This window comes from Nostoc sp. LEGE 12454 (assembly GCF_056620565.1).
The window spans coordinates 1-51400 of sequence record NZ_JBWQXL010000045.1 but is presented as its reverse complement, the minus strand read 5'-3'; the positions used below and the strand labels follow the sequence as shown (position 1 = coordinate 51400).

The window sequence follows — 51400 nt, the reverse complement described above, 5'->3', positions numbered from 1 at the left end:
TTTTCCTACTCTTCTAATCTCTCAGGTCTGTGCAATAGCTGTCACCACAATTGCAGCGCTCACCCTTTGTCAATATCTGTTCGGCTGGAATCTGGGAATTGATGAGCTGGTGTTCCGTGATTCGCGAACTAGTATGGCGACATTGTATCCGGGGCGAATGGGGGTGAACACAGCACTGAACTTTATCCTGGTCAGCGTCGCCCTACAGATTCTGATTCATCCAAAAACCCACCGCAGTTATTGGTATGCCCAAATTATCGCTCTGATTGCTACTTTAATTTCCTTTCAGGCGCTGATGGGCTATGCCTACAAAGTGAAAGTTCTCTACGGACTTGCCCCTTATACAACATCAATGGCGTTACACACAGCGGTGTTGTTCCTCTTACTAAGTATGGGTATTTTGTGGGCGCGGGCAGAACATGGGTTAATGAGGGTAGTTACAAGTGATAGTTACGGCGGCTTACTTGCACGTCGTTTACTAGTTGCCGCGATCGCAGTACCTTTTATATTAGGGTGGGTAATTGTTGAAGGGCAACGAGCAGGACAATACGATCCGGCATTTGCAGTATCGGTGTTTGCGATCGTTCTGATTGTAATTTTTACTATTTTGATTTGGCAAAGTGCTAGGGTTATTGAACGCCTCAGCTATCAACGCGACCTTGCCCAAGAAGCACTGAGAACCTACGTAGCTAAACTAGGAAGTTTTGTAGATGCTAACGTCATCGGTATTCTCTTTAGCGATGTGTATGGCGGTATCCAACAGGCAAACGACGAATTCTTGAGGATGATTGGTTACGCGCGGGAAGATTTGTTAGCTGGTAAGTTAAGTTGGCGCAATATCACACCATCAGAGTATTTATATTTAGACGAGCAAGGTATCGCTGAAGCACAAGGAAACACCAACGCTGCTTGTACGCCCTACGAGAAAGAATTTATTCGCAAGGATGGCAGCCGTATCCCGATTTTAGTTGGTTACGTGCTGCTAGGAGAAAACCGCGAAGAGTCAGTAGCGTTTATCCTCGACTTAAGCGAACGCAAGCAAGCAGAAGCAGAGCAACAAAAATTAGTGTCGGTAGTAGAAAATAGCTCTGATTTTATCGGCATCGCCACCCTTGAAGGTCAATTACTCTACATAAATGATGCAGGTCAAAAGCTGGTAGGTCTTGCCAGCCTTGATGAAGTCAGGCAAAAAGCAGTATTAGATTACTTCATGCCCAAAGACAAAGCCTATTTTCAAAAATATATACTGCCGACTGTGCTATCAGAAGGGCGCTGGCAGGGAGAATTCTGCTTCCGGCATCTCCAAACAGGTCAACCGATACCAGTTGATTACAACATCTTCACTGTTACAGATAAAAACACAGGTCAGCCAATTGCCTTAGCAACGGTGACTCGCGACATCAGCGAGCAAAAACAGGCCAAGGAACAAATATTACAACTAAACAGGCATCTACAGCGCCGCATTACTGAATTACAAACTTTGTTAGAGGTAATTCCTATTGGAATTGGCATTGCCGAAGATCCAGAATGCCAAAATATTAAGGTCAACCCTTCTTTTGCCAAGCAGTTGGGGATATCCTCAGATGCAAATGCCTCCCTCAATGCTCCCTTGAATGAAAGACCAACCAGCTTTAAAATCTACCGCGAGGGAAAGGAACTTTCAACAGAGGAACTCCCAATGCAGTACTCTGCTGCTCATGGTGTCGAAGTTCTGGATTTTGAAGTTGATATAGTCCATGACAATGGCAAAATCGTCAACTTGCTGGAGTACGTTGCACCCCTGTTTGACGAAGAGGGTAAAACCAGAGGAAGCGTTGGTGCATTTTTAGATATTACGGAGCGCAAACAAGCAGAGGAAGTACTTTTAAATCAGCAAAAATGGCTAGAGGATGTGTTAAATCTGATGCCAAGACCGTTGCTGTTTATCGAACCAGGAACGGCGCGGGTAACTTTTGCCAACCGCTCTGCTGACGAATTAGCTGGGGGCGAATTTCCTAAAGGTGTACCAGCCGCAGAGTATCATACAGTTTACTACTACACGGATGCCGCTGGCGATCGCATCCCCAATGAACTTATGCCAGGTGTGCGGGTTGCCCGTGGCGAACGCCTGAATGCATTGGAGGTGGACTGGCATACTCCCGCTGGTGTGCGCTCTCTACTAGTATTTGCTGATACCTTGCCAGCAATGCACGGTCATCCGGCTACCTGTATTTTGGTGTTCCAAGAAATCAGCAACCTCAAGGCTGCACAAAAAGCACTCTCATTAAGTTACAAAAGGCTAAAGCTACTATTTGACACAGCCAACGATTTATTATCGAGTCAGCAACCAGTAGCACTAATCGATAGCGTCTACCAAAAACTCTCAGACCAAATTGGTTTAGATATTTACTTTAACTATTTGGTTGAGGATAACTCTCAGCCAATGCGGCTAGAGTCTTACAGTGGCATTTCCCCAGAACTGGCAAACCAAATCGAGTCGTTGGGATTTGGTGAAACAGTTTGTGGGACTGTAGCCCAGGAACGTTGTGCAACCGTTCTAGAGAATGTGCAGCAATCAATTGACCCGAAAACAGAATTGATTCGTTCTTTAGGTATTACTGCTTATTATGCATATCCATTGATCGCCCAAGGACGGCTATTGGGTACTCTTTCTTTTGGCAGCCGCACTCTGTTGAGCTTCACCGACAATCAAAAAGGGATGATGCAAGCAGTGTGTGACCAAATAGCGATCGCAATGGAACGGGCTAGTTTAATTGCTTCTTTGCAACAACAAACTGAGCAGTTACAAGAAGCCAACCGGATGAAGGATGAGTTTCTAGGGATATTATCCCATGAATTGCGATCGCCCCTCAATGCCATCCTTGGCTGGGCACAATTACTGCAACGAAGCAAGCTCAGTGAGGCCCAAATGGCTAGAGCAACGGAGACAATTGAGCGCAACGCCAAAGCGCAAACCCAGCTAATTGAAGACCTGCTGGATATATCGCGGATGGTTAGAGGCAAGTTACACCTTGATGTCCGTACTTGTAATTTGGTTCCCATAATTGAGTCAGCCATCAAGACTGTTAGTTTAGCCGCCCAATCCAAGGAAATCGATTTGAGATTTTCCCTAAGTCCCTCAAAAGAAACGCGAAATTCAGATTGGGAATTAGGAGTTAATCACGAAAATCTCGAATTTTCAGCAGCACAATCCCAAACCAATCAACATTTAGAGGACAGCAAGCTGGGTGAAAATTCTCAATATTTAGTTTCCGGGGATTTCGAGCGCTTGCAACAAATCATCTGGAATCTGCTATCCAACGCCATCAAATTTACACCCGTTGGCGGAAGGGTAGAGTTGCAATTGTCAGTGGTTAGTGGACAAGAAAAACAACAGACAACGGATAAATATGCCCAAATTCAGGTGATTGATACAGGCATTGGTATCAGCCCTAATTTTCTTCCTTACGTTTTTGATCGCTTTCGTCAAGCTGATAGTTCTAATACTAGAATCTATGGTGGATTAGGACTAGGATTAGCGATCGTCCGTCATTTAGTAGAATTACATGGTGGGACTGTGTACGTAGATAGCCCAGGCAAAGAACAAGGAGCGACGTTTACCGTCAAACTACCACTACTGAAGAATGCCCACCTCAGTTCTTTTGCCCCTCTGCCCCCACCCCCCTCTGTTTAGTCAGCGACATCAGTATGCCCCACGAGGATGCGAGAACAAGAGGGAATTCCAGCTGCAACGTTGACAGATGATGCCACTACGAAAGACCGATTGATTATTGTAGAGACGGCGATTCATCGTGTCTCTTGCCTTAACCGAACAGTATTAGGACGGACTTATAGCGGTTCTCAGTTGAGTGAGGTACAAGAACCCCACCCCCAACCCCCTCCCCGCTCTTCGAGAGGGGGCTATGATGTACCTCATGTGATTAGTAAACGCTATAGAAATGGGGCATTGAGGAATATGAATTAAATTCTCCCCTGTGTCTCACGAGCTTTTTTTCTAATCTCAAAATTTTTTATATCTAGCAGTCCTAAATCATTTGTGAAAATTATATATCTCTTTCTTCCCTTTGCGTCCTTCTCTAGACGCTACGCATTAACATAGTACAGCACGGCGTAAATAAACCACCCATTCAAAACCAATGAAATGCTTACGCTGTATTAATTTTGAATTTTGTTAGCGCAGCGTTAGCGAGTCCGCGTTCGCGCAGCGTCTCGTAGAGAGCGTCATTTTGAATTCCGCCTTGCGGTAATAGTGTCTCCTAGAGAAAGCGGTTCGTTGCCTTATCTATATTTTTCATGAATCAAATAGGACTGCGATAATGTCCGAATAATTAGTATGATTCCCATAGTAGTTAACCACTTACCTACTACGTGCTGGGATTTAAGTAGCCCTTCTACTTACCGAGACTCAGGAGGTTGTTGCAGGCGTAATAGCGTATTGTAAACCTGCTTTTTTAAGATAGTATTATTTTGTAGTTCTATAGTAATTTTATTGAACTGTTCAAATTTCAAACCATTATCTTCAACAATTTTTTGAGCGTGGTTACAGTAGTTCACTGCGATATCTTGAGCCTTCTTTGGAAGACCATTTATGCTGTTAGAATCGTTGCAAACAATCTGGGGAATTTCTCCATTGCCAATAAGTTTTTTAATTTCTTCAAAGGCATTTTGACGGGCTGGCTCCATTGCTAGCACGGCTTGAGCGTAACTGTTGATTTCAGTATTGTTAACTATTGGTGCTGGAGTTTGAGCCTCAGCTTTAGAACTCAATGAAAAAGCGTTGGAAATCACACTCACAGTAGCGATCGCACCGAAAAATAACGATCGCGACAGGGTTCGCTTTCGGCTAGTTCGGGAAAATAAATCAGAAATTTTCTTCATATAGTGTATGACACGAAACTACATCAGGGATATTATAAGAACTTTGAATTATTTTCAGAGTTGGAAGTTCCAGGAACTGCTCAATACATCAAGCTTTTATATTTAATTGTCAATTTCCTCGGCATACTTGACAAAGTTCGATAACTTTGGTCTGGAGTGTTGACATTTCTGATGCTCCTTGCTTAAGGCTAACCTCTAATTCCAGCAGTAGGGGTAAGCAAAAGATTAACTGTTGCACAGAAAGCAGCTTAATTTCTTGCTGTAAGAAGTAAATTCGTTTGGGATTACCGATGTCAGCGGCAATAGCGATCGCTGATTGATTCCGTTCCCCACTTTCTATCATAATCTTTACCCACAGCCAGGTGCGAAATTGTCCAATCAGCGTCGCAACTATCCGTAATCCCGGCTCGGAAGCATTGCTCAAATCTGCCAGTGTTGTCAAAGCTTTAGCTGTATCTCCTGTTCTAATTGCTGCTGCTAATTGTAAGCTATTTTGAGTAGTATTTCTTACTAACTTCGTAACAGTATCTATGTCTAAAGGCTTATTGCTACCTTGGACATATAGCCGTAATTTCTCTAACTCATTGTAAAGAAGCCGTGTATCATTGCCTACAGATTCTGCCAACAGATGGGAAGTATTGGCAGTCAGTTTCACCCCCACTGTCTGGGCTGCTTGATTAACAGATTGCACCAGTAATTCTGTTTTCCAAGGTGGGATGAGAGGAAATTCTCGGAATTCGGTAGCAAACTGTTTTAACAATTTCGTGGATTTGAGGCGTTCATCTGGCTTATTGCGGCTGGTGAGCAATAAAAATGAGTTTTCGGGAATCACAGGTAGCGATCGCCCCAATTCTGTCAACACATTCTCTGGGCAGTGCTGACACAGAGTAGTGTTGATCAGCCATACCAAGCGCCCACCAGCGCCAAAAGTAGGCGTCATCACCTGATTTAACCCCTGAATAGCAGCATCAGCCCGATCTGGGGAAAATGCAGTGTAATTAAAACTTGTCCATAGGGGATCGAGGACGCGATCGCGCAAAAGTGCGATCGCCTTTTCCATCGCAAAATCATCTTCACCCCAGTAAACATAGATTGGCATAGATAAACCTTGTAGTAGATGGGGAATGGGGAATGGGGCATGAGGCATTGGGAATTGGGCATTGGGCATTGGAAATTGGGGATTAATTATTCTCCCCTGCTCCTCTGCTCCCCTGCTCCCCTGCCCCCCTGCTTCATCTCCCAACTCCCAAAAATTAAATACTTTTGAAATCATTCTCTTAATCAAGGTAATTTTCCCTAAAATCTATCAAGTGAGAGCGTGAGGCTATGAAGATTGGACGACAACTATCAAACTTACTTAAATCGGTTAGCAAGACTGACGCTGCCAGAAGCCTACAGATCCCAAGCCCAGCATATTCAGGAATCTTCTAAATTTCAGCTAAATTCTGGGTTGAGACAAGCGGCATCCTTTCCTGGCTATACGCTAATTACCCCGCCGGCAGAAGAAGAATCACACAACTCTGCTTTCTATGCCAAATTACAAATTTATCAACAGGAACTTTTGCAGTTACCTGTAAACCGTAATTTGATTGTACCTGTACCTCCTGCTAGCTTCCATCTGACTTTAGCGGATTTAATTTGGGACAATGCTTACCTTGATGCCTACGAAAAAAATCCTAAATTTGACGAGGAGTTACACTCTTGTTTAGCTGAAATATTTCAAAAATATCAACAATTGATGACAAACAGGAGTCATCCAATTAAATGGCAAATGCTGGGACTAATACTGATGCCAAGAGCTGTAGCCATTTGTTTAGTCCCCCAAGATGAACGCTGTTACGAGGAAATTATTCAATTTCGCCGAACAATTTATCAAAATCCCAAGTTAATTGCCTTGGGTATTGAGCAGCATTATCACTTCACAGCCCATGTTACATTAGCCTATTTTGGGGAGGTTCCATCTGACCTAGACCGCATAAACTTCAGCACTATGCTTTCTCAATTGAATGAAGAATGGCTGTTGAATTTGCCAGAATTTTTGATCGATCGTGTTGAATTACGAAAGTTTGACAACATGACACACTATTATCGTGAATCAGACTGGCCGATTTTGGATTTTTAATTAATTAGTTAGTAGTCAGTAGTTTCTACTCACTGACTACTGACTACTCATTATTAATTAACTTAAAATTTGGGTTGTTGATAACCGAGGTAAACTGATTCTAAAAAAACATCAGGCGTAACAGCTTCTGGCAATTTTTCTAAATTAATAATAGCTTTAACTTGCTCGGCTAGCTTGAGAGATAGTGAGGCTCTTGCCTTTAACGACATTGCGCCACGTCGCTGTAAATACTCGCGAATCACAGCAAAATCATCTGGCATCAATTGTGATAAATCAGCAATCTCTATTAACTGTTCGTGAAGTCCTTTTGCTTGTTCTGAAATTGTCAATTTTGCGGATGCAGTCGGTGTTTGGGCTTGAATTACAATTGTGCCAGCAGCCAAATCACCTAAGCGCTTTTCGCGGCTACCCAACATAATTAAAAAAGCACCGATAAACAAAGTTTCATCAAAGGGCCGCAGTAAAGCACGTAGCGTTGCTTGTTGTAACCCGATCAGTCTACCATCATCTCGAACTACGCGAATTTTCGCAAAGCGTTTACCAGGAGTTTCCCCAAACCATAAAGTTTCAAAAAATACAAAGTAACCGATGTAAATTGCAAAGGCAATAATGAAGAAAATTGCTAACAACCAAATATCTAAACTTGTTAAATTTTTAAAAAAATATTCAACAAAACTTAACAGCTGTGTCGAGAAGACACTCCAAGTAAAGACAAACAGAAGCAAAGTTACACCCAACACTGTATAGTCAATCAGGAGTGCCAAAACTCGATTACCGATTCCTGCTAGAGTGAATTCCAACTCTACACTTTCTGGAGTCTGGAATGTGATGCGATTAAAAAAGCGCATATTTTAACTAATTCAAAATTAATAGAGTTGGATTAAGATCTTGAGTTAACGAAAATCTTGCGAGGGAGGTTCTCGTAATTGCAAACCTAGACCTTCACGCCGACTACGCAAGTCCAAGTATAAAACAGCTTTTAGTGCTTGCCAAAATGGCATGACTAAAACTCCACCGATCAAGCTTCCAATCACAGAAATAAGATTAACAATCGAGTAAATAGCAGTACCAGGCTCAAGCCTGATTAGGAATAAGCTAGGTATATAATTTAATACAAACACCAACGGCAATGTAACGATAAAACCAACTAAAACAATGCCTTGAACGCGAAAGACTGAGGCTTTAGTTAGCTCCCAACTTCTGGCAACACTTTCGCCACCATTGATATTTTCTTCAACTGCTAAGGGCACTTCAGCTACTATCCAACGGGAGTAAAACCAGGTTAGTCCTAACAATATAATGCCTGCCGTTACAATTATTGTGACTATAATGCCTGAACTACCTAATATTCCTCCTAATGCTACTCCGATCAAGCTAGCGACTACACCGCCCACGATCGCTAATCCAAGATAAATTATTAGTAAAGATATACCTACTTGAAAACCAACTCTTAAAAATGACCAAAGGCGTGGATTAATATGACTTCTGGCAGTTTGAACACCTTCAGGCTGGTAAATCAATTCTCCAAAAGCCAAGCGTGAAATTAGTCCAGAGATGGCTGCATATTTTGCCCAACCATACACAGGAACTAGAACCCACAAGTGAGCGATCGCAGCTAGATTAAGATAAGTCTTCAAATGAGAACGATACAACCGTACCGCAGCACTGACAACGTTACCGATACTCAGTGGTTGTATCTGACCGGAAGATCCAAAGTTTTCAGACATAATGCTAAATTTCCCTTGAAATTACGGAGATGAATTTGAGGCTATCTTAAGCTAAGTTAAACTCAGTGTTCCCAAAATTCATGAATATTCAACGTTGGATTGCGCGACGAGAACCGAATTGGCAGCGTTTAGATGCCCTATTAAGGCAGATAGAAAAAAAAGGGTTAAAGTCTTTACGGGCAACAGAAATTAGAGAGTTAGCGAGTTTGTATCGTTCTGTAGCGGCAGATTTGGCACGTGCCCGCACTCAGCAAATCGGCAATACTTTAATCCAAAGTTTACAATCTTTAACAACTCGTGCCTATACGCAGATTTACCAAGGTTCGCGGCGACAAGAATGGCAGGCAATCCTAGAATTTTATCGTTGGGGATTACCATCTGTAGTCCAGAAATCATTTGTATATATTGCTGTGGCAACGGCGCTATTTTTACTAGGCGCACTAGTGGCTTGGTGGTATTCTTGGCAAAACCCCAGCTTTATGCCTTTGATTGTACCTGAAAGCTTGATTACCAAGGTGCGAGATGAGCATAAATTATGGATGGGTTCAATTGTCGGTGTTGAACCTCTGGCATCCAGCGGGATCGCAATCAATAATTTGTCGGTGTCTTTTGGGGCTGTCGCCGGTGGCATGACGGCTGGGCTATACACAGCCTATTTGATGGTATTTAATGGTTTATTAATTGGTGCTGTTGCTACTTTAGTTGGTCAAAATAATCTGGCTTATCCTTTTTGGGCCTTTGTGTTTCCGCATGGTTCTTTGGAATTACCCGCGATCTTTTTTGCTGGCGGTGCGGGATTTTTATTAGCAAGAGCAATTTTATTTCCTGGTAAATATCGCCGTGGAGATGCACTGAAATTCTATGGTTATCAAGCAGTGCAGCTAGTATTCGGGATTGTACCAATGTTGATTATTGCTGGTGCGATCGAAGGATTCTTTTCACCTAATCCTAGCGTACCTGATGCAATTAAATATCTGGCAGGAATAGGATTATTTATACTTTTGGTGCTGTATTGTAGCCGCAAGCAAAAATGAAATAATTTAGATAGCGGCTGATTGGCAAATTGAAAAATATTTTAGAATAAGGCAAATACTAACTATGTAAATAAATCATCATAAATTGAAGCTAGGATAATCATGGTACAAACATCAAATAAAAGATTGACTCTAGAAGAGTTTCTCGCACTACCAGAAACTAAACCGTATTGTGAATACATTGACGGTCAAATCATTCCAAAACCTATGCCTCAAGGAAAACATAGCACTATTCAAGGAGAACTCTGTCCTACAATCAATTCTGTTATCAAAGTCCAAAAAATGGGTTGGGCTTTTCCAAAATTACGTTGCACTTTTGCAGGACGTTCTATAGTTCCCGATGTCGCTGTATTCTCTTGGGCAAGGCTTTCTGTAGACGAAAATGGTGATATTGCCAATACATTTGCCGCAGCACCCGACTGGATAATTGAAATTCTCTCCCCCGAACAAAGCCATACAAAAGTTACAAAAAAAATCTTACACGCTCTCAATCACGGAACTCAAATGGGTTGGTTAATTGACCCTGATGAGCGGTTCATTGCTGCTTATCCTGCAAGACAACAACCTTTACCTTTTGAGGAAATTGAGTCTGTTTTACCAGTGCCAGAATTTTGTCAGGGGTTACAGTTGACGGTAGGTGATATTTTTGGATGGTTAAAGGTGACTGCGTAACAAATATTTTGTTCAACCCAACTTACTATTTTTATACTGAAAATATATATGCCAAAACGCATCATCACCGAACTATCTGATGAACAACAGGCAATGCTTCCTATTTATAGAGACAAGTGGCGATCGATAGAAATATCAACTGAATCAATTGAGCAAGAAAAAGTCGCAACAATAATCAAAGCTGCTTATACGGTAAGTAATTATCCTGAATCTGACATATTATTACAGTTTATCTGCTGTATAGCTACTGCATGGCTACGTAATTTCCATGTATATCTCCTTTTGGGGGTAACATAGTGAAACAGCGGCGCTAATTTGTACTACTTTACCTAGTCAAGTTTTGTTTCACACGTTTTAGGAATATGAGTAAACTAATTCCAGCCATCAGAGTCAAAAACTTCAGCTTCTCTTACGACACTCGAAAGATAGTTGAAGGCGTGTCAATGGATATTTACCAAAACCAAGTCACGGCAATTATTGGTTCTAGTGGTTGTGGAAAGTCTACTTTTCTTAAATCGTTAAATCGCATGAGTGAATTAGAAGCAGAAGTAAGGGTTGAAGGAAGAGTAGAATTTTTTGGGCAGAGTATTTATGAGCGTCGCGTTAACATCAATCGCTTACGTCGCCAAGTTAGTATGGTTTTTCCCAAGCCAAATCTTTTTCCCATGAGCGTTTACGATAATGTTGCTTATGGGGTGAAATTAATTGGATGGCATCCAAAAGTAGAATTAGATGGGATTGTTGAATCTGCCATCAAAGCTGCCGAACTTTGGGATGAAGTGAAAAATAAGCTGCACAAATCTGCTTTAGAGCTTTCTGGTGGTCAACAGCAAAGATTATGTATTGCCCGTGCTTTAGCTGTCAAGCCTAACGTTTTGTTGATGGATGAGCCTTGTTCAGGTCTCGATCCTATGGGTAGTATGAAAATCGAGAATTTGATCCATAACTTGCGTTCTGAGTTGACAATTGTGATTGTTACTCACAACATGCAGCAAGTTACTCGCCTATCTGATTTTACGGCTTTCTTTTATAGTAATGAAAATCGTATTACTCAAATGGTTGAATTTGGTACTACCAATAAAATCTTTACTAACCCTGTAGATTCTCGTACCCGCGACTATGTTTTCGCTCGTGTCAGTTGAAGCGCTTCTTAAATTCTAGCTATTCAGAGGGTTAATACATAGTACAAGCGGAAATGAGGGATTAAATTGAATTTCCGCTTGCTTTAAGTTTTTCTGGTGTTGGGCAATACGAACCGACATTGACAGTACTTTTTTATACTATATACTTAAAGAAAAGTATCTGCTCTAGACCACCTGAATTACAAAATGAAATGTCCCCGGTGCGAATCTACTTCATATCGTCAAAATGGTCGTCGTAATGACAAGCAGAATTACCTCTGCAAAAATTGTGGTAAACAATTCATTGAGCCTGCATTCCCTCATTCCTTGGAAAGTGGCTTGCTTGCTAATAGCAACGGACATAGTAAAGTATCTACGGCTGAAGCGACGGAACTTTCTTTAGTAAAAAACCTGCCAGAAGAAAAAGTCACAGAGAAAGGCCTTGGCTCTTTTAATTTTATATTAGTTGAAAAACTGCTGCAAACTATATTATCGCCTGATTGGCTAGAATCTGCTGCGTTCAATCAATTACTCCTCAAAACTCAGCAAAAAAATGAAATTAAACCTAAGCTAGAAATAGGAATCTCTCTTCTACTTTTAGATGTAGAAAACTTAAAATTAGATATTAATTCAGAATTATTTTTAGCCAGTGTTTGTGAACATCCTCTCCAAGTTAAAATGGCATTTGCTAACTGGAAAAATCCCAGTATTGGGAAGCAAGATATTGAACTATATAACCGTGGCTATCAACTTGTCCATGTGCCTGAAGGTAAAAATAGTGCTGATGCAAAAATGATTGCATTCGGTGCTTGTATCTTACGCTCTTATCCAACAGTTAAAGAAATATTAGTCTGTTCTAGCGATGGAATTTTAATTCACCTATGTAACGAACTCCAAAACCAGGGATTAATTGTCTATTGGGTACGTAGACAAGGGCAAAGTTTGAATATAGAAAATCGGAATACTAGGAAATTAACTCATTATTCCTTAGCAGTGGCAACAGAAGTTCCATCCTTGGAGAAAGTGGTTGATACAATTCAAGATTTAATTAAAATTGAACAGGAATCAATCAATACTCGATTAAACAGTTTAGTGGCTGTTGCTACTTTATTTCAAGAAAAATGTGATATTAATATTCAAGATAATTCAAAGCATCCAGAGAATGAGAAAGTCATTCCTGTGTTAGATAACTCTTTTACAGAATCTATTCAAGAAGTAAAAAAAGAAGGTTTGACAAAAGTTATTAATGGAAAGGTATTAGATAAATTAATATTAAAAATTATTCAAGATATACAAAAACAATCTCCTAGAAGTAAATTATCTGTGTCGAAATTAGGTACAGAGATACGGAAAATAACCGGAGAATCTCCTAATTCAATTATTAAAAAACTAAAGTTAGGTTCCAATTTTACTAAATATTTAGAATCATCTCCTATATTTACATTAAAGGCGAGTGGCAAGGAGTATGAGGTAATGGCGCTACTCAGCGAGTAAATACTTTCTAGATGTCTAGGTACAACCTGAGCCTGTAATTCTGTATTATGTAAAAAGATGTAAAGAAATGTAAATGATAGAATGCAGGATAAAGTTGTTGTTATTGTCGGTGCTACTGGTGGTATTGGTTCAGCTTTAACACAAAAACTTGCACCTACCGGAGTCCGGTTGGTATTGGCTGCGAGAGATACGGTGCGTTTAACCACATTGGCTGCTGATTTACCAGGACAAGTTTTGACTGTTCCCACCGATATTACTGACCCCCAACAGGTAGATACTTTGATAGAAAAGACCATCGCTGAGTTTGGTCAAATTGATATTTTAGTGAATGCAGCTGGTGCTGGTATACTCAAGCCCTACAACAGCCTGGAACCCGCTGATTTAGACAAGATGTTAGATGTCAACTTAAAAGGTAGCTTTTACACCACTCAAGCGGCTGCTGAAGAAATGCAAAAGCGCAAGTCTGGTCACATCTGTAATGTAGTAGGAATTCTGGGCAAGCATTCGATGGGGATGGCAGCAGCTTACTCGGCTTCTAAGTTTGGTGTTGTCGGTTTTAGCAAGTGCATGGCAGAAGAACTCAAGCGTTTTGGTATCAAGTTCACGCTATTCTACTTTGGTGGGGTAGATTCTCCTTTTTGGGATAATGTCAACCTAAAAGTAGACCGAAAAAAAATGCTTAGTCCTGAAACTGCTGCCAATGCGATTTTCTTTGCTCTTTCTGCCGAACCGCAAGCTGTGCCAATGGAAATTAACATTCAACCTGATAGTCATTTATTCTTTTAGAGTGGGAGTACGCTTACATAATTCTTGCTTAGGAAAGAAGTGAAAATCTAGCAAAAAAGGCAAAATTTACAGATATATAAACTGTTATGCTTGATTTTCAATATCTATGAAAATTGATCGCGTTCATTTCTATGTAGAAGATGCCAAAGTGTGGCGAGATTGGTTTGTACGCCATCTTGGTTTTCAAGCAGTCACCGATCGCATCAGTTCATTTCACACTTGTACAGAAGTGGTGAAAAATGGTGATGTCTGCTTTTTTCTGTCTTCACCCCTGTTACCTACAAGTCCAGTAGCTGAATTTCTGCGTCAATATCCACCTGGCGTGGCAGATGTCGCTTTTGCTGTCGAAGATGTTGAAGGCGCGATCGCACTAGCTCAAAAACACGGTGCTACAATCCTACAACCCATTCAGGAACGCCAAGAAGGTACGGAATTCATCAAATGTGGCAAAATTGCCGCTTGGGGTGGACTGACTCATACGTTAATAGAAAGGTCATTAGTCAGTAGTCATCCGTCATTAGTTTTTGACAAAGAACAAAAGACAAATGACAAAGGACAAATGACAAATGACAACACTTTTACCGCCATAGATCACATAGTCTTAAACGTGGCAGTTGGTGAATTGGATCGTGCTGTGGCTTGGTACGAAAAAATTCTAGATTTTCAACCCCAGCAGGCATTTAAAATTAAAACCAATCGCTCTGCTTTACACAGCCAGGTGATGGTTTCGCGCAACGGTAGCGTCCAATTGCCAATTAATGAACCTGCTTCTAAAAATTCTCAAATTCAGGAATTTCTAGATGTCAATCGTGGGGCAGGAATTCAACATATTGCCTTGCGGACAACTAATCTTGTGAATGCGATCGCTAAATTTCGTGCCAGTGGTTTATCCTTACTCTCGGTTCCCCAAACCTACTACTCGCAGCTAAAACAGCGACCAGGAATCACCCTATCACCTCTAGAACTAGAAGCGATCGCTCAACAGGAAATACTGGTGGACTGGCAAGAAGATACTCCCGCAGAAGGAGGAAATGCCGCACCCTTATTACTACAAATTTTTACCCAGCCAATATTTGAACAGCCGACATTTTTCTTTGAGTTTATTGAACGTCGTTACCAAGCTCAAGGTTTTGGCGAAGGTAACTTTCGCGCCTTATTTGAAGCCATTGAAAGCGAACAAATTAAACGCGGTACTTTGCAATGAGGTCATTGTCGATACTTTCTTAAAAAGAGTTTACAAAAAAACCTTTAGCTAGACTTGATACCCTCAAAAAATAGCCATACATCTGAGATAAACTTAATAAAAATTAACTTTTACCGCCGATGCTAAGACTTATTACTGACTTCGACGGCCCAATTATTGATGTTTCCGAACGGTACTACCGCGTTTATCAATTCTGCTTAGAAAAAACCCGTCGCCCAGATCAAGTAGTGCAAGAACTTCCGAAAGCGGAATTTTGGCAGTTAAAGCGATCGCGTGTTCCCGAAAAACAAATTGCGCTAAATTCTGGGTTAGACGAAGCCCAAGCCCAAGAATTTGCCCAGTTGCGGCGGCAAACTGTGCATACAGAACCTTACTTTCACTATGACACTCTCGCGCCTGGTGCTGTGGATGCACTGTTAAAAATTCAACAAGCTGGAATTGATTTAGCAGTTATGACCATGCGCCGAGTTCGAGAACTAGATTATGCTTTCAAAAAACACGATTTAGGGAGATTTTTCCCAGAAAATCGTTGTTATTGCTTGAGTAACGACTACGTTAAAACTCGCGATATTGAAGATAAGCCCTTGTTAATGGCTAGGGCATTAAAAGAACTGCCTCCGGCTGCTGATACCTGGATGGTGGGCGATACGGAAGCTGACATCACCGCTGCGAAAAATTATGGTATTAAGGTAATGGCTGTAGAATCCGGGATTCGCGATCGCACTCAATTAGAACTTTACTACCCCGACTTAATTGTTCAAGATTTTAGCGCTGCTGTAGATTTAGTTCTAAAAGCTAAACACCTTGTCTAAAAGGCTCTGTACTTGCAACATATTCAATTAATCGGCATTCGGGTTGCAAATTAAAATAGGAGCCAGAATAGGTATTCTGACTCCTGACTTTTTATTTTAGAAGAACACACATAAACCATGTCTTCTTTATCGAAACCTGCTTACGGCGGTGATTTAACGTAGAAAACTACTAACTAACCACAACAATATAAACGTCACTACAGTAGAGAACTGATTCGTTTCCAGACTGATAAATGATATTTGTGGTAAGAGCCAGCTAGCAATTAGTCCCCCAACGATTAGGCCAATTATTAAACTGACCAGGGTAAACAAAACTGCTCGGCCAAATTTGCCTTCCTTGCGATTAAGAAAGTAAATACTAGTGCCTACGCCAACCACCAATGCTAACTGCAAAACCCGATCGCCTCCCTCTGGATAGAACAGGCTAATAGAACTCAAACCGAGAAACCAAGCTCCTGGTAAGAGTATATCCGCAGGCGTTGGCTGATCCAGCATCCGTTGCAGCCATGCGGGTGACTGCTCGCGAGGGGTTGGACTTTCTTTAGGAGGCGATTGCACTCGCAACTCTGGAAACCGTATCCGCTCAGGGACTTTGATTTTACCTTCCTGGCGCATCCGTAAGCGATCCATTAAAATCGCATCGTAAGCCGCCTCAATCACTTCTAAATGCTTGGCATCGCCATTATGTTGCTCGAATAGGCGATTACGAGCATCCTGAATTTCATCGAAGCTAGCCTCTTCTGATACCCCAAGTTTTTCGTAGGGATTTTGATCGCTCATGGGAGTTTGTTACTTCAGCCTCAATCAGCGGCAGTCTTTTATCGAATAAAAAACAGTTTTAGGTTTTATTTTGATCGAAACTAAAGTCTCGACCTATTTATATGCCCTACCAGGATAGTAGCACGGGTTAGTTTGATCGACTTTGTAATTTCAACTATAGTCACTTTAACATATCGCTATAACTCCGTGTATACCCTCATGTCGTTGTCTAATTCTGGCTCTAATCTAGAATTTGAACGGAGAGTACCTAAAAGTCATGGTTTTTATGAAAAAATCAACTTTAATGTTTCAAATTTGGCAACTTACTGTGCCCTAAAATAGTTTTTTTTAATTATACTGAATAATCGCTTGTGGTATATATCCACATATCGATTTAAAATTGAAACGTTTTAAGTTACCAGCTAACTGGGATCGAAAAGGTGTCTTGCTATCAAGAACGGTTGCAGTTAAAGTCTGAGCGCTTATATACTGTTGGCTAAAAGAAGTTTCGCCTTCTCATTGCCCACAATCCTGATTAGAGTATTTATTTTAGAACGATCGGGATTGTTATACCGTAGCCATGTAGATTCTTAGTTAGTCCTAAAGTGGCAACTGCGTTTTTACGCAACTCTCTTGTTAATCTTACGAATTTTTGTGCAAAGTAATGGTCATGGCTCCTGCCAAGATTCTTGTAGTTGACGACGACCCTGCGGTTCGGAATTTAATCCAACGCTTTTTGATTAAACAGAACTATCAGGTGGAGGCTGCCGAAGACGGAAAGACAGCCTTAAATCTATTTGAGCAATTTAACCCCGATCTGGTAATTCTAGATGTGAATTTACCAGATGTCACAGGGTTTAACCTCTGCCAAGAGATGCAAAGTCGTAATGGTGTTTTTGTTTTGATGTTGACTAGCCGTGCTGACGAAGCTGATAAAATTCGCGGCTTTGCTAAAGGTGCTGACGACTATCTCACCAAGCCTTTTGGGCTAGGAGAGCTAGAAGTCCGAGTTGGGGCTATTTTGAGGCGTCAGCGAGTGATAACTACGGCCGAGCAGAAACGCTTGGTATTTGAAAAACTTATGATCGATCCAGTGCGACGGGAGGTAGCACTTAATAACCAAGCAGTACCCTTAACTGCTCTGGAATTTGACTTGTTGCATTTTTTAGCTAGTCATCCAGGCCGAGTTTGGCGGCGGGCAGAACTAATCCAAGAGGTGTGGGATTATGAATATGTAGGCGACCAGCGGGTTGTAGATGTTCATATCGGCCAAATTCGCAAGAAGATTGAAATTGATGCTAGTCAGCCAGCATTAATTCAAACTGTACGTGGCGTAGGCTATAAGTTTGAATCTGCTGCTCACCCCCAGCAGTTGGAAGGCAAGTCCTGAGTTTATAGTCTAGAGTTTTTTAACTCTTGACTGTTAACTCTTGGGGGAGCCATTAGTGAATTTCTTTGGCTTTAGTAAAAAACAAATTTAGACAATCAAAATAGGTAGATATTCCTCAAATACAGACCAAACAGTTATTTGAGATATTTATTTATCTATTTAAAACAGTGGACAGGGGAGAGAGTCCATTGGAAAATATTTCTTTGTATGTGACCGTTTTGGTAGATATAACGTCACTTAGGTTGGCGTTTGTAGGACACATAGCTGTGCTTTGGTGTCAACTTAGGCTAAATTCCCCTTAAAACTATGTTTCTAGCCTCTGTCTGGAAACGCTGCTCATTGGGCTGGTACTGTAAGTCAGAAAAGCGACAGCCCCAAAATAGGCATTCCCAGTCGGAGACTGAGAACAAAGGTAAATATTTGCTTTATTACCAACTAGTTTTGGCAATAAGAGAAACTATTAGAACTTTTTTAAGGATCGGAATCTACCGATCTTTTTTATTGTAATATTGCCGATCGCTATGAGCTTAAAATCCCGTTAATGGGGCACAGTATGCCGTGCCCCATTCATCGGGGAATAACGCCCTTCATACCAGTACCTATGGGGTGTCTAATGAAAAGTGCTGAGTTGCGTTAGCGGTAGCGGGGCGTTTAGCCCGTGCTGAGTTAAAAGACCGCCCACAAGGGGCGGGGCATTTACCATAGTACCAAAGTATTTAAGTAACCAAAAATACCCAGCACTCAGCACTCAACACTCAGCACTCAGTACTGAGTTGGTAAATTAGCTGTTGCTGGTGAGTCGGTACAGGGCATTTCTACTCTGGAGTGGTGAAACAAAGTTTCCAGATAAACTCGCGCAGCACGGCGATCGCTATCTCCATTTTGGAGTAAAAACAATGATAGCGCCGCCGTTAATACTCTGTTTTCATCCCAATCGGGATGGGTTTCTAAGTAGTTTTTTAAGGATTCGTGCAGTGTTTCAGGAATTTCTGTAAAGATGCTAACCGTTGCTTTCATAAGATTTTCCTCCTATGAGGATAATCAAGAGGGACAAGTTGCTTGCGTTAAAGCGGTTTAGGGCTTCACACGCTCTTTCGCTATCCCAACAATCTGCACTTACATCTGATAGTAATATATTTTACATATTTGATGTCAACAGTTGAACGGATTACAAAAGCAAGCCGCATCATTGTGCGCTAAGAGGGGGTGGGTTTGTCAATGCTGCGAAATGTTAAAAACAATTGTATAAAAAATAAATACGAACGAAATAATCGGACTTGAAGCCAAATTTTTGTTACTTTACTTTACAAAAACTCAGTCCTTAAACTTCTTTGCTACTTGTAATCAACAATCCCCAGCAAGACAGCAAGAAGCTTATTAGCTCGTATAGCACCTGTGGAAAACTGTTAAAATCCCTGTGGAAACCCTGTGGAATTAGTGAGGAAAATTGCAGCCAATGATAAGAATTACAAAAATGTCAGCAAACTATGACATTTAAGCTCATGAAATTAGCTTCTCAATCTCAGTTATCATCGTGGTTGCCTTCGATACATCCCCAAATTTGGACTTTCGCAATTGGTAGATTTCTCTCGGAAGTTGGTAGTGGCTTTACCGTGTTTTACGCCCCCATCTTTTTTGTTAATCAACTTGGTTTATCTGCAACCAGTGTTGGGGTAGCCTTGGGTAGCGCCTCGATTTCCGGCATTGTAGGGCGGATTGCAGGTGGTTCTTTGGCTGATTCTGAATACTGGGGACGCCGCCGCACTTTGTTGCTAGCGACGGCGATTTCAGCAATTGCTTCTCTAGTTTTAGCTGCAACCGATAATTTCACTTCTTTGGTAATCGGTAGCTTGATTAGCGGTTTAGGGATAGGTTTCTATTGGCCGGCGGCTGAAGTTGTGGTTGCTGACGCCAGCCAAATTGACAATCGCCGCGAAACTTTTGCGATCGCTCGACTAGCTGATAATCTGGGGTTAGCGATCGGAATTGTGCTGGCTGGGTTTTTGATCGCGATCGTTGGGAATTATCGATGGCTATTTATCATTGATGCCATCTCTTTTATGCTATTTTTTGGGGTTGTCTATGTAGGGATTAGTGAAACTGAACAACAGCAGATAGAGGAATCTGAAAAGACAGAACTTTTTGCTGCTTGGATGGCAGTATTAAAAGATTGGCGTTTCCTAGTCTACATCGCAGTTAATATATTTTTCACAATCTATATTTCTCAAATCCACAGCACCCTACCGCTTTACTTCAAAAATTTTGTCCTTGTCGAAAGTACTGCCAAGGGATTTACTGAAACTACCATTAGCGGACTATTTGCTTGGCATCTGGTGTTCGCAATTATTTGTCAGTTACCTGTCACCAGTATTTTAAAACGCTGCTCTCACACACTCGCACTCACTGTTTCTGCGATTTTCTGGGCAATTGGTTTCGGATTGATTTGGGTAAGCGGGACAGCCCCATCTCATCATCTGCTTTGGGTAACATTGGCATTGGGAGTATTTGCTGTGGCGATTGTTTCTTATACCCCATCTGCTGCCTCTTTAGTGACTGAGTTAGCCCCGAAAAATCAACGCGGCGTTTATTTTTCCATCAACGCTTTATGCTGGGCTGTTGGCTCTTTTATTGGTCATCCCTTGGGTGGATGGGCATTAGATCGACCACAAATTATTACCAATACTTACTGGCTAGGCTTCATCTTCAGTGTAGCGATCGCTGTAGTGATTTTACAGTACCTGAATCGAATTTTGGCTGAACGATCTAATTCCCACATTTAGGAGTGCTGTTAGCGGTAATGGGGCGTTGAGCCAGCGCAATTATTGCTTTTTTTCAGCACTCTTTGGGTAGGAGAGTTATTTTTTTGCTCTATTGACGACGTTCTTGCAGCTTGCGATATACAGATTTTAAATCAACTTGATGGTGAGCTAAGGCAACCAAAGTATGATATAGCAAATCAGCCACCTCACCTGCGATCGCATCTGCTTCATCATCCTTAAAAGCCATTACCACCTCAGCGGTTTCTTCACCAATCTTTTTCAAAATTTTGTTATCGCCACCTGCGAATAGTTTACAAGTATAAGAACTTTCAGTAGGATTATCGCGGCGATCGCATATTATTTGAAATAATTGCGACAATGTATCCCCAGGTGGTGAGACAATTTCCCCTTCTATTTGATGAAAACAACTGCGCTCTCCAGTATGGCAGGCAATATCTCCTAATTGTTCTACCCCAATGAGCAGGGCATCACTATCACAGTCATAACGAATACTTTGCACTTTTTGGATATGCCCGGAAGTCGCTCCCTTGTGCCACAATTCTTGTCGAGAACGGCTCCAAAACCAAGTTTCTTCAGTTTCTAAAGTCTTTTGTAACGACTCCTGATTCATCCACGCCATCATCAGGACAGTACCATCCAGATAGTCTTGGACAATTGCAGGCACCAGACCCCGTTCATCGTAGCGAATTTTCTCAACCGGGATGGTGTAATGCAGCGATCGCGAATCGTTAGAAGACATACCAGCTAGTTTGCTCTAATGAGAATAATTTATGGATTCACGATACCATTCAAAATAGGGCAGTAGGTATGTTTTTTTTGAATTAAATATCCAAAGTCAAGTCTTCATTGGACTTGCATAACATAATGTTATTTTTTTGGTTCCGCTAATTTTATAGGATAGAAATTCTAAGCAGTGTTTGACCCTATCCTAAGATAGAGCGTTTTATTGCCCACTGTTAGGAGAGAACTTTGGTAAATACCACAATTAAAACAACAAAATCACAAGAAGTCTTCGCCGCTGCTCAAAATCTCATGCCCGGAGGAGTCAATTCTCCAGTTCGTGCCTTTAAATCTGTGGGCGGACAACCCATCGTTTTCGATCGTGTCAAAGGCGCGTATATTTGGGATGTAGATGGCAATAAATACATAGACTATGTAGGCACTTGGGGCCCAGCTATTTGCGGTCATGCTCATCCAGAAGTCATTGCAGCGTTGCATGAAGCTTTAGAAAAAGGCACCAGTTTCGGCGCTCCCTCAGTCCTAGAAAATGTTTTGGCAGAAATGGTTATTGATGCCGTTCCTAGCATCGAAATGGTCAGATTTGTCAACTCTGGAACTGAAGCCTGTATGGGAGTTTTGCGACTGATGCGGGCTTTCACCAACCGGGAGAAAATCATCAAGTTTGAAGGTTGCTACCACGGACACGCCGATGCGTTTCTAGTGAAGGCGGGTTCAGGTGTTGCTACCCTTGGTTTGCCAGACTCACCGGGAGTACCTAAATTAGCAACTAGCACCACTCTAACTGCACCTTTCAATGACTTAGAAGCAGTCAAAGCTTTATTTGAAGAAAACCGCGACGAGATTGCCGGTGTCATTCTTGAGCCAGTCGTCGGCAATGCTGGATTTATCGCACCTGATGCTGGCTTCCTAGAAGGGTTACGGGAACTCACTCACGAGTATGGAGCATTGTTGGTATTTGATGAAGTGATGACAGGTTTTCGTATTGCTTATGGTGGCGCTCAAGAAAAATTTGGCGTCACTCCCGATTTAACAACCTTGGGTAAGGTGATTGGTGGTGGTTTGCCAGTAGGAGCTTATGGTGGTCGCCGAGATATTATGTCAATGGTTGCGCCCGCCGGCCCCGTATATCAAGCTGGGACTCTTTCTGGTAATCCCTTGGCGATGACTGCTGGGATTAAGACTTTAGAATTGCTGCAAAAGCCAGGTACTTACGAGTCTCTTGAGCGGATTACTAAAAAGCTAGCAGATGGTTTGCTGCAAATTGCCAAAGAAACTGGTCATGCAGCTTGCGGCGGTCAAATCAGCGCCATGTTCGGCTTATTCTTTACCGCTGGCCCAGTTCATAACTACGAAGATGCGAAAAAGTCTGATACAGGCAAATTCGGACGCTTCCATCGCGGGATGTTAGAGCGTGGTGTTTACTTAGCACCCTCTCAATTTGAAGCTGGGTTTACATCTTTTGCTCACACAGAAGAAGACATTGAGCAGACTTTAACTGTTGCACGGGATGTAATGTCTAGTCTGTAACCCTTTAAGATAAGGGATTTCCAAATAAAAATATCCTGTTAACTCTTGTTGTGGGGTGAGCATCTTACCCCACAAAATGGATGATTTATAGGAAGTCCCTTCTTTAAGACAGAAACAAGCGTGCAGAATTTTCGGACTCACTTTAAAGCATTATTTGCAAAATTTTCAGCAGTTAATAGTGTTCAATCCTCTAACGCTGCTGGGGATCGAAGAAATTTTTTAACAGATTTGCTCTCTACCGTCATTACTCAAGAAAGGTCACATCTTCGTCATCATTTCGCAATGGCTTCGTCAATAGAATATGCAATATTTAGCCTACATTAAGATTCATAGTTAATGAGGCAGGATTAATAAATTATAAGGGGTTAAGTCCCTCGTAACTCAGAAATGTCAAGTTTTGTAGCTTTTGTCTGAATGTCCGTTGCAAAACTTAACTTAATTACAAATTATTTTACTTGCCTTTTACAGTTCTCGAAATTCCCTCATACCTTATAGATTACAAAAATTAATGCGTAAGAAGGTTCTCACCTTTATGGTGAGGGTTTTGCTTATAGATATTAGATTATCCATCGGGTAAGGTATTTTTTTAGAGTCAGGGTTGGAGCTAACTTTAAAAAATATAACAGTCATAACTGTAGCTTGTATGGCAAGGCTTACAGAGTAGAAAAAGCTGCCATAAGTATTGTGAAAAAAAGATGGTTCGACCTTGAAGGAGCTATGAAGTGGACGACAATAAGTCATTTTTTGGTCTGCAAAAAATATTAGTTACGTTGCTTGTATTAAGTGGGAGTGTGAGTGTCAGCACGATGATGCTTATTAAGTCAAGCTCCTCTAATGCTCAAAGTACAGAGAATATAAATGTAAACAATCAACCAAGCAAAGTTGGAATTCAGCAGCAGATTGAAGAACTCAAAGCGACGATGCTTAGAAGTTGGCAGCAACAAGTACAAACAAAAGGTTTTTCATATACTGTGCCACTACGTTTTCAAGGGGCAGTAGTTGATGCGGCAAAATTGACTCCCAAACAGAAAGTAATTGCGCTCACCTTTGATGATGGGCCATGGCCTGAAAGTACCGGGGAAGTACTAGATATTCTCAAAAAAAATCAGATTAAAGGGACATTTTTTCTCATTGGGCAAAATGTAAAGAATTATCCAGGCTTAGTGAAGCGGGAGATTGCTGAGGGCCACGTAATTGGTAATCACACTTGGCATCATTGGTATCAATTCTTAAATCCACAAGCAGCTGCCTATGAAATTGACCACACAGCAGATTTGATTTATCAAGTGTCAGGGATTAAAACAAATTTATTTCGACCACCAGGGGGAATCATGCACAATGGGGTGGCTAGTTACGCTAAAAATAGCAAATATGCCATCATTCGCTGGTCGTCTGACTCTGTAGACTACTCGCGTCCTGCTGTACCAAAATTAATTAATAATGTGTTTAGGAGGGCCAAGCCAGGTGGAATTGTGCTGATGCATGATGGTGGTGGTAATCGCTCTAAAACTGTGCAAGCTTTACCAGAAATTATTGCCAACTTTCGGAAACAGGGCTATAAATTTGTTACTATTCCTGAACTTTTAGAAATGCAAGATAAAGATCAAAAGCTGACAGCAAACAAAAAAACCGTCCAAAACTAACATCTGAACGGAATTTTAACGTATTAATACTTTATGGCAATCAAGTTATGTTGCCAGTTGTGCTGATACCTTACAACTACAAGTCAGGAGGTAAAATCACCTGATCGATTGCGTGGATTACGCCGTTACTACCTGTGATATCTGCCTGTGTTACTTTAGCATCATTGACAGTTACACCAGTAGCAGGATCGACTTTAACGTTGATTGCGCCACCTTCGAGGCTTTTAACTTCGCCAGATTTTAAATCAGTAGACAATACCTTACCAGCCACCACATGGTAAGTTAAAATCTTGAGCAATACTTCTTTGTTATCTGGCTTTAATAATTCTTGCAAAGCATCTGCTGGTAACTTAGCAAAAGCTGCATCTGTGGGTGCAAAAATAGTTAAGTTATCTTTGCCTTGCAAAGCTGCGGTTAATCCTGCTGCTTTCAAAGCCTTGGTCAACGTGGTAAAGGAAGCGTTTGACTCTGCCAAGGCTAACAAGTTTTTACCTTGATTGCTACTTGCCCCTGGTTTTGGTGGAGTTGTGGTCGGTGTCTGACTGGGTTGAGTTCCTGGGGTAGTAGGTAGAGTAGGTGGGGTGACAGGTGCAGCTTCAGTAGGTGTAACACTGCCACCACCACGGTTATAGGGAGGCTCGTTGAAAATACTTGGTCTGGGATTTACCGTTCCACCACTTTTCTGTGCTACTGGTTTGCGTTTGGTATTGCCCTTTTCGATTTGGGAAACGGCTTCAGTAGGTACGTATTGAGTGTTTGCTTGAAGGCGTTGACCTTGGTTATAAGGAGCTTCGTTGAAAATACTGGGATTAGGATTTAGTACCTCTTTCGCATCAGATGGTAAAGTAATGAGGACGCTGAAACTAGTAAATCCTGCTATGCCTGCCAACGTGGTCAGCAATTTGCTGTAATTTGTCTTCATAAATTTTGTTTTTTTTGTCCACACATTACATAAAGATTTATAACATTTTGCTATGCACAAAATCTAACTCAAGAGGGAAGTAAGGTTTTTCTCTAGAAGAGTTTGTGCTAGTGAGGTTAAATATTTAACCTCGATTCACGCCGTTCGGTATGAAATATATCTACCATATATTTCATATAAATTGAGCAAATTTTCTCCATCACACCAAAATTTAAAAATCCCACTCGGTGTAAAGTAAATTCTCAGAAAGTGTGAAAATCCTACCTCTACAAGTTATGAGTTACGATGAGCTTCAAGAAAGATTATAGTTAAAAGACAATTTATATACAAACTTGTACGTAAATTAATAGTTGATTCATAAATCATGAATTACATAGAGAAAAAAGCTATATTTCAGAATTAACCATTGATTATTCAGCAAAAGCACAGAAATTAATTAACGAAATCTTTTAACGTAGGCTAACGCTGACAAAAATTACAGTAACTGTTGAAGACCCACGAATGAGGGGTTGAGTTGATTTATATGCTGAATTAAATTACTCAAGGTGAATTCTAGTAATAAAATTACCATAGCCTTTGGTTTCTACTACTTCGACTTCGCTCAGTACAAGTTCGCTCAACCAACTGAGGATCGAGAGTTGAGCGCTCGCGTAGCGTCTCCAAGAGTTGTCGAAACTCGTCAACATAGGTATTTTTTCATCAGAAATTACTTAATTATTTGATATTGTAATCAATCAGAAAACAATATTTTTTTAAATTGATAATTTTGCCAAAAATCAGGCATCGGTTAAACCTTAATGTCAATTAAATAGACAGCTAACCAACTAATACCAATAAAAATTACTTAAACTAAAGATACAATTGTAAAGTTAATAAGTTGACCAGTTACAAGAGATAGAACACATGCTGGAATTATACCAATGGGAACTCTCTCAATACTCAGAGAAAGTGCGCCTAATTCTAGATTTTAAAGGACTAGATTACCGCAAAATAGAGGTTACGCCTGGGATTGGACAAGTGGAACTGTTCCGGCTGACTGGTCAAAGACAAGTGCCTGTATTAAAGGATCGTAATAAATATATTGCGGATTCTACGGAAATAGCTAAGTATTTAGACTTAGAGTATCCCGATCGCCCCATAATACCGCAAGATCCTAAACAACGGGGTTTAACTTTATTAATAGAAGAATGGGCGGATGAGTCTATAGGCATCAAAGGTCGCAAAGCACTATTTGCAGCCGTAAGTCAAGATCAAAATTTCCGTAAGTCTTTATTACCCACCTCAACACCAGATATATTTAAAAGTCTGGTTCAAGGAGTACCTAGTGACTTACTGACAGTGTTGGGTTTTGGCGTAGGTTATAGCCCAGATGTGATACAGTCAGCGATCGCATCTTTAAAACAAGACTTGGAAGCCTTGACGTTATTATTGGCAGATAGTCCCTATTTAACAGGAGATGAGCCGACTTTAGCTGACTTAGCGGTGGCTGGATTATCGATATTGCTCAAGTTCCCCTCTGGGCCCTATTTGGATTTACCAGCTTCTATTAGAGGTAAAGGATTGCCAATCTTTGCCGAGAATATAGATTATGCACCATTCTTCACCTGGCGCGATCGCCTTTACACCCAATTCCGCAAACCTTTAATTAGTACCACTCCATCAACAGGAAGTGCGCCAACCTCGATTCAGATTGATTAGATAATTGGGCATGGGGAATTGGGCATAGGGGATGGAGAAGAAAAACAAATGACCAATACTTCTCTACGAGAGGCTGCGCCAACCGACTACACGGTAGTTGAATCTCGACTCCGCTCGATTTTTGCGCAGTCGAAACTCAGTACAAGTGACCAATGACCAATGACAAACGACAAATGACAAATGACAAATCAGATGAATTCGACACAGCCATTAGGTTCGGTCATTCAAGGTTCTCTAACTGAAGGTTTAGAAGTACGATTGCATCCTGACATTTCTGTAGAAGATATGCGGGTGGGTAAATTTCTTGTTGTGCAAGGGATGCGATCGCGTTTTTTTTGTATGCTGACAGATGTAGCATTGGGAGCTGCTAATGCCCGAATTATTGCTAATCCCCCCAATTGGGAAGACACTTTTTTACGAGATGTTTTAGCCGGAAGTGGTACTTATGGTACTATCAACCTCGCGCCGATGTTGATGTTCACTCCCGAAACTGAAGAATCTTTCTCCCCAACAAATGGCAAATCGGCAAATCCTTTCCTCCCATCGGTGACGGGTTTAGCTTCATTTATGCCACAAACCAGCACGACGATAGAATTGTTGCCGGTGAAAACTATTCCCAGTCACTTTAGTCAAGTTTACGAAGCAAGTGTCGAAGATTTTCGCCGCGTATTTGGTTGGGAAGATGACCCCCAAAGGCGCAATTTTTCCATCGGCAAACCTTTGGATATGGATGTGCCAGTTTGTATCGATTTGAATCGCTTCGTAGAACGGAGTAATGGGGTTTTTGGGAAATCTGGTACTGGTAAATCTTTTCTAACTCGGCTACTTTTAGCTGGCGTTATCCGTAAAAATGCGGCAGTAAACTTGATTTTTGATATGCATTCTGAGTATGGGTGGGAAGCTGTTGCAGAAGGTAAAAATGTCAATACGGTTAAAGGATTAAAGCAACTTTTTCCTAGTAAAGTGGAAGTTTATACCCTCGACCCGGAATCGACAAAGCGTCGGGGTGTGCGTGATGCTCAAGAACTTTATTTGAGCTATGAGCAAATTGAAGTTGAAGATATTAAGTTATGTAGCCGAGATTTAGGACTCTCTGACGCAGCCTTAGATAACGCCAATATTCTGTATAGCGAATTTGGCAAGTCTTGGATTGTGCAGTTGCTAAATATGACTAACGAAGAAATCGAGATGTTCTGCGACGAGAAGCGCGGACACAAAGGCTCGATTATGGCGTTACAGCGGAAACTCTTGCGGATGGATAGCTTGAAGTATATGCGAGCAGTTTGCCCCCAGAATTATATTAGTAAAATTGTGCAATGCTTGGAATCTGGGAAGAATGTTGTGATAGAATTTGGTTCCCAGTCTAATATGCTCTCTTATATGTTGGTGACGAATATGATCACCCGGCGTATTCACGAGCATTACGTCAAGAAAGCAGATAAATTCCTGCAAAGCAAAAATCCTAGCGATCGCCCAACCCCATTAATGATTACCATTGAAGAGGCGCACCGCTTCCTTGACCCAGCTATTGTCCAAAGTACTATCTTTGGGACTATTGCCCGCGAACTGCGGAAATATTTTGTCACACTTTTGGTAGTCGATCAACGTCCATCAGGCATAGATAATGAAGTTATGTCCCAAATTGGGACTCGCATTACCGCTTTGCTGAATGATGAAAAAGATATTGAGGCGATTTTTACAGGTGTATCTGGTGGTAGCGGACTGCGATCGGTATTGGCAAAGCTAGACTCGAAACAACAGGCTTTAATATTGGGTCACGCCGTTCCTATGCCCGTAGTAGTCCGTACTCGTCCTTATGACGCAACTTTTTACGCAGAAATTGGTGAGCCAGCCTGGGAAGAAAAACCTGACGCAGAAGTATTCGCCGCTGCCGAACTAGCCAAAGCTGACCTTGGATTTTAGATTGTCATTTGTCAGTTGTCCTTTGTCCTTTGCAAATGACCAATACAACTCTTGGAGACGCGCCGCCAACGACTACGCGGTAGTTGAATCTAGACTTCGCTCGATTTTTGCGCAGTCGAAACTCAGTACAAATGACAAATGACCAATGACCAATGACTAATGACCAATTCGTGACATCCCTCCATTGTCACTGCAAATTAAGTTCGGTTATCCGGCTAGTTTTTGGCAACAGAAGAGGGGTTTTTGGCGTCACTATAGATATAGTCAGTGATTTCAAGGAAATTTAAATTTTTTTTCTATAACGGCTGCTTTTGAATTATAATAATAGGTTTTATCTTAAGATAGTTTACTATTTGCCTGATTTATCGTATTATAAGTTAAGTAGAACTCATACCGACTTCAGATTTATCGCTCGGTGTTAGTAACTATCCAAGAGAATAATTCTCAAAAATAACCAGCGTGCTTATAAAAGATTGAAAATTTAGGGAAGGTAGAAGAACCTATCATTGGGGGCTTACCGTTTTAACAACGGCTGTATTAATTTATTTATTTTGGTAGCTCTTGATATTTCATGATAGATGTACTACTTTTACCCATTCATTTTAGTAATAAAACATACATTATCTTTACGAAGTAGAGGACATCGCACCAATGCCTACTGTCAATACCCAAACCGAAAACCTCAACACCAAATTCACGGCTGATATGGTGCGAACCTATCTGCGAGAAATTGGTCGTGTACCACTGCTAACCCGCGAACAAGAAATTGTCTTTGGAAAGCAAGTGCAACAAATGATGACGCTGATCGATGCCAAGGAAGCTTTGGCAAAGGAGTTACAACGCGAACCAGATATCTCAGAGTGGGCCGATCGCGTTAAACAATCGGAAACCGATGTGCAACAAACAGTGGCACAAGGTAAGCGGGCAAAGCAAAAAATGATCGAAGCGAATTTGCGCTTGGTTGTCGCTATTGCTAAAAAGTATCAAAAGCGAAATATGGAGTTTCTGGATTTAATCCAGGAAGGAACACTAGGATTAGAGCGGGGTGTGGAGAAATTTGACCCAATGAGGGGTTATAAGTTCTCGACTTACGCTTACTGGTGGATTCGCCAAGCAATTACTCGTGCGATCGCTCAACAAGGTCGTACTATTCGCTTACCGATTCACATTACCGAGAAACTGAACAAAATCAAAAAAGTGCAGCGCGAGTTGGCTCAAAGCTTGGGGCGATCGCCCACTCCAGCCGAAATTGCCAAAGCACTGGAACTAGAACCTGCTCAAATTCGCGAGTATCTGAATATGGCTCGTCAACCAGTGTCTTTGGATGTGCGAGTTGGTGAGAACCAGGATACTGAGTTGCAAGAAATGCTCGAAGATGATGGCCCATCACCAGAGTATTACACCAACCAGGAATTCTTACGCCAAGACTTGAACAACCTGCTAGCAGAACTAACCCCGCAACAACGAGAAGTTGTTGCCCTGCGCTTTGGTTTAGAAGATGGTAATGAAATGTCATTGGCGAAAGTTGGTGAAAGATTGAATCTCAGCCGCGAACGCGTTCGTCAGTTAGAGCATCAAGCTTTGGCTCATCTGCGTCGCCGTCGTGCCAATGTCAAAGAATACGTTGCTAGCTAAAACAAGAGACGCGGAATTTCGCGTCTCGACACCACCTTGGTGATGCGCCTCCTGAATTCAGGGGGCGATTTTTTTATGCTGAAAACTAGAAAAATATGTGTTTGCTTCCCCGTAGGCAAATTTTTTATTGCTCATTTTTTATCAGTTTAAAGGTCAAAAGGCTTTGAATTTGAAACCCCCATTCCTTACTAGTGAATGGGGGCTAGGGAGGTTAGGTTTTTGAGGTTCAGATGTGAGCAATAATGCTTTTCAAACAACCTCTTAGGAGACGGGGTTAGAAACTGAGAGTTATCAAACTTTTTCCGCAATTGAAATGCTCCTCTCACAAGTGGATTTTTAACTTCCTTGGTTGTAGATACAAAAGTGTAAATTCAGATAAATAAAGCTGAGGAGCGAGCTAAAATTGCGTTGCTCTAAACTCATCAAAGATTTGTAACTGTAGTAGGACTAGACAAAGCTAAAATAATAGCTGGTTAACTGTATACCAGTTTTATCTTGAACTACTGCTAACAAGTCACCATCATTCTGATATATGAGTGTATCAAGATCGCTAGTTCCCTCATAATTTGCAGTACCAAGATAAAAAGAACTTGCACTTCCTTTCAGTTGGATATAGTCATTCGCAGGATTGTAGTCTTGTATCGTAGCGTAGCCACCTCCCTGATAAAAGTTCCCATCATAGGATGTACCTAAAACAAACCTATCGTAGCCACTGCCACCATTTAAGACATCATATTCATAACTATCGTAGGCAGTTGAGTTAGAACCGTATAAAGTATCGCTACCATCTCCGCCATATAAGGTGTCACTACCAGAGTCTCCGTACAAAACGTCGTTACCTGTCCAACCATTTAGGTTGTCATTGCCACTATATCCATAGAGGTAATCGTCGTTAGTATTGCCATAGATGGTATCATCTCCCTCATAAGCATAAGCGAAAATACTGTCTGAGCCAGTATAATTTTGATAATCATTTCCACTTGTGCCGTAATAGTAATAAGCCATGTCTTTGACCTCAATAATTTAGTTAGATTCTCGATCGCTCCGATCTTAGATAGATTCTAAAGGGTTAGTATCAAGTTTGTCGGTCGGAAAAGGTCGGGAAAAGGTCGGGTTCTTTTTCGTAGATTTACGTAAACTTTTGGCTAAAAATCAAGTTTATGGTGTGAATATTGTAGTAAGAGTGTATTACTACCGAAAGAAATGACGGTTGAAGAAGCGATCGCAATAGTTGAGCAATTATTGGAACGAGGACGCTTAACGAGAGCGCAAGAGATTGTATTTCGCTACGCTTGGGAAGGGATAACTTATCTTGAAATGGCGCGAACAGTCACTTATGACCCCGGTCACATCAAAGATGTTGGCTCGGAATTATGGCGATCGCTCTCTCAAGCTTTGGGCGAAAAAGTTACCAAAAATAACCTGCAAGGAGTGCTGAAGCGAACTGCACAGCGACAACAGGACATAAACACCTCCTCAACCTTAAACTTTCAACCCTTTACGAACTATACAAATTGGGGAGAAGCAATCGACGTTTCCCAATTCTATGGACGTACTACAGAATTAGAAACCATCAGCCAATGGATTGTGAGAGATCGCGCTCGTGTAGTCACACTATTAGGTATGGGTGGTATAGGCAAAACCGCGCTATCGGTGAAGTTAGCAGAACAATTGCAGGGAGAATTTGAATATGTGATTTGGCGATCGCTCCGACACGCACCTTCTTTTGACGACAAGGTTACGGAGTGCATCAAAATCCTTTCTCATCAACAAGTTACCACATTGCCTGCTTCCCGCTATGAGCAAATTACTTGTTTAATCGAGAACCTCCGCAAATCTCGATGCTTGATGATTCTGGATAATTTCGACACATTATTGCAGCAAGGTAAAGAGACGGGCTGTTACCGTGAGGGCTACGAACCCTATGGCGAACTGCTGTGGCGATTAGGAGAAACACAGCATCAAAGCTGTGTGCTGGTCACAAGCCGGGAAAAACCTACTGAAATCGCCGCCTTGGAAGGTGATGGTTTGCCAGTTCGTACCCTTGCTTTATTAGGATTAGAAGTCGCAGTCGGGCAAACAATTTTGACACTCAAAGGGCTATCTGGCTCCGAAGAAGAAACCCGCCAACTAGTTGAGTGTTACCGTGGTAATCCCCTAGCTTTGAAAATTGCCGCCACTTCCATTCGGGACTTACACGAAGGTAACATCGCCAGTTTCTTTTCTGAAGGCACAACCGTATTTAAGGGTATTGGCAATCTTCTAGAACAACAATTCAAAAGACTCTCCACGTCTGAGCAGCAAGTGATGTACTGGCTGGCAATTAATCGGGGCAAGCTTTCCTCGACAGAATTGCAAACAGCTTTTACATCAATATTGCCTAAGCCTAAGTTAATCTCAGTCCTCGAATCTTTACGCTGGCGTAGCTTGATAGAAAGCAATACTGGAGGATTCACACAGCAACCTGTGGTGATGGAATATGCGATAAAGTGCTTGATTGAGCAAGTCTGCGAGGAAATCGTCACAGAATCACCGCAATATCTGCTGACTTATGCTTCGATGCAAGCCCAAGCAAAAGACTACATCCACGATAGTCAAATTCATCTGATTGTAAGACCTATCCTAAATCAACTACGAATAACCCTTGGCTCTGCCGATCGGCTGGAGGATAAACTTGGCAGACTAGTTAAAAAGCTCCAAAATGAAAAACCCCATCCACAAGAGAATGAAGTTTTTAGGCATAGCGAATGGGATAAGCAGATAAGAGGGCGTAGGAACAAAGCAGACTCAAACAGTCAGAAGCAATCCCATCCCATTCTGGCTTCGCCCAGATAATATCGTGTCCGGTGAAAGACTTATCATTAAGACCGCAGAGGGGCAGAGGTGCAGAGGGGAGGGGTTTTTGGGCTTTCTGCATAGAGAAAGGGAATCATAACTAATTAGCCGGACATCATATCACTTAGTTGAAAAACGTTTTAAATCTTGTAAAACTGCGGTGGCTGATTGATAGCGATCGCTAAAATGATAGCAAACCATTTTATCTAAAATTGCCGCTAATTCTTCACTTACTTGCACGGTTTGTTGCCACATCACATTCCCCGTTTCTGGATCTGGGTGGAGTTCTTGCGGTGATATCCCAGTTATGGCTTGAATAGCAATCATTCCTAAAGCATAAATGTCACTGCATAAGCGGGGATGACCGGCAAATTGTTCTGGAGGTGCATAACCTCGCGTTCCAATGGCTACTGTGGCTAATTCTGTTTGCTCGCTACTCGACGGTTGCATTAATTTGACAGCACCAAAGTCAATCAATACCAGCCGATTATTTTTAACACATCTAATAATATTAGTCGGTTTAAGATCGCGATGAATCACTCGATGTTGATGAACAAATTCTAGAACTTCTAAAACTTGTTTGAGCATTTCCATTACAAATGATTCATTTTGCACATTTTGTACGGGTGGTAATTCTTCGCTTAGGGTATGTCCCTCAATATATTGTTGAATTAAATAAAATTCTTGGTCATCTTCAAAATAAGCAAGTAGTTCGGGAATCTGATGATGTTTACCCAAAGTTTCTAAAATTTCAGCTTCACTATTAAATAACCTGCGAGCGACTTGCAAAAATCGTGTATCTTGACGGGCTGGCATTAACTTTTTAACTACACAAGTAGGATTACCCGGTCGTTGAGTATCCTGTGCTAAATAAGTCCGACCAAATCCACCTGCACCAAGAGTTTGAGAGATTTTGTAGCGTCCACCTAAAAGCAAATCACCTGATTTTATTTCGGGTGAATCAACTGGGGGAGGAAAGTCAACAGACGAGTCGGGAACTGCTGTTTTATCTTCTAAGAGTACATTTAATTGGGCGATCGCTTCTTGTTGTTTTTCAACTTGCAGAACAATCACCTGAGTTTGCCGCTGATTTTGGTAGCTAGTATAAGCGATCGCACAGATACTACTAATCACTAAAGCAAGAGCAGCAGGGATTAATGGCACCCATCCAGCTTGCAAAAATAAAGCAACGCAGATTACTACTAAGCCAAATAGAGTTATCGTTTCCACCACCAGCAAAAGCAGCGGATTTTGCCACCGCAATGCTAAAACACCACCTAATAGCGACCAGCCCCACACCCAAATAAGTTCCACCCAGTTTGGCCAATACCAAATCAAGGGTCGCCCATCCAACACTGTACTGATGAGTTGACTTGCTATCTGTGCATGAATAAACAGAGCAGGCATTCTGGCTGGTTGATCTGGTAAAGCGCTGTAGGGCGTATAAAAGCCACCTGGAGGGATATTAGCCGCTGTAGTGCCAATAATTACCAGACGGTCTTTGAATAAGCTGGGGTTGACTTGGCCGCTAAGAACATCTGTAAGGCTTACTTGATCGACGAGGCTATTAGGGTGACGGTAATTTAATAATATTTGATAGCCCTGTGCATCCAAATGTTGGTAGCCAGCAGAATTAGGTTGTAAACGCCGGAACAGGATTTTACCTAAGATAAAATCTCCTTTTTTAGTAAAATCGTATTTAATGCCTTGTTTGTCCAGATAATTAATTGCAATTAATGCCCCAAATGCAAATGATGTTGTACATTTCTTGTCTGTGGGATTAGCAAATAATAAAGTGCGGCGGAGACTTTGGTCGTTTTCATTGTCAGTGACCACATCGCTAAACCCAACATTATCTATAGGGGCATTCGGCGGCGGGGGAATTTCATCTCTACCCAAGCTGCTGAACAAACAGGTAGTGACAATGTTATCTTGATTTTGGAGATTAGCCGCCAAATTATTGTCTTCTGGTCGGAAAAGATATAAACCAACAATTCGCGGTTGATAAGACTCTATTTTCTTTAATAGCTGATTGATTGTCCGATCTGATAGAGGCCATTTCTCTCGTTTGAGATCGGCATCAGTAATTTTTACTAGTAAAATCCGCCGATCGGGTGCTTCTGATGGACGCGATCGCAACATCTGGTCATAAACTCTTAATTCCCAAGGCTGTAACCATTTGATTTCCCGAACTCCCCAGATAAAGGCGGTGACTCCTATACTGGTAACAAAAATAATTTGTAGCCAACTTTTGCTCTTAGAAGTTTCACGGGAATCCTGAACTTTGACAAAAGGTACGCGGAGTTTTTCTAATAGTCCACTAATCACGGCGTTGAGGCGGTAGCCTGAATTGGGTAGATGTTGTCGGCACAAAAGTCAATTTTGGGAATCTAGGTTAAAAGCTAATTAACCTAAAGCTCCTATTAATGTAACAATTTACTTGTTAATTAGAAACTTTGACGTATTCTTACTTTTAAAGCAAGCTTACGCCCAGCGTCAACCATAGAATCAGCCAAGCCCTAATCATCTATTGGAGATGTTTGAACGTCTTCAACAGGATTGGTAATTGGCAAAGAAATCGGATTAGTAGATGGAGTTAGTGAATCTAACCGAGGTTGTTCCAGTGATGCTTCAATGCTGGAATCAGCAGTGGAGGAGCCAACAATCTTATCATAGTTAGAAGCAACAGCTAAAAAAGCGCCACCCAAAATATAGATAGGTAATGGCAGATTAAATTCTTGCAACCAGTCAAACAGTTCTGCTAAGGCAAACAGCACCAAAAAGCAAGCAAGCCAAACCTTCATATTCTTATCCCCTGAATTGAAACAATTCTATTACTAGCTTAAATAGCTTGGATGATAGTTGATGTAATACATAATCACCAACTTACAAGGTCTATAGCCGTAGATAGATGGAGTCAAAGTTATAGCAGATGCTATTCTAAGTACACAGTATGCGATCGCTCACGTCCTCTCTGAGACAACTACGCTTGTGAATGGGGTTCCAGCTATTCTACAATCCTTGGGCGAAAGTTTAGGATGGCAAGCTGGAATAATCTGGAGTGTAGACGATGAAGCTAATATTCTACGCCCCATGAGTACTTGGTATTCATCTGACTTGGAAAAAGAACCATTTAACCAGCACACAATTGCTTTTAGTGAAAGTTTAGCCGGTCATATTTGGGCAAGTGGTGAACCTGTTTGGATTTCAGAACCCGCCCAAGACGAGAATTTTTTTGCCACCGCCATCGGATTTCTGATTCGGTTGGGTAATAAAATCTTAGGTGTAATAGAATTTTTCAGCGCTCAAATTTTAGAACCTGACACCAATTTACTCCAAATGATCGGTGCGATCGCCACTCAAATTGGTCAGTTCATTGAGCAGCAGCGAAGCTCGTCATTACTGCAAGAAAGTGAGGAAAAATATCGTCAGATTTTTGAAATTCCAGGTGTCTCGATTGAAGAATAAAATTCTACCATTGTTAAAGATTTAATTGATAATCTGAAAGATCGAGAGGTTACAGATTTGCGGCAATATTTGGATGAACAGCAGCAAGTAGAAGAAAATCTGCGTCATAGTGAAGCACGCTACCGCTCACTGGCAGAAGCAAGCGCATCCATCGTTTGGAGCGCCGGGCCTTGGGGCAACGTTGTTGATGAGATTCCGACTTGGGAGGCGTTCACTGGGCAAAGTCTCGAACAATACAAAGGATGGGGTTGGGTTGACGCACTACACCCAGATGACCGGACATCTGTAGCTGCTATTTGGAGACAGGCCTTTTTTGGACGCAGCGTTGCAGTTGCCGAGTATCGCGTTCTGCGGCATGACGGTGAATACCGTAACATGGCTATACGCGGTGTGCCTATACTTGACGAAATAGGCGAAATCCAGGAATGGGTAGGAATGTGCATGGATATCAGCGAACGCAAGCAAGCTGAGGCAGAACGCGAGCAACTGTTGGCGCTACTGAAAACAGAGCAGACTCGCTTGATTGAGGCTAATGTTCTGCTTGATACCCTCTTTAATAACGCCCCTGTAGGTATTGGTCTATGGGATGAGAAATTGAGATACGTTCGCTTGAATGACGCTTTAGCTGAGATTAACGGTCTTCCCCAAGAAGCGCATATCGGTAAGACCGTCGCTCAAGTGCTACCTGGGGTAGATGCTGCGGTGATGGAAGCTTTACACCATGCGATCGAGACGGGAGAATCTATTGCCCAAGAGTCCAGTGGAGAGACACCCGCCGTACCTGGAAAGCAGCGGCACTGGTCGGTAAATTATTATCCGATTAAACTACCAAGTGATATTAGTTGGGTAGGCGCAATCTGTCAAGAAATCACGGAGCGCAAGCAAGCAGAAGCCGAGCGGGAACAGCTGTTTGAGCGAGAGCAAGCGGCTCGTGTTGAGGCTGAAACTGCCAAAGAGCAAGTAACCAAGATTTTGGAGAGCATAACTGATGGCTTTCTTGCCTTTGATAGTCAGTGGCGCTTTACCTATCTCAATCATGAGGGAAGCAGAACTCTGGGGCGTTCCCGCGAGGATCTGCTCGGAAAAAATTTGTGGTTAGAGTTTCCAGAACTGGCTAATACTAGCTTTGGTCAACTTTATCAAAGCGCAGTTGCTCTAGGAATGCCGCTTGAGCTTGAAGATTATTACCCACCCTTTGATGCATGGTTTGCGGTTCGCGCCTATCCTTCAGCCACAGGGTTATCACTTTATTTCCGTAACATTAGTGTGCGCAAGCAGGCAGAGGCAAAACTACGCGAGAGTGAGGCGTGTTTTCGGCTGCTGGCTGAGAATTCAACTGATATTATTTCCCGCCAGACAGTAGATGGAATTCTTCTGTATATTTCACCAGCTTGCTACACAGTATTGGGGTATCAACCAGAGGAACTAGTCGGTCATCCCAGCCAGGAGTTAGTTCACCCAGACGATTTGGCAGAGATTGCGAAAAATTACGCAGTCAATGCCGATTTACCAGATATTTATACCGTTACTCACCGCGCTCGTCACCAAGACGGGCATTATATCTGGTTGGAAGCAACTATTCGAGCTATTCGCGATCGCCAAACTCAAGAAATTTTAGAGATACAAGCGTCTTCGCGAGATATCACTAAGCGCAAACAAGTGGAAGAGGAGCAGCGTTTCCTCGCTGAAGCTAGTGGTATTTTGGCTGCATCATTGGACTACGAAACAACCCTAGCAGGTTTGGCGCGTTTAGCAGTGCCGGAAATCGCTGATTGGTGCTTAGTTGATATTATTTGTGACAATCAATTAGTCCGTCGGGTTGCAACAGCCCATGCCAATCCAGAGAAACAAGAATTGGTAGAACAGTTACAAAATTATCCGCCTGATTTGGCACAAACAGCAGGTGTTGCGAAGGTAATACGGACGGGCAAATCACAAATTATTCATTTTATTTCTGAGGAACAGCTTCAAGGGTTAACCCACAACGCCAGTCACCTCAAAATCTTGCAAGAACTAAATCCGACATCTGGCATGAGCGTACCGCTAATCGTTCGGGGACGGGTGTTGGGAGCTATGACTTTAGTCTCTTCTTTAGGTCGTTTCTACGATACCAAAAGCTTGATGTTAGCTGAGGAGTTAGCTAGCCGAGCAGCGATCGCAGTTGATAATGCCGGACTCTACAGAGAAGCACAGCAATCTCAACAGGCGGCTTTACGCGCAGCATCTCGCATTACCCGTCTGCAAGCGATTACCGCTGACCTTTCTGAATCTTTAACTCCCACACAAGTTGCTGAAGTAATTGTAGAGCAAGGTATGGCAGCTTTGGGAGCTAGTTCTGTTTTTGTGGCACTAGTGACTCAAAGCGGCACTGAATTAGAACTTATCCGAACTGTTGGCGGGCAACAAGAAATAATAGATTCCTGGCGTCGATTCTCGATTAATGCATCCGCGCCACTGGCAGAAGCAGTAAGAACTAAGCAGCCTATTTGGGAAGAGGCAACCGAAACAAGGATTGCTCGTTACTCAAATCTTGCCAAGGAATACACTCAATCCAACTACGGCGCTTGGATTTCGATTCCATTGCTCATCGAGGGACGAGCTATCGGTGGAATGTCTCTAGCTTTTACCGAAATTCAAAAGTTTAATCAAGACGATCGAGCCTTTATGCTGGCACTAGCACAGCAGTGCGCTCAAGCGATGGAACGTGCCCGCCTATACGAGGCAGAGCAAACTGCCCGGAAAGCAGCAGAAAATGCCAACCGGATTAAAGATGAGTTTCTGGCAGTACTTTCTCATGAATTGCGATCGCCACTCAACCCAATTTTAGGATGGTCAAAGCTACTCCAAACCAAAAAACTTGATGAAAAGACAATTCCTCAAGCGCTGAAGACTATTGAGCGAAATGCGAAATTACAGGCTCAACTGATTGAAGACTTACTGGATATCTCCCGGATTTTACAAGGTAAAATCAGCTTGAATATTTACCCAGTCGATCTGACATCTGTGATTTCCGCAGCAATGGAGACAGTGCGGCTATCGGCAGAAGCTAAGTCAATTGATATGCACATTAGCCTGGAACCAAATTTGGGGCAAGTTTTGGGAGACTCCAGCCGATTGCAGCAAATCGTTTGGAACCTGCTCTCAAATGCGGTTAAGTTTACACCAGAAGGGGGACGGGTTGATATTCGACTATCATCATGTCCGAAATCAAATTCCAACTCAGCAATCATTCAAGTCAGCGACACAGGGAAAGGCATCGACCCCAATTTTCTGCCTTACGTGTTTGAATATTTTCGCCAAGAGAACAGCAGCACCACCAGAAAATTTGGTGGATTGGGGTTAGGATTAGCGATTGTTCGTCACTTAGTCGAACTGCACGGTGGGACAGTCCAAGTAGAAAGTGAGGGCGAAGATCGGGGAGCAACTTTTACAGTAAAACTACCGTTAATCCAAAATCAATTAGAGATTAAACAGGAGAGTAGCAATTCTGAGCCATCTTCAAATTTGAATGGTGTCAAAATTTTAGTAGTCGATGATGATACAGATACGCGAGAATTTATTGTTTTCTTACTAGAGCAGTATGGGGCAAATGTGACAGCAGTAACATCAGCAAATGAAGCCCTAGCCACTTTAGCCCAATCCTTGCCAGATATACTTTTAAGTGATATTGGAATGCCAGAAGTAGATGGCTGTATGTTTATGCGACAGTTAAGAACATTGCCAGCAGAGCAGGGAGGAAAAATTCGAGCGATCGCACTTACCGCCTATGCTGGAGAAATGAACGCTCAACAAGTGCTAAAAGCCGGATTTAACAAGCATATAGCCAAACCAGTAGAGCCAGCCGAATTAGTAGATGCGATCGCTAACTTAATCGCTGAATAAACAAAGAGTCAGAATTCCGAATTTATTTTCCACTGATGAGTGTTTCGGGAGTAATAGCTGCATATTCTTGAGGCGTGAGCAATGCTTCTTTAACATCAATCTTTTTGGGTAAGATTTTTTCGTTATAGAACAAATCAGCAACACTTTGCTGGGCTTGCATTAGTTCTGGAGTAATTCCTCGCAGCCGATAATTAGCACGGCTAGAAATTATTTCCTGAATGGGTAAATCAATTTTGAGTACTGGTGCTATAAGTTTGGCTACTTCTTTACGATTTGCTTCTGCCCATTGACCATTTTTATCAATTTCTTCTAAAATTATCCGAACTAATTCGGGGTTTTCCTGAGCAAATTCTCGCGTTCCTACATAGTATCCGCCTGGAGTACCGATATTTGTCGCATCTCTCAGCACACGCGCACCGTGGAGTTTTTCTACTAAAGCTAAATGAGGATCGCCAGTTACCCAAACTGGAATAGTGCCCTGAATAAATGCACCACGAGCTTCCACATTGGGCATACTTAAAACTTGAATATCACTATATTTTAAACCTACTTCTTTTAAGGCTTGGATGATAAAATAGTGAGAAGCAGAACCTTTTTGAAAGACTACTTTTTGACCTTTGATATCAGCTAAAGTTTTAATTGGAGAGTTTTTCGGAACTGCGATCGCACTACCTTTACCAGAATTTGGGCCAAGTCTTCTCCCAGCCAAATAAATGATTCTTGCACCCGCAGCTTGGGCAAAGATCGGAGGAGTTTCTCCAACTGAGCCAATATCAATTTTGCCCACATTCATCGCTTCCATGAGTTGTGGCCCTTGAGCAAATTGTGACCACTCTACTTTTAAGCCCAAAGGCTCCAAACGTTTTTCTAAAACTCCTCTGACTCTAACTAAATCACCAGAGCTTTGATACCCTATTCGCAGCAACTTTGTTTTAAAGGTTATAGTCTTAGCCCCTGCTGGTTCTGCTTTAGGAGCAATTCCTGTATTTGTATTAGATACAGTTGACGTACAACTTATTAAAGTAGTAGATAAAGCTACAAAACCAGGGATTATAAATAAGGCGAATTGACTGATTACTGTCGTCTTAGTTTTCATGAAATTATTAAACATTTTTGCACCTCAATTTTTGATTAACTACGATTGAAAAGCATTAGCTAATAACGTAAATTTTTCAGTTTATTAAACTTGATTACAATTATTTACTTGTTAGATTTAATTGAATCAGCTGTGCCAAACTTTTTTCTAGAGTTCCTTGCTTTCTCATAACGGCAAGAGAACCAAGCTTAGAATAAACAACTCGTAGCTCTTGCTTTTGTAAAGTATTAGAAACTATTTGACTTTGAGATTGTGTACTAATTGTGGATGGTTCGTTTTGAGTAGTTTTGGTTTCTTGGCTGCAACCAACTATGCTCATTGGTATCGTGAGCGAGCAAGCAGCTATAGCAATCCTAAATGATTTGTGAGAAAACACCATACTCATTGAGCTTGGGAAAGTCAAAAGTTTGACAATGAATCGATAATTCAAATAAAGCCTTAACTACAGAGAAAGAATGACAGAAAAAATAAAACTCTCTGATCAATCTTTTTGCAGAGAGCCAAATATCTTCTACAGGGTTTTGTTGTGGTGCATTTGGGGCAAATCTCTCACACGTTATCAGCCATTGTTCTTTTTCTAGTTCACCATTCAAGGAGTGTAAATAATCTTTAATTTGCTGCGAACGATGGTAACTGGCGCCATCCCAAACGATTAAAAGTCCTGCTCCTGGACGCTGTGAGCGAAGATATTCCAAAAAATTAATCGTATTTTCCGAATCACCTTTTTTAGCAGGGTAAGTGAGAAATTCTTTCGTTTTGTAATCTAATCCACCGAAGTATGTTTGTTTTTCACGAGCGTTTACTACCGGAATCGATATTCGTTCACTAGTCTTTCCCCAAACATATCCACAGATGTCTCCCCATAGTAGATGACATTCATCTACCATGAATACAACTAGTTCACCAGACTCTATTTCCTCTGGTCGCATTTCCAATAACTCACAAATTTCTTTTTTTTTAAGGTAACTAATTCTGGGTTATGTTTTGGATTATGAGCTTGAGTTTTCTTCCAACTAATACGTGCTTCATTGAATAAATCGTAATAGCTTTGCTTCGATTCAAATGCGACACCATACTTCGATGCAATCTGGTACTCTAACTCATTACAAGTCCATAATTCCTTTGTGAAAAGCCATTCTATTATCTCTACACGTTGTTGTGGGTTCAAAAATCCTTTACTTCCTTTATGTGCTAGCTTTAAACCCTCGACTCCGTTTTGAAAAAATGCTTTTTTCCATTTACTGATGAAACCGGATGAAACACCCAATATTGGTATTATCGCCTCATGCTTATATCCGCAGAGCAACATTTTAACTGCGTTTGCTCGTTTAATTTCACGATTATCCTGGCTGTTTTTAATGAACTCTGTTAATGATTGTAACCACATACATTTTACCTGTAGTCGCAAATATAACTTTCATGCTGCCTCAGTATTTTCTCACGAATGATTCCGGATTGCTATAGAATCAAATGCCCATTAGCTTAATCTTCTGAGATATAAATTCTAAAAGGGACGACTACCTGCAAGGCTAACCCGCTTTAATACTCGTCGCTCATTCGGATTGAATGCTTGACGGTAATGTAAGGTAGCTTGATTATCCCAGTAGACAATATCACCTACTGACCATTTATGTTGGTAGTAGAACTTGGGTTGAGTTAAATGTTGCCTCAACTGTTCAATTAGTTTAGATCCTGCTTCCGGCTCTAACCCGACAATTTCCACTTCTGTAGCAGCATCTAAATAAAGATGCTTTTTACCACTTTCTGGATGTGTTCTAACTAAAGGATGGGGAAAGATCGGACTGATTAAAGGAATAGTTTTGTCTAAACGATATAAAGGGCGAGGTGCATTCCGGTCTTGCAAAAATGGGTTGTAGGTAATTAACTGCAAATCTGCAATCCGTTCTTTGGTGGCTTCATCTAATGCCTCATAGGCTAAATTGGTATTTAACCAATAAGTATCTCCACCATGAGTTGGTATTTCCAACGCATAAAGAAGCGAACCACTAGATGGGGTAGGAGTCCATTTGTGATCGGAATGGAAAGTTAATTCTCCAGTACCGGTATAGCCACCATCGACATTTGAAATAGAAATCACCACCGGAGTTTCTCCTGGTTTAGAAGCTAATACTGGAGTTTCATCAGATGGTACAAAGAGTGCGCCAAAATATAGAGAAAAGTTCAAAAGTTCTTTATCCGAGAGCTTTTGGTCTTTGAAAATTAAGATGTGGCGATCGCGCAGAGCTTGCTTAAGTTGTAATATGACTTCAGGTGCGATCGCTTGACTGGCATCAAGATCGGTAACTATCGCTCCCAAAGGGGCATCAATAGACCTAATTTTAACTTTTGTCAAAGTCGAGATTGGCATAATATTCTCCTGTGCTTTAATTTTTTCTTGAGATAATTACTTATTTGCTAGAACTTCTGAAGGAGTAATTTTGGCGTACTCTTCAGGTGTTAAAAACCCGTCTCTAACATTCACCTTCTTGGGGATAAGTCCTAAGCTGTACCATTTGTCTGCAACTTCCTGTTGCTTAGTAATGGTTTTCTCAGTGATTGGTACCAGCCCATATTCATATTTTTTATGCATTATTTCTAGAGTCGGTGGATCTAGTTGAGTTACAGGAGCAAGTAATTGTGCAACTTTTTTGGGATGATTTTTAGTCCAGATTTCTGCTTTTTCTAATTCCTCTAAAAACACTTTGATCACATCAGGATGAGCCTGATAAAACTGGCGTGAGGTTGAGTAAAAGTTGCCAGTATCCCGCAACTTATCACCATCTGCTAAAACACGAGCGATTTTATTTTGTACATTTCTGGTAGCGAATGGCTCCCAAATATACCAAGCATCCACCTTGTTTTGACTGAATGCCGCATTTGCATCTGGCGGCGTGAGAAAAACTGATTGGACATCGCTCAGTTTTAGTCCTGCATCTTCTAATGCCTTAACTAATAAATAGTGACCGATAGAGGCTTTCTGAAAAGCTACTTTTTTACCCTTCAAATCAGTAACACTTTTAACTGGAGAGTTGACAGGAACTAAAAGTGAAATGGCTTTCCCACTAGGGTGTGTAGTAGCTAGATAAACAAGAGGCGCTCCTGCTGCTTGTGAAAATACAGGAGGCGATTCGGCTGTAGATGCGATATCCAGTCCATTGGCATTCAGGGCTTCTAGTTGTTGTGGCCCAGCCGCAAACTCAGCCCACTGTACTTTAAAACCCAGAGGCTCTAATCGCTTTTCCAAGGAACCCTGCTTTTCTAAAACTGCTAGAGCAGAAAGTTGTTTGGAACGTACAATCCGTACTACTTGCTTTTCTGTTGACTTCTCTGTAGTGCTGGATGAAACCACAGATTCAGGCGAAGTTGCCGACTGTTGAGTGTTATTTTTTGCTTCACTACAACTCGATAGGGCTGTTGATAGCATTAAGCAGTAGCCCAGAGCAAACAACAAGGAACGACGTGTTGTTCTCTGGCTTTTTCTGAATTCAAACTTTCCTTTTAAAGCTGACATGGGTTGTTTTATTAATTTACCTTTAAGGGGTTAGAACAATGATGATTAATTGCAATATAAAAAACAAAAAATCTTTTTTATTAAGTTATTTAAAAACTACAATAAATATTTTTTCTAAATTTAAAACCTTTCTTGATGAAATTAGGGAAAAGAGTGGGTGATACCCACTCTGCAACGACTCGAGGAACTGAAAATTTAATAGTTAGGAGGGAAAGTTTAGGAAGTGGAGTGAGAAGATCCCACTCCAATGTTGTGCTAGTGGAAAATTGAAACTTGGAAGTGAAACTCTGTCTTGTTCGTGTTCAATTTTGCTAGTGCTTCCAAGCGACTAAAATTGTAGCTTTGAGTTCTTCTGTAAAATGTCCAGACGGCTCAACTGCTAGTAGCGCTTCTCTAAGATCCTTTTCAAATGCTGGAGCGTTATCACCATAGAAAATTTTCAAAGAGAAGGCTGTAGTGTATAAATAGCCAAGATAGCTATCGAGAGTCCAAGATTTTTCAAATAGCACTTCATAGTTTTCTTGACGAGCAAAAGCCGAATTGCCAATTACGACTTCATGAGGAGGATCTACTGGCTTACGAGTGCCTTGTCCTCGTTGTCCAGTCCGCCGCTCATTGCCTAACCATTTTTTCACTACTCCAACAGCAGCTTGTTTCCAAGGTAGATTGCTTTCCCAAGGGTTGTCACCAGTCTGAAGCAGTGCTATTCCACCATCATCAGTTAGCAATTCATAAAGGCGTTCAAGCACTAATTCGCGTTCCATCCAGTGGAAGGCTCTACCAATGGTGGTTAACTTAAATTTCCCTAAACTAGAGTCGATTAATTCGGCTCCTTGTTCTAACCAAGTAATATTATTTGCTCCGACTGCTGCTGCTTGCCGTTTAGCTTCTGCAATCATTTCTGGATCGGGATCGATCGCTACAACTTCTTCAAATTTGGTTCGCAGAGGAATTGAAATTAACCCTGGGCCAGTACCCAAATCAAGGAGTCGTCCTTGACCATTGAGATTAAATATTTGGGCTAGCTTATCGAATACAATCGGTGGGTATTTGGTTCTATATTGAGCGTAGCCCTCTGCGGCTCCCTCAAATAAACTTGGGTCGTAGGTAGGAAGTGTTTTGAGTTGAGTCATATCAATTTTGGATTTTAGATTTTGTAGAGACGCGATTCATCGCGTCTTTAGGGATAAAGGTGGAGAGAGAAATAACCAATGCCCTAAGAATATTGGGTAATGACGGGTAGCTGCTCGTTGAGTACCCAATCCCCGATCGCACGCAATTTGTAGTCCACGGGATCGTGGAGGGTAAAGGTTCGCAAATCTCGCCAGTAACGGTCAAATCCATATTTGGTTGCTGTGGCGCGAGTTCCGGTAACTTCAAAGATGCGGTTGGTAATATCTATACCTACACGGCTAGCTAATGCCTTGGCTGCGGAAACTGCGATCGCAACTTCTCCCCTCTCCTGATGAGTCAGTTCTACATCCTTATTCCATGCTGCTTGCACCTTTTCGGCTGCTTGGTCGGCTAGAGCGATCGCAGCTTGAATTTCCACCCAAAAATCTCCGTAATGATGCAGAATATATGGGTCTTGAGTTGCACTATCTACTCCTGATGTAATCCACGGTTGAGTAGTAGTTTTAGTATATTCACGAGCAGCAGCGAAGGCTCCTTTAGTAATTCCTAGATAAACGTTGGTTTTTGTTAGCTGGGCAATAATACCAAGAAAAGTTGAGAAGGCACTATCATGAGGATTTGGTGGCCCCAAAATCTCATCTTTTTCTACTAGAACATTGTTAAATGTATAACTACCGCTATCAGTGCGACGTTGCCCAATATTATCCCAATCTTGATTAGAAACTAACCCTTCCCTGTCTTTGGGAATTATAAATATGAAAGGCAATTCTACACCATCTTCTAAAGCAGAGAATACCCGATAATCTGCAACGGAAATACCTGTACCAAAGCTTTTAACACCATTAACCCGAAAATTCTCGCCTTCTGGGTTAATTTTCAGCCTTGTATCCTTTGTGTTAATCGCATTTGCCCAAAATAAGTTATTTTTAGCAGTTTCTCTATAGTATTTTTCTTTTTGGGCTGACGTACCGGAAACGTGAGCCAGAGCCGTCAAGTTGAGATGATTACCATATAATTGACCAATTGAACCATCAGCTTTTGATAGCTTTCTGACAATTTTTAAAGCATCAATCCAAGTTGCACCAATTCCACCATATTGCTTAGGTACAATCAGTGGTAGCAGTCCACTTTCACGTAGTTTATTAATTTCCTCTTCTGGAACTCCAGCTTTGGCATCGCGTTGAACTGCGGATTGAGCAAGTTCCTTGGATAGAGAAGTTGCTAGGTCAATGTAATCCTTTGGTTTTGTAATATCTAGTACCATAATTAAATCATTTTTGTGTAGGTTAGTTTTTGCAAGTCGATGCAATAAAGGTATAAACCAATGCATCAAAGGCACAAACCAATGCAATAAAGGTACAAGTCGATGCATCAAAGGTGCAAACCGATGCAATAAAGGTGCAAGTTAATGCATCAAGGGTGCAAGTCGATGCAACAAAGGTGCAAGTCGATGCAATAAAGGTGCAGATTGTTGGTATTAGACACAGAATTTAAGAGAAATGTAGAGTGGGCAAGGCCCACGCTACAAGTGAACAGAGGAAATGGAACATGGAACGTTGTAAAGAATTGTCCTTTGTCATTAGTCCTTTGCAAATGACCTAATGACTAATGACAGTTACTTCTTGGTCGCAAGATATTCGTTGGCGGCTTTCTCAACACCTGTACCTTTGAAGAAGTCTTGATTGAGACTGGTGTACAACTCCAAGGGATGGATTGAGAGGAAGTAGCGGAGGTCTTCTTCGGTAATGATTTCGCGTTCTGCCATTGAGTAGGCGTTGGCTGTAACGGCGGTGATATCAGGCACATCCCAGTGACCGGAATCTGAACCCAAGAAGGCTTTAACGCGTTGGCTTTGCCCGCCGTAGGCATCGCCAAAGGGATTAGCGGCACGATTAAAAGCTTGGCTGACACGGGTATCGTCTGATTCTGTACCGAAGTAGAAATGATTCAAGAAGCGATCGCGCACATCTTCTGGCTTCTCAATTCCTGCTAGTTCAAATTCGTCGAGTTCGCCTGGATTTTCTGGTGCTAATAGTTGATGGTGGAATCCTAAACCGTCACCAATCTGATCTAAGCGTCCATCTACAAGTTCGCCACCGTAGCGAGTATACAACTCTACTAATGCTTCTTTGTCGATAATCGCAGGATTATTATTTGACAACAAATGTTGTTTGTTGCGCGTTTCCCAGTGCCAAATAATATCAGCGTATAGACTAGCACCCCAAGCTGAACCACCTTCTAAGAAGGCAAACTTTAATTGTGGGAAGCGGCGCGTAACTCCACCAAAGAACAGCGATTTGCATAATGCTTCTGCTGCAAAGGCAAAGTGATTAATGTGATTATACTGGGCGTTGGTGACAGAACGCTGTGTTGTCCAACCTTGGCTAGAAGCGTGAGTTGTGGGTACAACCTTCAGTTCTACGCACTTAGCCCAGAATGGATCGTAATCATACTCGCTATCTAAGCCAAAGTTATCAATCCAAACCACTTCGTTAGCCACTTCTTTGCCGTACTTCTCAAAGGCAGGAATTGGCCGACGAACGTAACCGGGGATTTGAATTGCTTTGAGTCCCAGAACATTCACTGCATATTCCAATTCTTCAATCCCTTCTTCGGGAGTATGCAGGGGAATGGCGGCGATGGGTGTTAAGCGATCGCTATAAGGACGGAAAATGTCAGCATGGTAAGTGTTAACTGCCCGACAAACAGCCCGCCGCATTTCTTCGTTGCCGATATTCGGGGCCATCGTTGCCAAGTTTGGGTACACAACGGCAAAGTCTGTACCTGCTTCTTGCAAGCGTTCGTGCAGCAACTTGGGCAAGCTAATGGTAGCCAAATTCAAAGTGTTTTTTGTCGGACGGCCCCACCAGTTAGGGCGATTGGAGCGATAAGCAAAACGTTCTTCCCAAGTTTGCTTGTACCACTTAAAGCGGGAAGATCCTGGTAAATTCTCTTTGAAACGTTCGACAAGTGCAGTTCCACCAACTTGCTCTAAATAATCCAAGACTGCCGGTTCAAATTCTTGGGTATGTACATCGGTATCAATGATGGGATAACCAAGTTTTTCCCGAATTTGAGCAGACCTAGTTTTTTGTGGGCGGTCTAGAGCGATCGTCATGATAGTTTACCCTCATCAAATAGTTTATGATTCTTGTAGAGACGGCGATTTATCGCGTCTCTTTTGCAGCCAAAAATTCATCTGCTGTTTTCTCCACAGCCGTACCTTTGAAAAAGTCACGATTCAGGCTGGTGTACAACTCCAAGGGATGAATTGACAGGAAATATTGCAAATCTTCTTCGGTGATAATCTTGCGTTCTACCATTGAATAGGTATTGGCTGCGATCGCAGTAATATCAGGTACATCCCAATGACCAGAATCGGAACCCAAAAAGGCTTTAACGCGATCGCCATAAGGATTAGCTTTGCGGTTAAAAGCTTGGGCTACACGGGTATCATCTGATTCTGTACCAAAGTAGAAGTGATTCAAGAAGCGATCGCGGATATCCTCTGGCTTGGTAACTCCTGCAACGGCGAATTCATCTAAATCACCTGGTTCTATGGGAGATAATAACTCAGCGTGGAAACCTAAACCGCTACCTAGTTGATCCAAACGACCATGTACTAATTCGCCACCGTAACGGGTATAGAGTTCTAGCAATTCTTCGCGATCGATATTGGCAGGATTGTTGTTTTCCACCAAATGGTCTTTATTGCGGGTATCCCAGTGCCAAATCAAATCGGTGTACAAACTAGCACCCCAAGCGGAACCTCCTTCTAAAAAGGCAAACTTGAGTGTGGGGAAGCGGTGAGTTACACCACCAAAGAACAGAGATTTACATAGTGCTTCCGCAGCCGATGCAAAGTGACCAATATGGTTGTATTGGTAATTGCTAATGGAACGCCGATTTATCCAGCCCATACCGGAAGAGTGGGTGGTGGGTACAACTTTCAGTTCTACGCACTTCGCCCAGAAGGGATCGTAATCATACTTACTATCCAAGCCAAAGGTATCAATCCAGATGGCTTCGTTGGCTACTTCTTCGCCATACTTCTCGAAGGCAGGAATGGGGCGGCGGACATGTCCGGGGATTTGAATGGCTTTTAGTCCCAGCACTTTCACAGCATATTCCAATTCTTTGATCGCCTCGTCGGGCGTATTCATAGGAATAGCAGCAATGGGTGTTAAGCGATCGCTATAAGGGCGGAAAATATCAGCGTGGTACGTGTTCGTTGCACGACAAACAGCCCGCCGCATTTCTTCATTCCCGATGTGTGGAGCCATCGTTGCCAAGTTGGGATACACAACGGCAAAGTCTGTACCAGCTTCTTGCAAGCGTTCGTGCAGTAACTTTGGCAAACTAACTGTAGCTAAATTTAGGGCGTCGTTAGTGGGGCGAGTCCAGAAGGGAGGGCGGGCGGTGCGGTTAGCGCGGCGTTCATCCCAAGATTGCTTGAACCATTTAGAGCGAGATGCACCGGGTAAGGCATCATGTAAAAATAACTTGAACAATTTGCCGAATGGTTAGATGATCGGAATGTAACCGAATTAAAGGCTTATATGTCTGATAAGCAGGTAGTAGAAAGCATTCAAGACAAGTACGATTC

41 protein-coding genes and 1 pseudogene are annotated in these 51400 nt (G+C 41.9%); 21 read left to right on the top strand and 21 right to left on the bottom strand.

Annotated features, from left to right (window positions below; genetic code table 11):
* Positions 1-16: 16 nt before the first annotated feature.
* Both AC1F2U_RS28685 and AC1F2U_RS28680 read left to right on the top strand, forming a co-directional pair.
* Positions 17-3673, top strand: a complete 3657-nt coding sequence (locus tag AC1F2U_RS28685; RefSeq protein ID WP_480264229.1) for a PAS domain S-box protein — start codon at positions 17-19, stop codon at positions 3671-3673.
* Positions 3674-3700: 27 nt separating this feature from the next.
* Complete coding sequence (locus AC1F2U_RS28680; protein ID WP_480264225.1) at positions 3701-3964, top strand: hypothetical protein; 264 nt, start codon at positions 3701-3703, stop codon at positions 3962-3964.
* 431 nt (positions 3965-4395) lie between these two features.
* Here AC1F2U_RS28680 and AC1F2U_RS28675 read toward each other — a convergent pair whose 3' ends face one another.
* Together AC1F2U_RS28675 and holA are read right to left on the bottom strand one after the other, a co-directional pair.
* The gene (locus tag AC1F2U_RS28675) at positions 4396-4878 is read right to left on the bottom strand and encodes a DUF4168 domain-containing protein (RefSeq protein WP_480264224.1); all 483 of its coding nucleotides are present in this window, start codon (positions 4876-4878) and stop codon (positions 4396-4398) included.
* A gap of 109 nt (positions 4879-4987) precedes the next feature.
* Complete coding sequence (holA, locus tag AC1F2U_RS28670) at positions 4988-5977, bottom strand: DNA polymerase III subunit delta (protein ID WP_480264228.1); 990 nt, start codon at positions 5975-5977, stop codon at positions 4988-4990.
* 234 nt (positions 5978-6211) lie between these two features.
* Here holA and AC1F2U_RS28665 point away from each other — a divergent pair, with 234 nt between their 5' ends.
* Entirely contained in the window at positions 6212-7000 is a 789-nt protein-coding gene (locus AC1F2U_RS28665) for a DUF1868 domain-containing protein (protein ID WP_480264223.1), read from the top strand.
* A 62-nt stretch (positions 7001-7062) separates the two neighbouring features.
* Here AC1F2U_RS28665 and AC1F2U_RS28660 read toward each other — a convergent pair whose 3' ends face one another.
* Both AC1F2U_RS28660 and AC1F2U_RS28655 read right to left on the bottom strand, forming a co-directional pair.
* Positions 7063-7848: an RDD family protein gene (locus AC1F2U_RS28660; RefSeq protein ID WP_480264222.1), complete on the bottom strand. Its 786-nt coding sequence runs from the start codon at positions 7846-7848 to the stop codon at positions 7063-7065.
* 45 nt (positions 7849-7893) lie between these two features.
* Positions 7894-8727: a hypothetical protein gene (locus AC1F2U_RS28655; RefSeq protein ID WP_480264221.1), complete on the bottom strand. Its 834-nt coding sequence runs from the start codon at positions 8725-8727 to the stop codon at positions 7894-7896.
* Positions 8728-8807: 80 nt separating this feature from the next.
* On the opposite strand from AC1F2U_RS28655, the gene AC1F2U_RS28650 reads away from it, so the two are divergent.
* The 8 genes from AC1F2U_RS28650 (at position 8808) to AC1F2U_RS28615 (ending at position 15850) form a co-directional block, all read left to right on the top strand.
* Positions 8808-9761, top strand: coding sequence for a stage II sporulation protein M (locus AC1F2U_RS28650; protein WP_480264220.1), 954 nt, complete (start codon positions 8808-8810; stop codon positions 9759-9761).
* 102 nt (positions 9762-9863) lie between these two features.
* Positions 9864-10433, top strand: coding sequence for a Uma2 family endonuclease (locus AC1F2U_RS28645; protein ID WP_480264219.1), 570 nt, complete (start codon positions 9864-9866; stop codon positions 10431-10433).
* A gap of 48 nt (positions 10434-10481) precedes the next feature.
* On the top strand, positions 10482-10730 hold the full coding sequence (locus tag AC1F2U_RS28640; RefSeq protein WP_480264218.1) for a hypothetical protein: 249 nt from the start codon (positions 10482-10484) through the stop codon (positions 10728-10730).
* A gap of 65 nt (positions 10731-10795) precedes the next feature.
* Positions 10796-11575 (top strand): phosphate ABC transporter ATP-binding protein, encoded by a 780-nt coding sequence (locus AC1F2U_RS28635; RefSeq protein WP_480264217.1) that lies wholly within the window; start codon positions 10796-10798, stop codon positions 11573-11575.
* 186 nt (positions 11576-11761) lie between these two features.
* Positions 11762-13048 carry an IS1/IS1595 family N-terminal zinc-binding domain-containing protein gene (locus AC1F2U_RS28630; RefSeq protein WP_480264216.1) on the top strand — a complete coding sequence of 429 codons (1287 nt, stop codon included), beginning with the start codon at positions 11762-11764 and terminating at the stop codon, positions 13046-13048.
* An 81-nt stretch (positions 13049-13129) separates the two neighbouring features.
* Positions 13130-13834, top strand: coding sequence for an SDR family oxidoreductase (locus AC1F2U_RS28625; RefSeq protein WP_480264215.1), 705 nt, complete (start codon positions 13130-13132; stop codon positions 13832-13834).
* A gap of 106 nt (positions 13835-13940) precedes the next feature.
* Positions 13941-15038 (top strand): 4-hydroxyphenylpyruvate dioxygenase, encoded by a 1098-nt coding sequence (gene hppD, locus AC1F2U_RS28620; RefSeq protein WP_480264214.1) that lies wholly within the window; start codon positions 13941-13943, stop codon positions 15036-15038.
* 119 nt (positions 15039-15157) lie between these two features.
* On the top strand, positions 15158-15850 hold the full coding sequence (locus AC1F2U_RS28615; RefSeq protein ID WP_480264213.1) for an HAD family hydrolase: 693 nt from the start codon (positions 15158-15160) through the stop codon (positions 15848-15850).
* Positions 15851-16003: 153 nt separating this feature from the next.
* On the opposite strand, the gene AC1F2U_RS28610 is transcribed toward AC1F2U_RS28615, so the two are convergent.
* On the bottom strand, positions 16004-16630 hold the full coding sequence (locus AC1F2U_RS28610; protein WP_480264212.1) for a CPP1-like family protein: 627 nt from the start codon (positions 16628-16630) through the stop codon (positions 16004-16006).
* Positions 16631-17279: 649 nt separating this feature from the next.
* Here AC1F2U_RS28610 and AC1F2U_RS28605 point away from each other — a divergent pair.
* Positions 17280-17999, top strand: coding sequence for a response regulator transcription factor (locus AC1F2U_RS28605; protein WP_480264211.1), 720 nt, complete (start codon positions 17280-17282; stop codon positions 17997-17999).
* A gap of 825 nt (positions 18000-18824) precedes the next feature.
* Here the strand turns inward: AC1F2U_RS28605 and AC1F2U_RS28600 are convergent.
* Positions 18825-19016 (bottom strand): annotated as a pseudogene (locus AC1F2U_RS28600) (DUF2811 domain-containing protein); the annotation flags it as partial.
* A 470-nt stretch (positions 19017-19486) separates the two neighbouring features.
* Here AC1F2U_RS28600 and AC1F2U_RS28595 point away from each other — a divergent pair.
* On the top strand, positions 19487-20779 hold the full coding sequence (locus AC1F2U_RS28595) for an MFS transporter (protein WP_480264210.1): 1293 nt from the start codon (positions 19487-19489) through the stop codon (positions 20777-20779).
* A gap of 88 nt (positions 20780-20867) precedes the next feature.
* On the opposite strand, the gene hisIE is transcribed toward AC1F2U_RS28595, so the two are convergent.
* Positions 20868-21518, bottom strand: coding sequence for a bifunctional phosphoribosyl-AMP cyclohydrolase/phosphoribosyl-ATP diphosphatase HisIE (gene hisIE, locus AC1F2U_RS28590; protein WP_480264209.1), 651 nt, complete (start codon positions 21516-21518; stop codon positions 20868-20870).
* Between the two features lie 230 nt (positions 21519-21748).
* Here hisIE and hemL point away from each other — a divergent pair, with 230 nt between their 5' ends.
* Together hemL and AC1F2U_RS28580 are read left to right on the top strand one after the other, a co-directional pair.
* Positions 21749-23047, top strand: a complete 1299-nt coding sequence (hemL, locus tag AC1F2U_RS28585) for a glutamate-1-semialdehyde 2,1-aminomutase (RefSeq protein ID WP_480264208.1) — start codon at positions 21749-21751, stop codon at positions 23045-23047.
* Between the two features lie 722 nt (positions 23048-23769).
* A complete protein-coding gene (locus AC1F2U_RS28580; RefSeq protein ID WP_480264207.1) occupies positions 23770-24690 on the top strand; it encodes a polysaccharide deacetylase family protein in 921 nt (306 codons plus the stop codon).
* A gap of 76 nt (positions 24691-24766) precedes the next feature.
* On the opposite strand, the gene AC1F2U_RS28575 is transcribed toward AC1F2U_RS28580, so the two are convergent.
* Positions 24767-25612: a fasciclin domain-containing protein gene (locus AC1F2U_RS28575; protein ID WP_480264206.1), complete on the bottom strand. Its 846-nt coding sequence runs from the start codon at positions 25610-25612 to the stop codon at positions 24767-24769.
* A gap of 536 nt (positions 25613-26148) precedes the next feature.
* The gene (locus AC1F2U_RS28570) at positions 26149-26298 is read right to left on the bottom strand and encodes a hypothetical protein (RefSeq protein ID WP_480264205.1); all 150 of its coding nucleotides are present in this window, start codon (positions 26296-26298) and stop codon (positions 26149-26151) included.
* A 217-nt stretch (positions 26299-26515) separates the two neighbouring features.
* Between AC1F2U_RS28570 and AC1F2U_RS28565 the strand changes: the two genes are divergently transcribed.
* From AC1F2U_RS28565 to AC1F2U_RS28555, 3 genes are all read left to right on the top strand, one after another.
* Positions 26516-27310, top strand: coding sequence for a glutathione S-transferase family protein (locus AC1F2U_RS28565; RefSeq protein ID WP_480264204.1), 795 nt, complete (start codon positions 26516-26518; stop codon positions 27308-27310).
* 192 nt (positions 27311-27502) lie between these two features.
* Positions 27503-29233 carry a helicase HerA domain-containing protein gene (locus AC1F2U_RS28560; protein ID WP_480264227.1) on the top strand — a complete coding sequence of 577 codons (1731 nt, stop codon included), beginning with the start codon at positions 27503-27505 and terminating at the stop codon, positions 29231-29233.
* Positions 29234-29884: 651 nt separating this feature from the next.
* The gene (locus AC1F2U_RS28555; protein ID WP_480264203.1) at positions 29885-30868 is read left to right on the top strand and encodes an RNA polymerase sigma factor, RpoD/SigA family; all 984 of its coding nucleotides are present in this window, start codon (positions 29885-29887) and stop codon (positions 30866-30868) included.
* 447 nt (positions 30869-31315) lie between these two features.
* Here AC1F2U_RS28555 and AC1F2U_RS28550 read toward each other — a convergent pair whose 3' ends face one another.
* Positions 31316-31873, bottom strand: coding sequence for a calcium-binding protein (locus AC1F2U_RS28550; protein ID WP_480264202.1), 558 nt, complete (start codon positions 31871-31873; stop codon positions 31316-31318).
* A gap of 198 nt (positions 31874-32071) precedes the next feature.
* Here AC1F2U_RS28550 and AC1F2U_RS28545 point away from each other — a divergent pair, with 198 nt between their 5' ends.
* Positions 32072-33703, top strand: a complete 1632-nt coding sequence (locus AC1F2U_RS28545) for a helix-turn-helix domain-containing protein (RefSeq protein WP_480264201.1) — start codon at positions 32072-32074, stop codon at positions 33701-33703.
* Between the two features lie 120 nt (positions 33704-33823).
* Here the strand turns inward: AC1F2U_RS28545 and AC1F2U_RS28540 are convergent, their stop codons facing one another.
* Positions 33824-36031 (bottom strand): CHASE2 domain-containing protein, encoded by a 2208-nt coding sequence (locus tag AC1F2U_RS28540; RefSeq protein WP_480264226.1) that lies wholly within the window; start codon positions 36029-36031, stop codon positions 33824-33826.
* 191 nt (positions 36032-36222) lie between these two features.
* Positions 36223-36507: a hypothetical protein gene (locus AC1F2U_RS28535; RefSeq protein WP_480264200.1), complete on the bottom strand. Its 285-nt coding sequence runs from the start codon at positions 36505-36507 to the stop codon at positions 36223-36225.
* A 187-nt stretch (positions 36508-36694) separates the two neighbouring features.
* Between AC1F2U_RS28535 and AC1F2U_RS28530 the strand changes: the two genes are divergently transcribed.
* On the top strand, positions 36695-37171 hold the full coding sequence (locus tag AC1F2U_RS28530) for a GAF domain-containing protein (protein ID WP_480264199.1): 477 nt from the start codon (positions 36695-36697) through the stop codon (positions 37169-37171).
* A gap of 57 nt (positions 37172-37228) precedes the next feature.
* On the top strand, positions 37229-41053 hold the full coding sequence (locus tag AC1F2U_RS28525) for a PAS domain S-box protein (protein WP_480264198.1): 3825 nt from the start codon (positions 37229-37231) through the stop codon (positions 41051-41053).
* Positions 41054-41075: 22 nt separating this feature from the next.
* Here the strand turns inward: AC1F2U_RS28525 and AC1F2U_RS28520 are convergent, their stop codons facing one another.
* The 9 genes from AC1F2U_RS28520 to AC1F2U_RS28480 form a co-directional block, all read right to left on the bottom strand.
* Positions 41076-42164 (bottom strand): sulfonate ABC transporter substrate-binding protein, encoded by a 1089-nt coding sequence (locus AC1F2U_RS28520; protein ID WP_480264197.1) that lies wholly within the window; start codon positions 42162-42164, stop codon positions 41076-41078.
* 85 nt (positions 42165-42249) lie between these two features.
* Positions 42250-42468: a hypothetical protein gene (locus AC1F2U_RS28515; protein WP_480264196.1), complete on the bottom strand. Its 219-nt coding sequence runs from the start codon at positions 42466-42468 to the stop codon at positions 42250-42252.
* Positions 42469-42502: 34 nt separating this feature from the next.
* Positions 42503-43536 (bottom strand): IS630 family transposase gene (locus tag AC1F2U_RS28510; RefSeq protein WP_480264195.1). Its coding sequence is split into 2 segments (ribosomal slippage): positions 42503-43110 and positions 43110-43536, totalling 1035 coding nucleotides; the frame shifts between segments, so codons are not numbered across the junction.
* Positions 43537-43653: 117 nt separating this feature from the next.
* Positions 43654-44517, bottom strand: a complete 864-nt coding sequence (locus AC1F2U_RS28505; RefSeq protein ID WP_480264194.1) for a TauD/TfdA dioxygenase family protein — start codon at positions 44515-44517, stop codon at positions 43654-43656.
* A 36-nt stretch (positions 44518-44553) separates the two neighbouring features.
* Positions 44554-45660 carry an aliphatic sulfonate ABC transporter substrate-binding protein gene (locus AC1F2U_RS28500; RefSeq protein WP_480264193.1) on the bottom strand — a complete coding sequence of 369 codons (1107 nt, stop codon included), beginning with the start codon at positions 45658-45660 and terminating at the stop codon, positions 44554-44556.
* 311 nt (positions 45661-45971) lie between these two features.
* Positions 45972-46793, bottom strand: coding sequence for a class I SAM-dependent methyltransferase (locus AC1F2U_RS28495; protein WP_480264192.1), 822 nt, complete (start codon positions 46791-46793; stop codon positions 45972-45974).
* Between the two features lie 83 nt (positions 46794-46876).
* On the bottom strand, positions 46877-48166 hold the full coding sequence (locus tag AC1F2U_RS28490; protein ID WP_480264191.1) for an acyl-CoA dehydrogenase family protein: 1290 nt from the start codon (positions 48164-48166) through the stop codon (positions 46877-46879).
* 243 nt (positions 48167-48409) lie between these two features.
* Entirely contained in the window at positions 48410-49912 is a 1503-nt protein-coding gene (locus AC1F2U_RS28485; RefSeq protein ID WP_480264190.1) for an amidohydrolase family protein, read from the bottom strand.
* A 49-nt stretch (positions 49913-49961) separates the two neighbouring features.
* Positions 49962-51305 carry an amidohydrolase family protein gene (locus tag AC1F2U_RS28480; RefSeq protein ID WP_480264189.1) on the bottom strand — a complete coding sequence of 448 codons (1344 nt, stop codon included), beginning with the start codon at positions 51303-51305 and terminating at the stop codon, positions 49962-49964.
* Positions 51306-51400: the final 95 nt, after the last annotated feature.

Bases quoted from the DNA above. Each gene is read 5' to 3' on its own strand.
- AC1F2U_RS28680 (WP_480264225.1), top strand. From the start codon at position 3,701: ATGCGAGAACAAGAGGGAATTCCAGCTGCAACGTTGACAGATGATGCC.
- AC1F2U_RS28675 (WP_480264224.1), bottom strand. From the start codon at position 4,878: ATGAAGAAAATTTCTGATTTATTTTCCCGAACTAGCCGAAAGCGAACC.
- holA (WP_480264228.1), bottom strand. From the start codon at position 5,977: ATGCCAATCTATGTTTACTGGGGTGAAGATGATTTTGCGATGGAAAAG.
- AC1F2U_RS28660 (WP_480264222.1), bottom strand. From the start codon at position 7,848: ATGCGCTTTTTTAATCGCATCACATTCCAGACTCCAGAAAGTGTAGAG.
- AC1F2U_RS28655 (WP_480264221.1), bottom strand. From the start codon at position 8,727: ATGTCTGAAAACTTTGGATCTTCCGGTCAGATACAACCACTGAGTATC.
- AC1F2U_RS28650 (WP_480264220.1), top strand. From the start codon at position 8,808: ATGAATATTCAACGTTGGATTGCGCGACGAGAACCGAATTGGCAGCGT.
- AC1F2U_RS28645 (WP_480264219.1), top strand. From the start codon at position 9,864: ATGGTACAAACATCAAATAAAAGATTGACTCTAGAAGAGTTTCTCGCA.
- AC1F2U_RS28640 (WP_480264218.1), top strand. From the start codon at position 10,482: ATGCCAAAACGCATCATCACCGAACTATCTGATGAACAACAGGCAATG.
- AC1F2U_RS28635 (WP_480264217.1), top strand. From the start codon at position 10,796: ATGAGTAAACTAATTCCAGCCATCAGAGTCAAAAACTTCAGCTTCTCT.
- AC1F2U_RS28630 (WP_480264216.1), top strand. From the start codon at position 11,762: ATGAAATGTCCCCGGTGCGAATCTACTTCATATCGTCAAAATGGTCGT.
- AC1F2U_RS28625 (WP_480264215.1), top strand. From the start codon at position 13,130: ATGCAGGATAAAGTTGTTGTTATTGTCGGTGCTACTGGTGGTATTGGT.
- hppD (WP_480264214.1), top strand. From the start codon at position 13,941: ATGAAAATTGATCGCGTTCATTTCTATGTAGAAGATGCCAAAGTGTGG.
- AC1F2U_RS28615 (WP_480264213.1), top strand. From the start codon at position 15,158: ATGCTAAGACTTATTACTGACTTCGACGGCCCAATTATTGATGTTTCC.
- AC1F2U_RS28610 (WP_480264212.1), bottom strand. From the start codon at position 16,630: ATGAGCGATCAAAATCCCTACGAAAAACTTGGGGTATCAGAAGAGGCT.
- AC1F2U_RS28605 (WP_480264211.1), top strand. From the start codon at position 17,280: ATGGCTCCTGCCAAGATTCTTGTAGTTGACGACGACCCTGCGGTTCGG.
- AC1F2U_RS28595 (WP_480264210.1), top strand. From the start codon at position 19,487: ATGACATTTAAGCTCATGAAATTAGCTTCTCAATCTCAGTTATCATCG.
- hisIE (WP_480264209.1), bottom strand. From the start codon at position 21,518: ATGTCTTCTAACGATTCGCGATCGCTGCATTACACCATCCCGGTTGAG.
- AC1F2U_RS28575 (WP_480264206.1), bottom strand. From the start codon at position 25,612: ATGAAGACAAATTACAGCAAATTGCTGACCACGTTGGCAGGCATAGCA.
- AC1F2U_RS28570 (WP_480264205.1), bottom strand. From the start codon at position 26,298: ATGTTGACGAGTTTCGACAACTCTTGGAGACGCTACGCGAGCGCTCAA.
- AC1F2U_RS28565 (WP_480264204.1), top strand. From the start codon at position 26,516: ATGCTGGAATTATACCAATGGGAACTCTCTCAATACTCAGAGAAAGTG.
- AC1F2U_RS28560 (WP_480264227.1), top strand. From the start codon at position 27,503: ATGAATTCGACACAGCCATTAGGTTCGGTCATTCAAGGTTCTCTAACT.
- AC1F2U_RS28555 (WP_480264203.1), top strand. From the start codon at position 29,885: ATGCCTACTGTCAATACCCAAACCGAAAACCTCAACACCAAATTCACG.
- AC1F2U_RS28550 (WP_480264202.1), bottom strand. From the start codon at position 31,873: ATGGCTTATTACTATTACGGCACAAGTGGAAATGATTATCAAAATTAT.
- AC1F2U_RS28545 (WP_480264201.1), top strand. From the start codon at position 32,072: ATGACGGTTGAAGAAGCGATCGCAATAGTTGAGCAATTATTGGAACGA.
- AC1F2U_RS28535 (WP_480264200.1), bottom strand. From the start codon at position 36,507: ATGAAGGTTTGGCTTGCTTGCTTTTTGGTGCTGTTTGCCTTAGCAGAA.
- AC1F2U_RS28520 (WP_480264197.1), bottom strand. From the start codon at position 42,164: ATGTTTAATAATTTCATGAAAACTAAGACGACAGTAATCAGTCAATTC.
- AC1F2U_RS28515 (WP_480264196.1), bottom strand. From the start codon at position 42,468: ATGAGCATAGTTGGTTGCAGCCAAGAAACCAAAACTACTCAAAACGAA.
- AC1F2U_RS28505 (WP_480264194.1), bottom strand. From the start codon at position 44,517: ATGCCAATCTCGACTTTGACAAAAGTTAAAATTAGGTCTATTGATGCC.
- AC1F2U_RS28500 (WP_480264193.1), bottom strand. From the start codon at position 45,660: ATGTCAGCTTTAAAAGGAAAGTTTGAATTCAGAAAAAGCCAGAGAACA.
- AC1F2U_RS28495 (WP_480264192.1), bottom strand. From the start codon at position 46,793: ATGACTCAACTCAAAACACTTCCTACCTACGACCCAAGTTTATTTGAG.
- AC1F2U_RS28490 (WP_480264191.1), bottom strand. From the start codon at position 48,166: ATGCATCGACTTGTACCTTTATTGCATTGGTTTGTGCCTTTGATGCAT.
- AC1F2U_RS28485 (WP_480264190.1), bottom strand. From the start codon at position 49,912: ATGACGATCGCTCTAGACCGCCCACAAAAAACTAGGTCTGCTCAAATT.